Genomic DNA, 55,334 nt, shown 5'->3' with positions numbered 1-55,334 from the left:
GTTCGATGCCGATGTCCCTGACGTCCACGTTCTCGCCTTCCGCGACCTCATGGTCCTGACGGGTGTCGAGGATCGTCTTCAACTGCCGGTATCGGGGTGTGTTGATGACCCTGCGGGCCACATCGCACGCGTTCTCCAGCCGTTGCCGTCCGTAGCGGCGCGAGAGTCTCAGCACCGCCAGCGCGGGTTCGATGGCCTGGTCCGGCGTGCCTGCCGATTGGAAGATCCGGCTGATGACGATGACGGTGTTCGGTCCCACATCCACGGCCCATTGGATTGGCTACAATGTACTGGACGGTTGTTTGAGGGACGGAGCAACGAAGGAGTTAATCATCATGGCCGATCCGAGACATTTCCGTCATTACGAGGAGGAGTTCAAACGACAGATCGTGCAGTTGTACGAGAACGGCAAACCCGCGCGTGAAATCAAAACGGAGTACGACATCTCCCATTCCACCTTGCATCGTTGGGTGCAGGGCATCCGCAACAGCGGATCCACCAAGGCCGCCGACAACAGGACCCCCGAGCTGATCGAGTTGCACAGACGCAACCGTCAGCTGGAGATGGAGGTGGATGTTTTAAAACAAGCGGCGCTGATATTCGCACGAAAGTAGACGTGATACGGTCCAACGCCGGCCGTTACCCGGTATCAGCGCAGTGCAGGATTTTAGACGTCGCGAAGTCCACCTACTACTGGATGCTCGAACACCCCGAAGCCGAGCGGACCGACCCACATGAGGCGGACGTGGAACGAGTGTGGAGGGACAGCGGCGGGGGTGTACGGGGCCAGGAAGATCAAGGCCGCCCTCCGCCGCGAGCATATTGTCATGTCGCGTCGCCGCGTCAACCGGATCATGAAGGCCGGGGCATGACAAGCTCGTATTCGAAGGCCGCCTACAGGCCGCATCCGTCGAGGCCGAACGACGATCCGGCGCCGAACCTGCTGGCCCGGGAGTCCGACGGCTACCGGCCGCGCACCCATCTGGCCTCCGACCTGACCTACGTGAGGGTCGGCAATTCATGGGCGTACATCTGCCCGCTCATCGATTTGGCGAACCGCGAGATCGCCGGTCATTCGGTGGGTGTCAAGCACGACCCCGGCCTCGTGCTGGCCGCGTTCGCCACGCTGCGGTTCCCGTTGGATGAGATCGAGGTTCTGCACACCGACCGGGGCGGCGAGTTCACCGGCGGGAAGATCGAACGGATGCTCGACACGTTCGGCATCGCCAGATCCCTGTCCAGGCCCGGAACCCCTTACGACAACGCGGTGGTCGAATCCGCCAACAGGATCATCAAAAAAGAGCTCATCTACAAAAACACCTACACGAGCGTGGACCGACTGCGCTCGGACGTCAACCGGTACATGTGGTGGTACAACCACCAACGACTCCACTCGACCCTCGATTACATGAGTCCAGTGGAGTTCACCAAACAAGGAAAGACCCTCTAAAAAACAGTCCAACACACCGTTGCCAATCCAGGGTTGTAAACACCTCGTCGTCATCTCACCACAGAAGGAACATCAAGCAGAAAGGAGCCAACAATGAACACTCTGCTTATCATTGACATGCTGCCCACGTACGGGTTGCTATGCTATCTGCTGGTCGGCATCGGCGTCACACTGGCGTTCCGTGGGCTCGCACATGCGTGCGGAGATCGGCGGCGACTGCGCCTTACCGTCATCGCACTGCTGGTTGGTTCATTATCCGTAGCCCTGCTCGCCTACGTGACGTATGTCATCGCGATGCCGTAGCGCAACCCGACATGGTCGATTTCTACCGCACATACCGTCCCGTCGTACCGTTGTTCCTCACGGGACTGTTCTGCGTGTAGTTCGTGTTCGGCGTCACCGCCGTACACCGGAAGAAGCATCCGAATACGCCCTGCGCGCAGAGTTGACAGCAGCCTCGGTCAATTAGTGGCTCGCATTGTCCTTGCTGAGCTTGCCGTCGAACGCTTGGTTCACCAAGGTGTAGACGGCTTGCGTGACTCCGATGACGCCGGTGAGGACGATGCCCCACCCGTAGCCGTGGAAGCCGTTGGTGGCGGCGATGGCGATGACGCCGAGCGGATGCTCACGCCGAGGCTGGTCAGGCCCACGTAGTCGGCGGGTATGTGCTTCTTGAACGCTTGGATCAGTGCCGGGGCTATGAGCGCGACGATGCCTGCGGCGAGGGTTGTTGCTTCGGAAATATTCATGAGTGTTCCTTCCGGTAGGTGAATTGGAGAAAGCATTGCGTTGGGGCCATTGGTGGAGGTCAGTAGCGGAGTAGCTGACCGGGATAGATCAGGTTCGGGTTGGCGAGCCCGTTGAGCTGGGCGACGCGCTGCCAGCCGGACGCGCCGAAGATGCCGCTCAGCGTTTCCCCGCTTTTGACGACATGCACGCGCACTGTCGTCGCAGCGGATCCAGTGCTGGAGCTGGCGCCACGATAGGTGACGACGTTGCCCGGATAGATCAGGTTCACATTGCCGCTGGGAACACGCCACGCGGACAGGGGCCACAGGCCGGTGCGGGTTGCGATGCCGGACATGGTGTCGCCGCTACGCACGACGACGCTCACCGTTTTCATGGCTGGTGCCGGAGCGCTTGTGGTGGATCCGCCGAGACGCTGGTTGACGATCCGCATCACACGGTCGTAGTTCACGCCCAATGCGGCGCGTCGAGCGTCACCGTTGCCGTAGTCGCCGCGAATCACGGCAGTCGCCAGCGCCTCATAGTCCACGCTCGGTGTGGACGGTTGCGGAGCCGGAGATGGAGCGGAAGCGTTGCCGCTGGGGTTGGCATACTTGTTCCACTGTTCGCGCGTGCCGCGGAAATAGTTCAGGTCCAACGGGCCGTTGTACCCGTTGATCCAGCCGTTGCTGGTGTACTGGCGCATCGCTTCGCCGTACTTGCCGTAATTCCAAGGGCGGGACTGGTAGCCGGTCGCCGCGTTGGAGGCGTACTGGGCCACCCACAGGCCGCAACGGGAACGTACGTCCGCGGGGATCTGATACAGGTAGGCGGCACTCGTGTAGACGAGCGGCCACACGCCGGTTCGGTCGTGGACTCGGTTGACGAACACTCGAACCCAGTTGGAATTGCCCCATGCGGCGTTCTGGTAGCCCTCCCAGTCGAGCACGAGCACGGCCTTGCCGACGTAGGGTCGGACGGTGTTCACGAAATAGTCGGCCTCGGCCGTGGCGTTGCCGCCACCCGCGTAGTGATAGAAGCCCAGGCTCTTGCCCCGCTGTTGGACGCATCGGGTCTGAGAGGTCATGTAGCCGTTGGTGAAGCCGGTGCCCTGCGTGGCCTTGACGACGGCGAAATCGTAGTCAGCCGTGCAGGTGACTGTCGGAGACTGCCAGCCGGATACGTCGATGCCTCGCATGTCCGCGATCGCCAACGGTACGGCCAGACATGCGGCGAGCAGGATGCCGGATACCGCCATGAGTTGTTTCTTGAGTTTGGGCATGATTGCCCCTTCCCTCCAGAACAGGAAAGCCCCCGCGTCATTGCGAGGGCTTCCGTTTGGATCGTGGTTGTTTATGGGTAGATCCAGTCATCGGTTTCGAGCCGACGCCTGTAGTCGTCGTTCAGTTGTTCGTAGCGGGCATGACCCGCGCCGTTCCCGCCGCGTTCGACGTAGGCTCTGCCGGCATCGAGCTGGTGTTCGTGTTGCATACGGCTCATGGTCGGCAGGAACAGGCTTTGCCGGTAGATCTCCAGTTCCAATCGTCGGATGGTCGTGGATTCGGCTATAGCCTGCTCCATGTCCTTGCGGCTGTCAAGGCGGCTCAGCAACCATGTGACGAACGTGGTCGCGGCTCCACTGCCGATGACCGTGCAGACGATGAGAATCAGCGGATGCGTGGTGGTGAGATTCATGGCAGCCTACTTCGTGAATCGGAGGCCATAGAGATTGCCGTCCTTGATGGCGATGCCCGTATCGAGGGTGATGAACAGGGCCTTGGGGTTCACGCTGCTGACCTCCATAGTGCAGGTGAGACTGTGGAGCTTCTTGTCGGTGATGTCCACCACGTATAGGTGCTTATACGGCAGGATGCCGGTCGTATCGGCCGCACGGCGCAGATGGAACGAGAACTCGGTGAAGTTGCCGGCCATGCCCTTGTGATAGAGCACGCAGTTGAAGGGCTGTTGCAATGTATTGTCTTGCGCGCCGAAGAATGCGTCTTCGTCCGCATACAGGTAAGCGGATATGATCACGAATTGCACGGTGGTGCCATAGGTCTGTTCGATGCTCTGGGCTTCGTTCAGAGAGGCAAGGCTCATGATCTGGGACGCGGTGACGATGCCGTTCTGGTCCCAACTGGCCGGCTTGACCGATAGCGTGCCATCCGCGGCGACTGACAGCGGCTGCGTTTCGGAGGTGGCCGGGATCTTCACCCCTCCCAGCACGGTGGCCGTTGCGACGGGTAGATCGGTCAACCCACCGGGATCGCCTTTCTCGCCCCTATCGCCTTTCTCGCCCTGCTTGCCGCGCGGCAGACCGAGCGCGATGACGGTATCACCGTTTGCGTCGGTGCTGGTGTTCACGGTGGGGGTGGCGGTGTCGAGCGCGGTGGCGGTCACGCTGCTGATCTTGCTGCCGCGCGGGATGCCGAGATTGAGCTTGCGCTTCCATCCGGTGCCGGTCAATGCGCCCGTAGCCTTCTTGGAAGGCACGAGCGTCGTAACGGTGCCGATGTCAATACTCGCGGTATCGATCAGCTCCTGCGCCCGGTCGATGGTCTCATGCAGGTCCTTGAGCGGATCCGCGATCTCCGACGCCTTCGGATTCAGACGGGCCGACTCCACGATGACGGGGACGTTGCGGCTGGCGATCACGTGCCAATCGGCGTCCTCGATGTCGATGCCCACCACGGTGCGCTCGCCGGCTGTCTGCAATAGTGCGCGCGGTACCGGCGCGGTGAAGCTGACCTGATACACGCCGGTCGGGCTGTCCGTGCCGGCGGTCTTAGTCATATCCACGTACCCGCCGCCGCTGGTCGGGTCTGTGGGGTCTCGGTTCCATGTGAGCTTCGCGGATAGGCCGTTGAGGTCGTCCACGTCGTTGCCGCCGTCCGTGATGTTGAATTTGAGGATGCGCCCGTCCACGTCGCCGGCGTTGAGCCTGATCGGGGGCGTGTAGTCGTTGGCGAGGTCGAGCGTGGTCTCGATGGTTCTGTACTGCGCTATTTCATATCCGGCCATGCGGGTGTTCCTTACTCGGTTGGGGCCTGTTTGACGAACGCACCATCGGTGAACGTCCACGTTCCCGAGGCGTCGGTCAGGCTGATTGTGTCGTCCAGGGTGATGGCGAGATCTCCGTAGTGGAAGGTGACGCCGCCGGTCGATTGACGGATGACTTGGGCATGGTTGGCGGCGGTGACGGCCGCGGCGTTCCATGTCGCGGCTTTCCCCGTGACGGTCTGTGCGGCCGTGTCCCAGTCGTCTTGCTTGGATGCGAGGGTTTCCGCCGTCGTGGTCCATTCGTCTTTCTTCGCGTTCACGGTTTCCGCGGCGTCGTCCCATGAAGGTTGTTTGGAGTCCAGGGTTGAGACGGCATCGTTCCAGTCGGAGGCTTTGGTATCGAGGGTGTCTGCCGCGGTGTTCCAACGATTGCTGTTGTCCACGACGGTCTGGGCGACCTGATCCCATTTCGAGGCGTTCTGCGTGATCTGCTGGCTGCTGGTGTTCCATGCGGCCGCGTTCGCCACCACCCGGTCGAGACGCTGCTCGGCGCTGCGGCTGGAGGCGGTGAACCGTTCGATGATGTTGCCGATGGTGATGACCGACAAGGCGGGATCGAGCAGATCCTCTTCGAGTTGGAGTACGCGACCCGTCAGGCGCAGGTCTGGCGTGAAGGTGGTGTCCACGAGCAGCACGCGGTCGCCTAAAGCGACGCCGCTGGTGTTCATGCCGGCTCGGGCGAAGGTGAGCACGTCGGCCTCGTAGCTGACCGTAGGCGTGCTGCGCCGCTTCAGTTCGGCCTTGGTCTCGGCGAGCAGCTGGGCCTTGTCCTCGCAGTCGCCGTTCTCATAGATGCCTTCGGCCGGATGGATGCTGGTGGTGGTGACTTCGGTGAGGGTCACGTCGTCCACGTAGAAGATTCCGGTGGGGTTGAGGAATCGGATGCGGATAGCGGACGTGTTCTTGTTGACGGTGAACCGGCGGACCGACCATGCCCAGTTGGGCAAGCTGGGGATATTGTCCAAGGTGATGGTGGAGGTCGGGTACATCGTCACGTTCTGCGTGATGTTGATGTCAAGCGAACGATTGGCCGCCGCGCCGCATGTCCATACGCCTAGCTGGTATTCGCGGCCGCCCTTGACGTCGATGTAGTCGCTCCATGCCTCCTTGGCGCATGTGTTGGTGTCGGTGCCCATGCGCAGCATGATCTTGCCCTCGTGCGGGTTGACGGTGCCGTCCTTCTTCACGAGCGCGTCGAGGAACGCGCCGGTCGGGCTGAACAGCCATCCGTCGCCGTACTGCTTCTCGAAGCCGCCGCCCACGACGAGGTTCTTGCCCATGCTGCTTATGGCGGGGCCGGGCAATCCCCACAGTGCGGTGGCGTTCAGATCTTCCACATACGGTTTGCCGTTGTTGATGTCGCTGAAGTCGATGCGGCGTCCGTATCCGCCGGTTTCGTTGCCGTCGTCATCGGTGGTGGGCAGTCCTTTGCCATATCCATAGAGTCGGGTCTTGACGCCGGTGGCGTCCACGGTTCTCGTGATGCCCCTGAGGTCGTGCCCGTACTCGAAGCGGCGTGGGATGCCGCTGGCCTGGTCGCCTTGCGCCTTGACGAGGTTGATGGCCCGGTCGATGATGCGGGTGTGCGCCGAGTCCATGAGGTAACTGGCCGTAATCTCCAGCCCGAACGTGTCGGCGATGTCTTCCACGGCTTCCAACGCGCTGATGTGGTAGAAGCTCAGGTCCGCAGTGCCGTCGCCTTCCACGGTGCCGACCGTCCACCGCGTGCCTTCCAAAGCCTTTGACAGACATTGCACGGCGGTGGCGGAACGGTTGCGCTTGTCCTCGATGAACGTGTCATCGAGCTCGGCGATGCTGCCTTTGCATACGAGGCTGGTGATGACTCGGGATTCCTCGCGCCGATGCTCAGGCGAGACCACGATGGTCTCTTGAACGATGCCGCGCGGATCCTTGAACACCAGCCGGTCGCCCTTGCCGATGGCGCTTTCACCGATGGCGGTGACTTCGAGTGTACGGGTGCCATCCACGCCGGTCGTCCATGTGGCTGCGGTGATGCCAGTCAGGTCGGGTTTGGGTTCATCCCACCGGTCGAAGCACGCGAAACGCATGAGTGGTTTCCTTTCCGGTCATATGAGCCACCGAGGCGTGTAGGTGACGTACTGCGTGTACTTCCTCACGTTGGTCTTCGGGCTTACAGTGCCGCTGAAGGTGACGGGGCCGGGCGGCATGGTCGGATAGTCGTCGTCTATGGCGATGGCGCGCTCTTCTCCTTGCCACGTGACGCGATGGCGCTCGCAGTCGATAATCAGCGGATGAGGGGGATCCCACAGGCCGGCACCGGTGAGTGTGTTCGCCACATGTATGGTGTTCCCGTTCGCGGTGAACGTGTGCGTGGCGACTGCCGGCGTCACGTCATCGACTTTTTCGTCAATGAGCTGGTGGAACACAGGTGGCGCGGGGCGGTTACCGAGGATCCGCGCGTGTGTGGCTTTGCCATCCAATGCGAGGTTGATGCGCTGTTCTGTGCCGTAGGCGTAGGGTTCCGCGTCCAACGTGAGCGGGCAGATGCTCCATTGGACGGTTCCGGCGGCGTCGTATTGGTCTTCCCATTCGCCGACGTTCAGGCGTCCTCGGTATTCGCCGAGTGTGGTCAATCCTCCGACGCTCACGTTGCGGCCGTTGTCGCCTCCGATAAGGGCTTTGGCTTCCTCGATTTCCAAGGGGTCGCCGGTGGCTGCGATTCGGATGGTGATTTCACGGCGTTCGATTGCGGGATACCCATGCGGATCGTCCAAGGTCATATCCCAGCCACCGGAGTGGCCGGGAGCGGATTGGAACGAGGTGACGGGCTTTGCCTCATTTATGGTGATGCCGTCTGTCACGGTGAACACCGAGTAATCGGAGAGGTGCTTGCCGTCGATGGTCAGGTGGCTTTGGTCAAGCCGTAGGCCGCGGATGCGGTTCGTGTTCATGTTCAGTACCCGCGTGCCTTTCTGTTGCCGAGTGCTTTGTCGATTGCCGGGGCGAGTTGCCCCGCCATCACACCGTTGTCGAGCAATAGACGCATGGCGGGCATGGTCTGAAGCGCTTCGGCAACAGCTTGGATGATGTCGTCCTTGGTGAGCTGCGCCGATTTGTCCTCACGAGTGGATGGGGCGACTGCCTCATGCGTCAGCTCCATCGGGCCGGTTACGTTCGTCAACTGCATGGTGCCGTCGAAATCGAACGTCTTCCCATAGGCCGCCTTGTCGAACGCATCGAACGCGCTGCCGCTCAGATTGGTCGCCGCGTCGGTGACGGTTTTCGTGGATTCGATGATGCCGTTGGCTAGGCCACGGCCGACCATGACGCCCACGGTGTCGCGCATGAGCTTGGACGGGGATGCGATGCCGAAGAAGCTCTTGACTGCGCTCCACGCCGATTTCGCGAGTCCGACTATCGCGTCCTTGATGGCATTGCCGGCGTTCATCAGGCCGTTCTTGATGCCTTGGATGATGTTGCGGCCGAGTCCGCCCCAGTCCACGTTCGTCAGCCCGTCCCAGATGGCCTTGATGATCTGCGGCAGGGCCGCGACGAGCTGCGGGATGGCCTTGATGACGCCGACTACGAGCTTGACCAGCAGGGTCAGGCCGGTTTCGATGATGCGTGGCAGGTGCTTGCCGATGCCGTTGATGAACCCGCTGATGATCTGCGGCAGCGCGGCCACCAGCTGCGGTATCGCGTCGATGATGCCGGTGATGAACTTCAACAGCAGTTCCACGCCGGTCGTAAGGATCTGCGGGAGCATGGCGAGGATGCCGTCCACGAACCCGGTGATGATCTTCGGCAATGCCTCGATGAGCTTGGGCAGCGCGTTGAGGATGCCTTCGACGAACTTCGTCAGAAGGTTCAGGCCGGAGTTGATGATCTTCGGCAGGTTGTCGATGATGCCCTGCACCAAGGTGAGGATCATCTCCAGCGCGATCGGCAGCAACGTGGGCAGGGCGTTGGCGATGCCGTCCACCAGCGAGGTGAGGATGTCGGCGGCGACGGTCAGGATCTGCGGCAGGTTCTGGGTGATGCCCTGCAATACCGAGGTGAGCAGCGTCAGGCCGGATTGCATGAGTACCGGCAGCTGGGTCGTGACCCAGTTCTGGAACTCGGTGATGTAGCCGGGCAGTTTGACGGTCAGGAACTCGGTGACGTGCGTCTGCAACTGTCCGCCGAGGCTTTCGTTCAACGCGCCCAGGGCGACGACGAGCGCGCCGATGATGGCGGCGATGCCGAAGTATTTGAGGAAGTTGGCCGGGTTGAAGAAGTTCAGGAACATGTTCCCGATGCCGCTCAACCCTGACTGTATCGGGCCGGCCAGCGTGCTGCCGAAGCCCTGGAACGCGGTGCCGAACGCCGATGTGACCGGCGAGAGGAACCCGCCGACCTTGCCGGCGAGGGCTTGGAACGGTGCGGCGATCTTCGAGCCGATGCCGCCGATGCCCTGTTGCAGTGGCACGTAGATCCTGCTGTCGAACATGCCGACGAGGGTCGAGCCCACTCCGCTCAGGCCACTCTTGACCCGGTTGGACATGAGACCGAAGATGCCGCCGAAGTTCGCGTCCACGAGCCCCAGTGCGTTGCCCCACCGGGTGCCGAGGTCGGAGAAGATTCCGCCCGCGCCGCTTACGACGCCTTTGATGGTATCCATGTTGCCGGTGACTGCGGAAACGAGGTTTCCGGCTCCGTCTCCGGCTGCGGTGAACACGTCGAGGATCTGGGGGCCGTATTGGCCTATCGCGGTGAATCCGGCGAAAGCGCCGACGAGCAGCCCCACCTGTTTGGCGATGTCCTGAATGCTGATCGAGCCGTCTTCCATGCCGTCTGCGAACCGCTGGATCCACGGGGTGACTGTCTTGACGGCGTTGGAGAGGCGGGAGCCGAGTTCGTCGGCCAATGGTTGCAGGGCGGTGTTTACCTTGTCGATGGCCGGGGTAAGCACGTTGAATGTGTCACGCAGAGCGTTCAACGCCGGGGTCGCGGCCTTCTGCCCGAGTCGGCTCAATGCGGCCTTGACGTTGGACAGGGCTCCGCTGAAGGTCTCGCCGGCCGCCAGCGCGGCACCGCCGAGGTACTTGTCCATCGCGGTGGCGAACGTCTGGAAATCGACCTCGCCCTCCGACACCATGCCGGAAACGTCCTGCGTGGAGACGCCCAGCTGGTCCGAGAGCGCCTGCAGGACGGGCACGCCGCGCGAGGTGAGCTGGAGCATATCGTCGCCCTGCAGCTTGCCGCGGGCCATGACAGACGTGAAGATCGCGCCCGCGTCGGAGAAGCCCATGCCGGCGATCTGCGCGGTGTCGCCCACGGTCTTGAGGACCTTGGTGAGCTGTTCGCCCGGCTTGATGCCTGAGGCGACCGCGCTGGCGGCGACGGTGGCGGCTTCGTCCAATCCGAACGCGGTGCCCTTGACGGCGGCGTTCGCGTTCGACATGATCTCGGTGATCTCTTGAGCGCTATGCCCCAAGCCTTTGAGCTTGGCTTGGGCGTTCTCGATGTTCAGAGCACGGGAGAAGCCGCCCTTCGCGGCGAGCGCCGTGATGCCGCCGCCGATGGTGGTGATGGCTCCCAAGCCGATCTTGCCGATCTTGCCGAATCCGGTCACGGCGCTCTTTGTGACGCCGGTGAACATGTTCGCCAGACTGGTGCCACCGGATTTCGCACCGACGGTCAGCCCGTCGCCGAGCTGGGAACCGAGTTTGGTCCCGGCGCCGGCGGCATCCACGCCTCTGAGTTCTTTGCTGAAGGTCGAGCTGAGATCCTTGAAACGGGGAACAATGTCAACCCATGCGGTAGCGAGTGATGCCATCGGCGCCTCTTTTCAGTTATGTGTTGACCGCGATGCGGGGCCTGTTCAGGTAGTCGCGTAGCGAACGCTTGTCCATGCCGACGAGATCGCTCTTGTCCACCACGTCACGACGGTTCGGATCGTGTGCTGACGTGCCCGGAGGTTGCACGGGTTTCGGTTTCCTGCGCCCTTTCTGCCCGTCCTTGGTCTTGGTCCACACGAGCCATCTGAGGCTGTATTCGATGCTGCGCATCCAGAAGTCGATTGGCTTCCATGCCATGCGCTTGTCCAAGGTTCTGGCGAGTGGGGATCCGGCTTCGCAGTTGACGGCGATGAGGTAGATGTCGTTCCATGACAGAAGCGGGCATCCCAGCCATCTGAGCCGGACGCCCGCCTTCAGCAGTTCGTATTCGAGTTCATCCCTGTGGTTGTCGATGAGCCACAGGACCGCGGCTAGTCTTTTGGGTTCTTGACCCACGCTTCGATGAAGTCGTTCAACTGCTGCGGATGCAGCTTGTCGAGTTCCTTCCTTGCCTCTTCGGGGAACAGTTCGTAGAACGCTTCGATGTCGCCCGCGGTGATGCGCCGCAGATCGCCCAGCGTCAGGCCGTCGGATGATTTGACCTTGTATCGGTTCTTGGACCCGGGGAACTGGACTTCGATGGTTTCGCTGCCGGTCGGCTGATAGTCGTTGATGATGATTGCCATTGTCGTGTCCTTAACTATTTGTCGTCGTGTCCGTGGAGAAGGGGGCGCCCATGCCGGTGGACACGACGGATGCCGGTATGGGCGGAATATCGGGATTGGTTACTTCACAGTCTTGGCGACGCTTTTGGCTGCGCGGGACGTGGCCTTCGCTGCTTTGACGGTGGCCTTGACCGCTGTCTCCTGAACCTTCGCCAGAGATGGCACGGTAGCGTCGGTGAACACCGCGGGTTCGTCGCTCTGCGTGGTCGGTTCGTCTGCGTCTGTGGCGACGTAGGCGATGTACTCATAGGCGGTGTTGCCGTCGGTATCGGGCAGCGCGTTGATGGTCGGCGTGTAGGTGATCGGGTCGCCATCCGTGTATTCCACGTCATCAAGTTCGCCCATCTTGCCTTGTGGCACGACGATGCGCTTGACGCGGTTGTTCGTCATGGCGAACTCGAACACGAGCAGCAGCAACGGACCGGCCTTGCCGTTGTGCTTGACCGTGATGACCTTCTTCGCGCCTTCGCCGGTGACGGTCACGTTGTCGGGGCCGTAGACGAGTGCCAGCGTGTCCTCGGTGGTCTCGATCATGCCGAACTGGAAGTTTTCGGCGCGGGACGTGACCACGCTCAGCACGCGGTCGCCGCCGAAGGCGTTGATGTCGCTCGTGTCGCTGTCGATGGTGTTGGTGACTCCATCCTCGCTCAGATAACCGCCGTCGCGGAGCTTCGCATCGAGCGCCGTGGTCGCGTCCGTCGGCACGGTTGCCTGACCCGCTACGGCCCACCACATGCCGCCCGCGTAGCGTCCGCCTTCGCCATGAGGTTTGCCGACGGAGACGTTCTGGGAATCGGGAATGCCCATGATTGTTCCTTCCTTGCCGCTATCCGGCGGCTTCGTACTTATGCACCGTCAGATCGACGGTGATCTGATACCTTGGCGTCGATTCGTCCAAGGGGAAATTGATCGTGCTCTGCACATCGATACGGGCGACGTTCGGCATCGCCCAGGCACGTTCAAGCACGCTCTTGGTCAGGTCGGCGAGTTGCGCCGCCTTGACGCGGGATCCGGCCCAGCATTGGACGGCGAGCGTCGGCGTATCGATGAATCGTGTTTCCGCGCCTCCCACCCGCTCGATGGTGATGAATCGTTCGGGACGCCGTTCGGGCGCGTCCAACGACACCGGGCATCCTTCGAGCTCGGGTTGCCGGGATAGCCATTGGACGAGTTGCGTTTCGATGTTCTGCATCAGCCACCGCCTTGCAGCGCCTTCAGCAGCGTGTTGTGTTTGGCGTTCGACCGTTTGGTATGCAGATCCGTCGTCTTCACCATGCCGTGCGCGCGCGGCTTCGAGCCGCCGCCTACGATCGCGTCGCCGACGTAGCCCTTGGCGTTGTGCATGCCGTTGGCGATCGAGGCCACGTGCTTGGCCTGCTTGTCGATCTCGCCCAGCACACCGGAGGAAGTCAGCACTTCAGTCATTCCCGCGCGATGCGTTTGTATCCTGATTCTCGTCATGCTTATCCGTCGCTTCGGGTCACGGGAACGGTCATGTTCCAGTCGGTCGGGGTCATGCCGCCATCAACGGGGAACGGGTCGCCGACCACCCGGTACTTGCGCCCTTTCACGATGACGGACTGGCCCCGCAGCGGGACGCCTGTGTAGCTGCGGGGAAAATACAGGTCGGCGTCGATCTGGATTCCGTCCGGCCTGTTGGAGTCGGCGGCGTTTTCCCCGTTCGGGGATCCGACGAGCACGTTCGCCACCGTCTCCTGTTCCGTCTCATAGACGGGGTTGTTGCCTTCGTCCACGCCGACTTGCACCCGACGTACGACGATGATGGTTTCGCCTCTCACGCGCCACCTCCAATAGGCTGAATCGGCTTGGAAACAGTCATCTGCGGGGCGTTCTCGCCCGCCATATCCAAGTGGTAGGCGCGTTGCACGCCGACGCCCAGACGGGCTTTCTCGGCCCTTGTCAGATAGAGGTCGCCCATCGGGTTCGAGTAGGTGAACGATTCGCTGAAGCTGCCTGCGGTCTGCTGCGTATTGGTCACGCCCAGATGGTCGTCGTCCACGAGCATCTTGCGGATGACCATCGCGCAGACGATGGCCTTGAGCGTTCTCTCGGATGCCTGAGACCATCGGGGACAGGTGTCCATGATGATCTGCGTGGCGTCCTCCAGTAGCGTGGCCGCGGTCTCCCGTTCCGGTGTGGTGAGGGTATGCCAGCGTTTCTCGATGTCCTCGTAGGTGGCGAACGCTTTGAAATCGTCAGTCATACCCGTCACCTCACTTGGCGATGAGACCCCACGTGCGCATCGCGGCGAACGCCTTGTTTACCGCGGTGACGATGGCCGCCGCGTCGGCGTCGGCGGCGAGGTCCGCGATGGCGGCGGCCGTTGCGGGTTTGCCGGATACGTCGGCCCATTTGGAGGGGAAGGATGTCGGCTTGCCTGAGAGATTCGTCCAGTCGTATCCGTAGGAGGGGAACTTGGTGGGTTTGCCGGACACGTCGTCCCATGTGGTCGGGAAGGACGCCGGCTTGCCGGTCACGTTCGACCATGCGATCGATTCGACGGATCCGGTGAACGGAGTGCCGTCGGGATTCACCAGACGCACAGGCTCGGCGAGCACGGGCGCCCCGTTCTCGCTGGTCTGCACTACGAGCGTCTTGACTGGGGTCACAGGCATCACTTGACCGCCTTCACGCTCTTTGTGCCGGCAACCGGGCTTTCAGCCTTGAGCACGGCGATGGCGGTCGGGTCGATGATCGCGTAGGAGAACACGGCCTCGCTGCGGTAGGCGATCTGATTGCTGCCGGCCAGGTCCACTCCGGTGTTGTCCGGGTCGCCGTACGGGATGACCTCGGCGGTGATCGGTCGCACGAGTCGCCAGCGGATCGTGCTGAAGTCTCCCATGAACGCGAGCACTCCGGTGGATCCGTTGACGTACTGTCCTTCCACGGTGGTGCTGGTGCTCGCGCGGATGCCGTCGAGGATGCCGGTGTTCAGGCTGAGCGGGATCTCCGGGAACAGTCGGCCACCGGTGGCGGAGACGCGCAGCTTGCGCAGTTCGTTCGCCAGAGTACGGGACAGCGCCACACCGGTGATGTTCACGCGCAACAGCTGGTCGGTCAGAAGGTCGAGATTGGCGAGATGATCCTTGCCGCCCTTGACCTGCGTGGCGACCTTCGCCAATGCCTCGTAGCCGGTCATCTCTTCGCCGGAGGCCGGGTTCACGGCATGATAGACGACGTAATCAAGGGCTTCGCCCAGAGCCGCCGCCTGATCGGCCTGAATGGCGTCGAGGATCTGAAGCTGGTCGTCCTCGTCCGCCCACTGGAGCTGCTTGCTCACGCGCGTGGTGCACTGGACGGTGAACCTCTTGCCTTCCTTCGGGGTGATGGGCTGCTCGTAGCCGCCCTTCTTCGCGCCTTCGGCCACGACTTCGGCACGGGCCTTGCCGTTGAACACGTTGTACTTGTCATCGAGGAAGCCGAGCCTGTCGGCGGGACTGAGGGTCGCGATGGTGCTGGTGTCGTGCGCCTTGTCCACGACGGCGAGGGACACGTCGGTGGGCAGGACCACCTGATTGGTCTGCAATGCTGCCATATTGAATATGCCTTCCTATGAGTCAGTTGGTGCCGAACAGCTGCCTGAGCAGCAGCGAGTTCGGGTTGTCTTTGCCGGTCTTCGTTTTCGGAGTGCCGGATGGGTTGGGGACGTTCGGAGCCGTGGGCTTGCTCACCGTGGACAGGTAGGTCTTCAATGCTTCGGCATGTGCGTTGATCTCCTCCTCGGTGGCGCCTCGGATCAGATCGACGGGGACACCGGTCACCTTGGCCGCTGCGGTCTTCCAATCAAGCCTTTCCTGAGCCGTCTTCATGTCGGCGAGTGCCTTTTCGGCGGCTTCCGCACGCTTGGTCAGCTTCTCCGTTTCGGAGAGCTTCGCGTCTTCCATTGCCTTGAGCCTGTCGGCCGCGTCGCTGTTGGCTTTGGCCCGGTTCTCCCACTCGCGGGAGTGCTTCATCGCGTCATGGTATTTGGCTTCCCAATCGACGTGTTCGCCTGCATCGTTCGTTCCGGGATCCGCCGGTGGCTCGCCCCCTCCGGCCGTAGGCGCGTCGATCATGCGGATGCGTTTGGGGTACCGTGCCTGCCACGGTTTGAACATGGTTCCATCTCCAATCAGCCCGTTCCGGGCATCGGTAAAGCCCCTGTTACAGGGGCTGCGGTCTTAGTGAACGTCGCCGTCGGCTCCCTTGAAGAAGTCGGGGTGCTGCCGTCGCATCACTGCGGCGAGACTGTTCAGGTTGTTCGGGTCTCCGGGCGCATATGTGTGCGTGCGGCGTTTCCCGTTCTTCTGGGTGATGGTCACGGTGTACGGGGAAACGTTGTTGGCCGCTTCCAGCAGTCGTGAATCCGCGTGAGGGTTCTCCAGCGCGTCGCGGGCGTCGCGGTACATCTGCTCGTATCGGTCGGGGTCGTAGCCTTCGATGGCGTTCCCGCCCTTGTTCCATTCGGGCACGATCTCGCAGTCGCAGTCGTCGTGGAAGTCGTGGTCCGCGCCGGCGGTTTCGGCGCTGCGGTAGATGTAGCCGCGGCCGGCGAGCATGAGGCAGAACGGGCACGTCTTGACACCGGATGGAACGCGCGCATAGCCGGGATGACGCGGGTCCCGTTGCGCGTTGCGCTGGACGGTCAGCCGGCCGGGATTCTTCACGTTGCGGTCGAGGAATTTGTTCGCCCATCTCAGGAACTCGGCCGGATCCGCCATCGTGCCGTCGGGCTTGTCGAACAGTAGCCCGGCTTTCGCGCGGATGATCTCACGCGCCGTCTTGTCGTCGAACTCGTTGACCGGCTGCGCCTCGAAATCGCCGTCGAACCATCTGCGCCAGAGCGTGTCATACCATTCCGCCGCCGCCACGGATCCGATGTCGCCGTACTTGCGACACAGGGCGGGCAGCATGTCCAGCAGAACGTCACGCTGCCGTGCGGGCGGCAGTCCTTCCAGTTCCATCCACAGTCGTCCCAGTTCCCGTTGCGCCAGCTTCACCGTCTGGCTCTGGGCCTTGCCCAGACGGGCTACGTCCGTTCGTGTCACCGTCGCCACCGGCACCTCCATTCACCAGCATGTCGAGCACACTACGGGCTTGGGATTGCGTGGCCTCGTTTTTCAGCGAGACAATTTCGTCATTGGTCAGGCCGAGACGTCGCAAGCCAACAGTGCTGTTCGCATAGGTTTCGTTCACGCCGGAGATCTTCACGTAGGCGTCGGCTCGTGCCGCGTCGGAGATCTCGCGGGTCGGCATCCACACCGGCTTGATGTCCTTGAGATCATCTGGCGGCGCGGTCAGTCCGTCACGGAGACAGATGGTCATGCGCAGCAGCTTCTGTAACTGCGAGCCAAACAGGCGGTTCTGCCGGTCGGCTTCACGGGTGAGCTTGCGCTCGGCAGCGGCCATAGCCTCGGCGGAGGTCGGATTGTCCAACGTGATGCCCAGATTGTCGGCCGGAAGGTTCGTCTCCGACGCGACGACAAGTGCGATGGTCTTCAGCATGTCGGAGTGGGGTTGCATGGATGCCTGACTGATCTGATGCAGTTCGGGATTGCGCCCGTCGATGTCGCCATCGATCGCGTTGATGGCAGACACCAGCGACGACCACGTGTCCTGATTGAACGCATCCTCCGGCGCCCCGAGGAACCACAGTTTCGGCACGCTGTAGAACTCGGCGCTCGCCTCCATGCGTACCAACGTCCTGAATCCCATATCGGTCAGAGACATCAACGGTCTTGTGATCCGGGCGCGCCCAAGCGGGCGGGATAGCTGCGGATCGCTGATGAATGGGATGGCGGTCGGCTCGGGCCAGTTCGTGATGATGCGTTCGGCCTCCCAGCCGCCTCGGCTGCTGCGGGCCACCGCATACACCTTGTTCGGCAGGAACACGTTGAACGCGGTGATGCGTCCCTTGCTGGTCGCGTCGTTGATGGTCAGTACCGCCGCAAGCCGGTTATGCCTCCCGTCCCAGATGGCGGCGCTGTATTCGGCGCTGCGCGGCGTGATGATGATTCCCTCGTCATCCTTCGTGATGGTCAGGAACGCGCAGCCGTGCATGTACGCGGAGACGATGGCCTGCGGAATCGCCAGCTCCAATGCGGTGCTGTCGGTCAGGTCGGCGACACCATACGGGTCGAAACCGTCAATGGTCCAACCGTCGAACACGCTCAGATCGGCGAGCGCCCTGACCGCCTTGGACGGCCAGCCGATGCACGCGCTCACGTTCGCCTTGATGCGGTCTGGAATCGAGATGCCGAAGTCCTTGAACCCGTAGTGGGCGAAATAGTAGCCGCTGCGGATCAGGTTGTACGGGTATCGGTCGCGCCACACCTTGCATAGTGCGCGGATGACCGGCATGTCCTCTGGATCCACGCCGGGGATGTTCGTCGCGCCGAGACTGTTCACGTCCAACGGACGTTTGACCGCCGCGCTCCAAATACCTTCGTCTGCCAATTGCCTGTTCCTTCTAGTGCATGACGTGCTGTCGCCTGTTTGGGTTGCGGCGCGTGGTCCACGCGCCCTGCAAAGCCATCGTGCAGGCGACAAGCGGGGAGATGTCGATGTCGGATCCGCTCTTGTTCCATCCGAACGCGCCGCTTTTGCCGATCGGCCGCGTGGTCACGTTCGCCACTGCCTTGCCCAATTGCGGCTGGTCCGCATCCGGCAGATGCCGCAGGGTGCCGGCGTTCAGCATGTCGAGCACGCGCCCACAGGCCTGACCCATGCCGTTCGTGGAGTTCACCATGACCTTCACGCCCCGTGCCTTCAGCTCAGGCAGCAGCACCATAGCCGGGCTTTGCGCGTCGATGACGACGGAGGCGGTCTTCGGCCAGCGCTCGGCGATCCAGTCGGCGGCCCAAGCGGTGCCATGCCTCTTCGTATCCCGGTATTCAACGAGTTCGATATGCGCCGTGCCGTCCGGGTACTTCATGCACGCTCCGATAGCCAGGGCGCTGCGGTCGGGCGACATGTCGATACCGAACGAGGTCACGCCACCATCCGTGCGCGCGGACACTTCGCCATCGGCCCATAGTTTCGGGCTTATCGCGCTGCTGACTGTGGTTTCATCCCAGATGCCGAGGCCTTCTCTGCGGAACGAGTCATCGCCCAGGTTCTTCTTCATGCGCAGGATGGCCGCTTCACCTGTACGATGCGGATACGACGGGTTGGCTACCGCCCACTGTTTCCGGTCGTCACTGTTGGCGTCCTTGTCGGCGCTGAACTCCACATACAGCATGTCCGTGCTGTCGCCCTTCAGGGCCTCGTCACGACGGGTGGAGAACACTTCGGACGGATCCGACGGTTTCGGTGGCGTGCCCATGTAGATGATCAGAGGGTTGCGGGCCGCGTTCGTCGCCGGGATCATGTCGTCCAACGCGCGTTCCGTGAGGATCTGCGCCTCATCGAACACTTCCACGTCCACGCTGTCGAAGCCTCTGCCGAAGCCGTTTTCGCGGGCGCCGAACATGATTCTGGATCCGTTGACGAACACGATCTCCTGTTGTCCGTTCGCCCTGCGCGGCTCCCCGTCAACGAACCGGCTGATAGCCTTTCTGCGGACGAGGGCGCACATGAATTTGAAGGTTTCGTCGCTGGTGCGCGTTCTGTGCGCGGTCCACAGCACCTTCAGTGGATAGTCGTTCAGGATGCACAGCATGACGATCATCGTGCCGATCAGGAATGTCTTGCCGACCTGACGGCAGATGCTGATGACCACGCCGCCGATGCCGGCGGCATACACGCCATCCGTGGTCTTGCCGAGAATGCAGCGTCCTAGCTGGCGTTGCCATCCGTCGTATTCGATGTCGCATTGCCGCGCCTGCGCTTCGACCTTCGGCCATCCCGTCGTCCTGATGCCATCGGGCAGCACCACGTGTCGGGCTACTTCGGAGAGTTTGCGGCGGTCGGAGTGCGTTTCAGATTTCGTCCGGGTCGAACGGTTCATCCTCTACCTCCGTCGCGGTCGGTGCGTTAGCCCCGCCGTTCTCGGATTCGAGCCGTTCCAGTTCGCGGCAAACCTCCAACATTCTGCGGCTCAGTGCCGCAAGGTCTCGGGGCGGTGTGTCAGGATCGAACACGGCGGTCTGCAAGCGGACCAGCGTCTTGCGAAGCATCCCCTCATAGTCGAGCGGATCCACCGGCTTCACCGCCTTGCGGGGCGTCCTTGCGGCCATGAGTCACCTGATTTCTTGCTTTGGGGAAAAATAAATGGGGAGAGTTTTGGCCGATACTCCGGGGTAGCCGGGCCTCTGCGGGGTTGGGGTACCTCTCCCATCCGTCGAAGTCACCAGTCCGACGTTTTGAACGGGATGGCGGTGGGCTTGAGCGCGGACTTGCCTTGTGAGGCTTGTCTTGCCCACGCAAGGCTCTTATCGCTTTTGAGTTGGTTGCAGCAACGATGCGTTTTCTGTAGATTTCTCAGGTCCGTTGCGCTGCCGCCACGACTGACCGGAATGATCTCGTCCACTTCGGCGCTCATTGGGTCTGGCCATTTGATGCTGTCATCTATGGGCTTGCCGCAGATGCCGCATGGTGTTTGTTGCGCGAGCACTCGCTGCCGTGCGAGGTTGCGGGCTTGTCGGTTGAGGCGCCGTGGATCCTTGTAGTTCCTATCGTGGGGCATATGTGGGCCATTGTGTTGGCGGGTGCCGTGATGCCTGTGTCGCAAGCGGTTTTCGGTTATGCAGGTGTGAGGCTTGGTGGGCTTCACGGCACCCGGAGTATGAATGTGCCCCGCCGGTGAAAGGAGGAAAGCCCGGCGGGGCGAGGTGAAGTCTTTGGGATTGCCTTGGTGTTCCTTGCATTGAACGGCAACACTATCATTTTCGCCGCGTTGCGGTTTGGCCGCAAGCGACGGAGGCCGTCAGGTCTACTAGATATTCGACGGTTTTGTCGCCGTGTTCCCAGACCGGGTGTAACCGGCTGTAACGTCTGTGGGGGCTTCCCGTGTTACTTGCTGGCAACCCTTGTTTTCAGATGGTTCCGTCATTCTTCCTACCTTCCCTGTAACGGGTGTAACGGTGTAACCGATGGTCATGGCGGTGGTATGAGAATGCGGGAGGGTAGTCATGGTTACGCCTGTTACCCCTGTTACGGTGGTAGTGAATCCTTGATTTTCCGGTACTCGCACCGTAACGGGATGCCTGTTACCCGTTATCGCTCTGGATTGTCGTATGGTTCATTCTCACGACTGGTGTAACGCGGGTAACGGGTGTAACGGGCGGTTCGGATTGAGGGATACTGGAATGAGTATTATCGGAATCTCCGAGGAAAGGATGAAGATATGCCAGATCAGCAACAGGATTCATCGTGGAAGCCGACCATTCCTCCGAGCTATGCGGATCCTGAGAATCAGGTGCACATTTCGCAACATTCTCTGGACCCAAGTCACATCCATACACGCTAAGGTGGCCCGGAATGGCGGACACGAAAGCGAACGACGCAGACGATGAGCCGGCTGAGGCGAAGCCGGATCAGCCGGAGAATGAGGCGGAAGTCATCGCATCTCTGGAATCGGTACTGGCCGAAGTCAACCGACAGAGGGATTATCGGCGCAAGCAGGTCGATACTTCGGTGCAGCTCAGTCGTCAGCTGATCGGCTTTGCTTCACTGACTTCGCCGTTCGCCGCCTTATCAAGTGTTCATGTGCAGTGGCTGAAATACGTCGCTTTGTTTTTGTTGGCTCTTGCCGTAGCGGTTGGACTGATTGATATATGCGACCCGAAGCGCGGTGAGGAAGAATTGCCGTTGGACAGGCTGCGTAATGACGCTTGCTCAAAAAGCAGAAAATCCGTATTGCTGTACCAAATCGACAATCTGACGGCCAATGAGGCGAAGGCGCGTGCGGCTGAGGATAAGCGGATCCGTTGGGTCAAGCGTGGCTATATGTTGCTGGGGTTTGCCGTGTTGTGCACGGCACTGTCCATCATCGATTACGCGGCGATAGCCGCTTGGATTCAGCAGCTTCCCTGAGATTGGAAGAAGGGCGCACCGGTTGTCCGATGCGCCCTTAATCGTGCCGGTGTTTCCGCTCATGCCGCCTTGTCGAGTTCGTCGTGTCCGATCCCGCTTTCGGCCTTCTTGAACTTGGCCGCGGCCTTGGCCTTGGCTTTCTCGGCTTCTTCCTTCGCCTTGGCGATGCCGTCGAGTCGCGCTTGGTCCACGGCGTCGGCGACTTCGTTGAGGCGTTCGGGCCATAGCGCCGCGTAGATGTCGAGTGTGATGCTCGCCGTGGCGTGTCCGAGCTGTTTCTGTAGCGTCTTCACATCCGCGCCGTTGGCGATGGCGATGCTCGCGTAGGTGTGGCGAAGACTGTGGATATTCACGCCTTCGTCCTCCATCCCCACCGCCTTCACGGTCGGGTACCAGACACGGGTGCGCCAGTTGTGGTCATGGATATACCCGCCCCGCTTCGCACGGAACAGGAACTCGCTTTTGCTCTGGTCTTCGGCCAGTTTCTCAAGTTGCGCGATGAGGGATCCGGGCAGCGCGATGGTGCGGGCCTCTCCGTTTTTAGGGGTGCCGAGCTGCATTTTGCCATTGCCGTCATCCGACCATGTTCGGCGTATGCGGGCTTTGCGCCCCTTGAAATCGAGGTCTTGGATTTGCAGGGCGAGGGCTTCGTTGATGCGCACTCCCGTATAGGCGAGGAACCGGATGAGCAGGCCGTCCACGTCTCGCCCGTTGTCTGCGGCTGTGTCGGCAAGCAGCTCCACTTCCGGCACGGTGAGGAACACCATGTCCTCGTCCTTGGTCTCGATTTTGGGCGTGACAACCTGCTTGGCGAGGTTTTCCCGGATCCACTTGTTGGTGATGGCGTACTCGAACACCGCCGCCATGACGACTTTGACGATGTTGCGGATGCTTCGCGCGCTTAATGGCTTCGGCTTGCGCATGACGCCTTTCTTGTTTACCGGCAGTTCCGCCTTGTAGTCGCCTTTCTGGAGGCCGGTCACCCATGACTGGAGATCCTTGAGCGTGATTTCGCGCAACGTCTTGTCGCCCCACGTGGGGTTGATGTATACGCGAAGCTCCCGCTGGTAGCGGCCGAGCGTGGAGGGTTTGATGTCAAGCTTGGTCTCGATCCACTGGTCCGCCACGTCGCGGAAAAGCCGCTGGTCGGCATTGGGGTCGATATAACGTCCGCGCCGGATGTCGTCTTCAAGGGCGGCTTGAAACTCTTCGGCGTCGCAGAGCTTGTCGAACGCCTTCGTCTTCGACTGCTTGGTGCCGTCCGGTTTGACGACGAACCAACGGCAGCGCCAGCGCATACCGCTGCCATAGCGATTTGAACGCCACTTTTCGGGCACACGGGCTTTCTGCGGGTCGCGTGCGTTGGCGAGGCTTCGCCGGGCTGTGGCCGATGGCGGGTTGCCATCATCGTCGTCTTTGAGCCACAGGTCATCGATGGTCACTCGTGCCATAGGTTCAGCTTCTTTCAGTATGCGTAGGCGGGGTTCCGCCGGAACGGTTCGTTTTCGAGGATGTCCTGTATGTCCTTGATGACGCCGACGGTGACGTGGAGCTCGTTGGCGATCTTGAAGGGACATGCCTCGTAGGTCTGCTCGGCTTGCGCGTATTCGCGGAGGTCCACGAGCCTGAGCGCGGTTTCGCGTCGGGTCTTGGCCTCTTCGGCCACCGGATCCATCCACCGGTTCATGCCCAAACGGAAATGTTCCGCGTGGATGATCTCGTGCTGTAGTGCCACTCGTTTCTGGTTGTCGTTGATTCTCCCGTCGATGGTGATGAGACGCCGCTCGTGGTCGTAGTGCCCTAGGTGGTCGCCGGTGATTGTTCCTTCCACCACCTGAAGTCCCATTGATTGGGCCTCACGCAGCAGGTCGCCATAACTGTTCTTCAAGCTGTGCCTTTCGCTTCCGGTCAGTCCGTTGGTGTTTCCATTTCTCTCTTCTTGTTTTCGTCGCGGTATGCGGCGGTGGTGTAGTTCAGTCTGCCGTTGCCGATTACACGGGTCAGCTGCTCCAGTACGGATTGCTGCTCGCTCATGCGTTCGGTCCCGTATGCCCCCATTTCTTCGTTGACTCGCTGGTGGGCGCGTCCGACGATTTCTTTCAGCTCCACGCCGATGCACAGGCAGATTTTCTCCGCCACCTCCACCGGTATGGATGGTTTCGCGTTCAGCCAGTTCGCGAAGGACGATCTGGCATGTCCGAGCCGGTCGGCGATTTCCGCCTGCGAATACCCCCGGGAACGGATTGCGCCTTTGAGCTCGGCCCCGAGGTACTTGCCGAACAGTTGCGCCCTAGTGTCGATTTCATTAGCCATACCGCCATCATAACATGATTTCTCGCTAATGCAATTAGTCATATCAAGTCATTTTCGTGTTGATATTTCGTCGAAGGACGAATAGTGTTAGCGATATGACTAATAGACGTTCCGAGGTGGACAGGTGGCTGGGTGCGAAGGTGTCCCAGGTGCTGAAGTCCGACGGACACAAGTACTCCGACGTGGCTCGGCTCATACGGATGCCGTACAGCACGTTCAGTGCGAAGCGGCATGGCCGGTCGCCGTTCTCGTTCCCCGAGATTTATGCGATCTGCCTTGTCACCGGGCACGATCCCTCCGAGTTCGTACCACCCAAGTCACGGTTGCGGTTGCTTGCCAAGCATCGCGGCAAATAAGGAACCCATGAAGAAAGGAACGGCGATGAAGGACAATCCAATTCTCAACGACGAGTCAGTGAGAAGGAAGCGGGCGGCGATCAACATGTTCATGCCGATACTGAACGCGGTGTGTGGCGATGATCGCCCGCTCGTGGTGGAAGTCACCGCGCATCGCATGGGCGATGAACCCGTCCCGTTCGGTACGGTCACGCTCGCACCCGGCGCTGGAGCCGTTGTGGGGGAAATCCATGCGAACGAACTTGAGATCTGCTTCGTCGGCATGGTGCTCAGCCTGTATGGAGACGTGCTGACGCGCACGGGAATCCAGTTGGCTGAATCATCCGACGGCGCGGATAACTACATGGTCTGCGAGCGCGACGCGGCCACGCCGACGGATCTCTGAGGTGACGCTATGGACGGACCAATGGAAGACACGGGGTTGTTCGACTCGCTGGAGGCCTCACTGAAGCCGATGAACACGCCGAAGGACGTTTCCGCCACCGGGATCTCCGAAGGCACGTTGGGCTACTGGCGGTCTATGGGCATCGGTCCGAAGTTCGTGAAGGTCGGGCGCACGGTGCTGTACCCGAAGGAAACGGTTCTGGACTATTTCCGCACACACGTCTACCAATCCACCGGCGAAGTGAGGGATGAATGGTGATGGACTTCGATCTGGATGACCTGCGATTCATCGAATCATGTCGCGCCGGCCGTGCGCCGACGAAGCCCCGGCGGCGAACGCGCACGCGCCGAAGCCGTCCGATGAGCGACGAGGAACGTCGTGCGAGCAAGCGCGATTGGCAACGTCGGCGGCGTGAAGATCCGTGGGAGCGGGAGAAGGATCGCGCGTATGCGCGTGACCACTACTACCGGAACCGCGAGAAGCGGCTTCGACAAATGAAGGAATACCAGCGGCGGCGTAAGGCGGAGGAGGCATCTAATGGGTAGAAGCCTGAAGACGGCGCGGCGCGCCGGCGCGGCAATGGAGGCCCGGACCGTCGATTATCTGCGTTGGGCGCTGGACGACGACCGGATCGAACGCCGTCATCTGATGGGCGCGAACGACTGCGGCGACATCGCCGGCATCCGCTACCGGGGCCATCGGATCGTCATCGAGTGCAAGAACACGGCGAAGATGGATGTTTCCCGGCATCTGCAGGAGGCGGAGATCGAGCGCGGCAACGATGACGCCCTGATCGGCGTGGTCGTGCAGAAGCGGCCGGGCATTGGCATCGAGTCGCGTGACGGCCAGGCCAGACAACTCGTGATGATGACGCTGGAGTCATTCGCGCTGCTGCTGAATGACGGAGTCCCGTTGGGAGGCGATGCGGATTGAGACGGTATCTGCCGAGATGCCGCGCGTGCGGATCCTTGGCGGCTCCCACCGATGCGGATTCCGCCTACGAGAGGGCGAGGGAACACAGGAAAACCAAGCCCGGCCATCCGGTCGGAGTCATCCCCATCAGGGTGAGTGGAGGTAAGGAACAATGACGGGAACATTGGTGCAACCCGAGATCGACGGCTCGATGCCGTCTTTGGAGGATCAGAGGCACGATCTGCTGGAGCATCAGGCGGCACGTATCGCCGCATTGCAGGTGGACATCAAACGCGCCCAGGACGAGATTGACTCCCTGAAGGCGCAGATCCTCGATGCGTGGCCGGTCGGCTCGTATGAGGCGGGCAATCTACATGTACAGGTTAAGGCCGGCAATCAACGGCTGGATACGAAGCGTTTCACGCAGAAGTACCCGGCGGCTCAGCATCCGTCCTTCTACAGGGTGTCGCCGGATGTCTCGGCGGCCCGCCGAGCCTTGGGTGCGTTGGCGTTGGAACCGCTGATGAAGCGCGACAAGAGTTCGGTGGTGGTCAAATGAGCGCCGCCGACGTGCTTGCCGTTCTGAACGGTGCGGGATCCGCCGAGGCCACGGCGCAGGTCGACACCGTCGAGAAGGCGACGCCCTATGAGCTGTTACGTGTCGAGGCATCGCTGTGGCCGCAGATCCGAGGGCTGATTGAGGACAATATCGGCAACGCGCCACGCGAACGGCAGAAGGCCATCGGACCGAGCGAGCTGGGCACGGACTGCCTGCATTGCTTGGCGGCGAAACTCGCGGGGTGGCAGCGTCGTCGCGGCGTGGCATGGCTCCCGTTCATCGGCACGTGCGTCCATGAGCATTTCGAGCGCATGTTCGACGGGCTGAACCCGCAGGGCTTCGACTCGGACGTGAAGCACCGGCCGTACGAGACAGAGATGAGGGTCACGGTCGGAGAGCTTCACGGGCTTGAAGGCGGTTACCCGGTGCGCGGATCCATCGACCTGTACGACCGGCGTTCGGCGAGCACCGTGGATTGGAAGATCGTCGGATCGACCACGTTGAAGGACGTGAAGGCGCACGGCCCCTCGCAGACCTACATGGTTCAGGCGTCGCTGTACGGCATCGGCTTGAGGAACGAAGGCGAGCAGGTGGAACGTAACTGCATCTTCTTCCTTCCCCGAAACGGGATCAGTCTGAACGACGCCTTGCCTGTGGAGCTGCGCTTCAGCGACAAACCCGGACTATGGGCGTTGGCAAGGGCGCAGATGCTCATCACCTTCATGGATCTGATCGAACGACAGGAAGGTGTCGATGTGCGCGATGCGTGGATTCACCTGCTTCCCGTTTCCTCCACCCACTGCTTCGACTGCGGTTCATGGCCGGACGATGCGGCGAACGGGATCCCTGAACTCTCCGCGCCACCCACGCCCGAAGTGCCGGAACGGTGGCGGCAACTGATTCCGCTATTGGATCCGACGATGCGGGAGGTGCCGGACATGTGACGTTTCCTCCGAAGCCAATCTCATCCAAGTCAACAGTCAACCAGTCAAACGATTAGGAGTCAGCAATGTTCGCACAAGCAAACCAGTCGCACGGCAATTACGGCCAGCCCGCACAGGCCTTGCCGTCGCTCGCTCAGGTGATGGCGGGAGGCACGCCGTCGTTCTTCCAGCGAGAGGACCCCATCGGCACTTCCGTCACCGGCACGGTCGAGAGCATCGAGGCCCAACAGCAGCGGGACATGGACACGCAGGAGCCGAAGTTCTTCGACAACGGCCAGCCCATGATGCAGGTCGTCATCCATGTCGCCACCACGCTTCGGGACACCACCATTCTGGGAGACGACGGCGTTCGCGCCGTGTACGTGAAAGGAAAGAACCTGAGCACGTTGCGTCAGGCCTCCCGCATGGTCGGGCGCGACTTCCCGCATGTTGGCGACGGGTTCACCGCCACTTATACCGCCAACGGCGAGGCCAAGAAGCGCGGCTGGAATCCGCCGAAGCTGTACAGCTACGAGATCGTGCCCAATCAGACGCAGGTCGCCCAGGCCATGAGCGCCACAGAACCCCAACAACCGGTTCGGGGCCAGACGTCGCAGACGCAGCAGCATCAGCCGCCGACCACGCAGCAGCCCGCGTTCCAGCAGCCGCAGGTGAACGCCGAACAGATCAAACAGCTCGCCGCCATCGGACGAACTGCCGCGGAGATCGCCGGATTCCTCGGCGTTGACGAGCGGACAGTCAACGACATCATCGGCGACGAACCCGAGTTCTAGAGGGGGTGCCCGAACCGTAGCCAAGCGGTCTCCGCGGATGCGACAGCCGTGGCGGGCACAAAGAAGACGATTCCACTACGAGTAAGAGAATGAGGCGATAAGAATGGATGCTCCGTTCAGGCACCAGTGTTCGATCATCCCGGATGGGCCGAGCAACGTGCAGACCGTTCTTATGGGGATGCGGGTTTCACCGGATCCGTGGAAGCACACGTTCTATGACCGCGTCGGACGGAGCATCGAGGTTCCGCGCAACGAAATGAACAAGAGCAAGCCGTACTTCGATGACGGGTATGCGAAAGCACTATGGGATTTCCGCAACGATTCCATGCTGCTCGGCGAGGATGGCCAGACCCTGTACGTGCGCGACGTGGATCTGACCGGCGCCAACCGTCTGCTGGATTCGTGGCACGCCATCGGATCCCTTGAGGACGAGTACCACGTGACCGGACGGACGCAGGTGTATCTGCCGTGGAACGTGCAGCTTCGCGTCGAGTGCGCGAAACTGGCGAAGCGCGTCCGTCACGGTGTGAAGTTCCGCAACATGGCGTTCTACCGCATCGACGGCCGCGTGCAACGCATCAGTCCCGGCGATCCTCTGTTCGACAACCCCTTCGAGGTGTTCATGGACGTGGACTATACCGACGAACTGGTCGCCAAGGCCGGCGAGTTCCTGCGCTTTGTCACTGCGGACGCGCATAGCGCCGAGAACTTGGGACGCATGTTCGCCACTCCGCTGCTTGAGCCGTACAAGCACCTGTTCTATGTGCTGTATGGCGGGGGCGGCAATGGCAAGGGGATCCTGCTGGACACGCTTCACCGAAGCCTTCCCGCGTTGTCCGCCGCCGTTACGTCGAAAACCCTGCTGGGTGGACGGAACGGTAACGGGGGATTCGCCACTGATCAGGAGATGCTGAAGCTGATCGGCGCACTGTGGGCCTACGACGAGGACGCCGACACCATCACCTTGGAGCAGGCCACCCTGCTGAAGAAGATCGGCACCGGCGACACGATGGTGGCGCGGCGCGTGCAGGAGAACGCGGTCAGTTTCAAGAACAAGGCGACGTTCATCATCGCATCGAACAACCCCGTCATCATGAGCATGACGGAGGCGCTGGAACGGCGCCGTGTGTTCGTGCGCATGAAGGACGGGCGCGCCGAAGGCGAGTTCGCGGATCTGTTGCGGTTCCGTGACGAGCATGGTATCGCCCCGTTCCTCATGGCCTCATGTCGTCTCTGGGAAGCCCGTGGCGACAAACCGTGGACCGATGTGGTTATCGGATCCGCCGATGATCTGACCGAGGCGCAACAGTGGATCGTGGATTGCATCGTGGCGAACGGGTACGCCGTCAGCCGGGATAATCCGTTTCGCGAAACCGAAGCCGGGCACCGGAACACCGCCATGAAACTCGGTCTGAAGTCGAAGCCCAAGCGCATCAACGGCGAGGTGGTCCGTGTGCTGGTGGTCAGAAACGAACACGTCTTCAGCGTGTACCGCGACAGTGCGGCGAGGGATCTTGCCGAAGCGGTGGAAGCCGAAGCCAAGCCCGTACCGCCGCTGCCGCCACCGATTGAAGGTGCTGCTGTGGCAACGCCAGATGATTGCGGTTATCCGGTCACATTCGGCTCCGTTACCGATGAAAAGCGCTCCTATGACTGGGCGAAGAACCGCACCCTTCCCGAAGGCAAGCAACCGCCGGCCAACGTGGCGGCGTATGCGGTCGTTCCGGCTGCGGGCATGGCGATCATCGATCTGGATGTCGCTAAGGATCCGGCCACCGGTGAGGTCCTGAAGGATGCGCCAACCGGTTGGGACGTGTTCAACCGCGAGATCGGCGAATACGGTTCCCCGGATTTCCCGAAGACGTACCTCGTCGGTACGCCGACCGGCCGCAGGAACGGCTTGCCGTCAGCGCACGCCTACTACATGATTCCGCCGGAACTGCGAGGCCGGTTGAAGAACGCCGTCCACGAGAAGGGCATTCCGGTCGATATTCGTTGCGAAGGCAAGGGGTACGTGGTCGGCGCTGGTAGCCGGATCCCGGACGGTGATTATCTGCTGCTGGATTTGCCGGACGGCCAGCCGCCGGTGATGCCGCAGAAGATGGAGCAGTGGCTGATTGCCCACAATTACGTGACCAACGTGGAAGGTCAGGCGACTTCGCCTGTGTCTGCGAGCGCCACGCGGATTCCCCCGTTGAGTGAGGTTATGCGCCAGCCCATTGCCGTGGTCTCCGCATCGAACGGTCGCCCCGACATGACGCCGATTCCCGCAGGCAGCCGCAACAACGATCTTCATGCGTGGGCCTACGGCCGACTGCTGAACCACCCGGAGAACGCCGAGGCCATCCAGCGAGACCTGCTCGACCGTGGTCGGGCGAGCGGCTTGAAGGATACGGAGCTGACGACGATCTGGAACTCGATCCGTCGTCAGTTGGGAGGCGGCTGACATGGTGAGACGCAAACCCTCATGGCTGAGGCTGCTGTGCCCCAGCGGCGTGAACCCCGCCCATCTAGTCGCCCGCAAATGTGGGACATGCGGCGAATGGGTGGCGGTGGATACTGGCGGGCCGGTCGAAGAGGTTTACGATCCGGGCGTGCTGGATGCGAACGATCTGGTGACGGCCGTTATTCTCGGTCGCCGATTCACGCGGATCCAGCCGATAGCAGGCACGGGCCTCATTGCGCTTCGCACCCCATGCGGGTCATACGGCGTCAGTCGTGACGGCCTGTATCTGGCCGTGCACGAGTGCTTCAGAACACCCCTCAGCATGAAACCGTTCAAACCACCCAAACAGGTGGAGGGCAGCAAATGGGTCGGGCCGAGGATGACCGACGAGGAGATCAGACAATTCGAGACAGCTTGGAGGAGCAAGCCATGACCGCCACACATAAGCCGGTGTTCAAGACACCGAAGAAAACAACGCCGAGGAAAACCCACCGACTGATTCGTCTGGTGCCGGCCGTGCTCGCCATGCTGCGGACACGAGCCACCACCGTCGGTTTCGGGACCCCGACAGGGTACGTACGCGAGTGCGCGTGCGGATTCTCAACACGGGATCCCAATCGGTTCGCACAGCATCTGGAAGACAAGATCGGAGAAACCATCATGAACAATCCACTCGCATTCCTGGATGACCCCACGCCCACGCTGAAGCACAGGCTGCTGGATACCGCGAAGGGCGGGAGAATCTTTATCTGCTCATGCGGACGCGACTTCACGTCGCTCACCGTCATGCAGGAACACATCCGTGCCATGAATGAGGGGAACGCCGATGACCACGAATGAGCCAGTGCATTTGGTAGTCACGGAATCCACCGGACATGGGCTGCGTTGGTGGTGTTCCTGCGGATACGACACCGATGACCTACAAGAGTTGAAGAACCATCTGAACCGGAAGGACAAGCATGACGGGACCATGCGTGAACAATGACGGAGCCGAAACCGCCGCGGGACGATTGCTGTGCCGGAGCTGCGAGCATCGGCTCTGGGACAACCTCGCCCAACTTGGTGAGGATGCCATGCCACTGCTATTGATCGCCACCAGACAAGCCGGCGTGAACATGCAGGGTAGCGGACACGCCTCGCCGGCCGAGGCCCCGTCGCCGTTGAGGGATGACTTGTGGGAGCTGTATTGCGAGGCGGAACAACTCATGCGCCGGTTGTGCGCACGGTTCGACTACCCGAAGACGCTGGATCCGCACATTACGGTGGTCGGTTTGGCTCGTATGGTGCTTGCCCGACCGGGACCGTTGCTGAAGAGCGGGGACGTGCTCGGCTGGTATGAGGACATCGCCGATATGTCTGGACGAGTCCACAAGGCGGTGAATCCCGCGAAGCCTCGCATCGCGTTCGGCTCGTGCCCGGACTGCGGCGGCGTGGTGTGGGGGGATCCAGACGAATCGGATGGCGAGTGCGCGAGCTGTGGCGAGCGGGTGAACCGTCGAGCCGTGGCCGACCGGCTGCTGGCTCGTCTCATCGTCAGCGAAGTCAGGGGAACCGCCACCGAGCTGAGCGCCGAGTGCGCGAAGGCGGGTATCCGCCTACCGGCAAGCACGATACGAAGCTGGGTCAACCGCGGCGGTTTACGTTACAGATCCGACGGGAAACTCTCCTTGAGTGAGCTGGTGCCGTTACTGCGGAAACGCGCCGACTATGGGAAAGAAGCCTGACCGGGGTTGTCCGTTGAAGGAATATCAACGGACAGCCCCCTACCGTCACTGGAAAGATTTCTTTTTGTAGAAGCCCATCTGCTCATCGCCCCACCATGTGAGGAACTGTTCGGCAGTTTCGCCGTTGTGACCTCTGCTGTCGAATGCCCCATCGGTGGATGCCACACGTCCGCAGGTTTCCTCGGCCAGCGCGGCGGCGACGAACCCGTATCCGGTCGAGGCGACTGCCGGGCCGGCGAAGTTCCGTATGTCATGCCAGAAATGGGGTTGCGCGTTCAGCAATCGCATGTCCTCATCGGACAGCGGCAGATCGAACTCGTCGGCTTCGATGGGGAAGCATTCGCCCAGCATCGACGGGGGATAGCCTTCCTTCCCGTCGGACTTCACGTAGTCATCGATCCACGGCTGATCGATCCGGGTGCGCTCCCACAGCGACGGCCAGGAACTCGCCCGCCACTGGCCGTCGATCAGATACGCGAAGCCGAGATCCATCTCCACCTTCCAGCGCGTGGCCGGATCCACGTACCTCAGTTCCTCATCGGGGCCGCATGGGTAGAACGCCTTGACCTCCACGGTGCTGTCGATGCCATACCGGTCGAGCAGCTGCTGATAGAGCTCTTGGGTGCGGCTTCTCGTCTCTTCGACCAAGGGCAGGTAATCCGTCGTCGGATACACGTCAATCGTGGTGGACATGCCCCAATCATACCGAAACCCCTTGGAATCATTGGAATCTCGGGCGCTTCATGCCAGTAACAAAAAATGTTACTGGATTCGGCCATCCCGGTAACACTGGAATTTTGTTACTGGAGCCGTAGCCCGAAAAAAGAAGAGGCCCTACATCCCAAGCGGGAGTAGGGCTTTCGAGTCGGGCTGACAGGATTTGAACCTGCGACGTCTTGCTCCCAAAGCAAGCGCGCTACCAAACTGCGCCACAGCCCGTTTTCATGCCATAAGGCATAACTTTTCAATTATACGCACCGCGGGGGACGCGATGTGCTTCCAACTGCCGGAATCCTTGGTTCAGAAAACAGCCGAGAAGTCGGAGGTCTGCGGTCATTGTTACTGAGTGTTACTGGACTCCATTCTTCAGTTTTTGCCGAAACCCGAAACCCTAAGCGGGAGTAGGTCTCAGCGGCGGTCATAACACAGTCGGTTTGGTATCATCCTGCTCCCAAAGCAGGCGCGCTACCAAGCTGCGCTACGCCCCGATTGCAATGCGCGGATGATCCGGGCAAAAACAACAATCATCCATTGTACCGGATGGGTGGACGAATGCAGTGGACGAATGCACCGAATGGGCGGACGAAACGATGCGGCCGCAAACATGCACGGATGCTCCATATCCTCGCGGCGCAGCCCGCCCCGCGGCACGATTACAATGAACATGCGACGTGTGAGAAGCGGGCGTGGAAGGGAGCATCATGGGACGGCATCAGCGGGCGGAGACCTTGGGATTGGTGTCGTTCCTCATCTGCGCCGTCGTCGCGTTCTTCGGCATGAAGCTCTACCTCGATCTCGCCCCCGCCATCTGGCAGGTCACGCAGCGCCGGTTCAGCGCCGCGGCGGCCGTCATAGCGGCATGCGGCGTGGTCTCGTTCGCGGTGGGCTACGCGAGCAACTCGCGTTCGTTCACGCTCAAGAACGGCTGGTGGATGCCGATCCGCCGCACTTTCGAGATCCTCGCGTTGTCGGTCGTGTACGCGGCCACGATCTTCCTGTCATCGTTCGCCCTGTTCAGCGTGGTGAACACGGTGCTGGGCATGCATCTGTTCGCCGGCTACATGCCGGCCGCCTGCGCCGGGTTCGCCGGCGTGGCCGGCTACATGACGTTCGTGCAGGCGGAGCTCATGAACGCGAAGACCCTCGCCTCGCTGCTGCCGTTCTTCGTGATCTCCGGTGTGAGCACCGCAGGGCTCACCACCGACGACCCGTACTGGTATCACAACAACTTCTCGCAGCTCGGCGACCGCACCACGTTCGCGGCGACCATGTTCAACGCGACGCTGATCCTCGCCGGCACGTGCATCATCATCGTCAGCTACTTCGCCGTCTCGGAGCTGATCACCACGCAGCGTCTCGAACGGCTGTGGCACGAACGTTACGGCGACGAGGTCGAGCCGGAGGTCGCCCACTTCAGGGTGCGCACGGCGATCCTGTCGCTGCTGCTCACCGTCTCCGGGCTCGCGTTCATCGGCATCGGCGTGTTCCGCTATACGCCGCACTACATCATGCACAACGTGTGCGCGAAGGGTCTGCCGCTGGTCATGGGCGTGCTGCTGCTCGCCCTGCCGTGGCTGGCCCCGCGCATGCCGAAGGCCATGTACGCGATCTCGGACCTCGCGATCGCGGTCTGCGCGGGTTTCGGCATCTACATGCTGCGCGGCTACGACACGCTCACGAACCTCGAGGCGTTGGCATGCGCGTTCTTCCTCGGCTGGTTCATCGTCTTCTCGCGTCAGATCGCCGCGATCGAGGCCGATCGCGTGCAGATGCAGCTGGTGCGGTTCCAGACGAGCCGTCTCGACGAGGCGAACGAGGCCGCGGCGGGCGTGTCCCCGGCCGCGGCAACGACCGCCGTATCCGCGGCGAAGGCCGCGACAGCGCAGGTCGTACAGGCCGAGTCCGGCGACGGATCGGATGCGGCGCAGCTTCCGGACGCCATGATCGAGTCCCGTCTCGCTTCCGATCGCTGACGTATCGTCTGTCTGGCCTGCAGCCGGCCCGACACGAAGCGACCGCAATAGCCGGAAACGCAAAAGGGCGAGGGGCCTGGCCCCTCGCCCTACCGGTTGCGAGCCGACGTCACCGCGATCCGTAACCGCAATGCCCGACGGATCAGAACAGCTGCTCCGGATTCGGGTTCTTCGCGCTCTTGAGCAGCATGAAGCTGCGCGACTGCGCGGTGATCACGAACCCGGCCTCGTAGCTGAGCTCCGGTCCCTTCGGATTGTGCGTGTCGATGATGAGCTGCCACTTGCGGCCGTACTTCTCGTCCGGCAGCGTGAACATGATCGGCTCATAGTGGGCGTTGAAGATCATGATGAAGTCGTTGTCGACGAGCTGCTTGCCGTAGTAGTCCATTTCGGGGATGTTCGAGCCGTTGAGGAAGATCATCACCGTGAACGCGTGCGTGTTCGCCCAATCGTCCATGTCCATGATGGAGCCGGTGTGGTCGAACCATTCGACCTGCGGCAGGCTGTCCGGGCTCTCTCCCGGTTCGCGGCCGGAGAAGAAGCGACGCCGGTGCAGCACCGGGTGCTCGAGACGCAGGTGGATGAGCTTGGAGACGAATTCGAGCAGATCCTTCTGCGAGTCGTTGAGGTCCCAGTTGGTCCACGAGATCTCGTTGTCCTGGCAGTAGGCGTTGTTGTTGCCCTGCTGGGTGCGCGCCACCTCGTCGCCGCCGCAGATCATCGGGATGCCCTGGCTGAGCAGCAGCGTGGAGAACATGTTGCGCATCTGCCGTTCGCGCAGGTCGAGCACGTCGGGGATCGTGGTCGGGCCTTCGACGCCGCAGTTCCACGAACGGTTGTTGGACTCGCCGTCGCGGTTGCCCTCGCCGTTCGCGCTGTTGTGCTTCTCGTTGTAGCTGACCAGATCGTTCATCGTGAAGCCGTCGTGCGCGGTGATGAAGTTCACCGAGGCGACCGGTCGGCGTCCGTTCATCTGGTACAGATCGGAGCTGCCCATGAGGCGCGACGCGAATTCGGGCAGCGTGGACGGCTGCGAGCGCCAGAAGTCGCGAACGCAGTCGCGGTAGCGGCCGTTCCATTCGGACCAGCTGGACGGGAAACCGCCGACCTGGTAGCCGCCGGAGCCGAGATCCCATGGTTCGGCGATAAGCTTGACGCGGCTGATGATCGGGTCCTGTTCGACGATGTCGAAGAACGCGGAGAGCTTGTCGACCTCCTGGAACTGGCGGGCGAGGGTCGCGGCCAGATCGAAGCGGAAGCCGTCGACGTGCATTTCGGACACCCAGTAGCGCAGCGAATCGGTGATGAGGCGCAGCGCGTGCGGCGAGCGCATGAGCAGCGAGTTGCCGGTGCCGGTGGTGTCGAAGTAGTGGCGCGGATCGTTGTCGACCAGACGGTAGTATGACTGGTTGTCGATGCCCCTGAAGCTCAGGGTGGGGCCCATGTGGTTGCCTTCGGCGGTGTGGTTGTACACCACGTCGAGGATGACCTCGATGCCGGCCTGATGGTAGGCCTTGACCATGGACTTGAACTCGTTGACCTGCTGGCCGCGTTCGCCGGAGCTGGAGTACGCGTTGTGCGGCGCGAAGAAGCCGATGGTGTTGTATCCCCAGTAGTTCGACAGGCCCTTTTCCTGCAGGAACGTGTCGTTGACGAACTGGTGGATCGGCATGAGCTCGATGGCGGTGATGCCGAGCTTCTTGAGGTATTCGATGACGCTCGGGTACGCCAGGCCGGCGTATGTGCCGCGGATGTCCGGCGGGACGTCCTTGTTGAGGTTGGTCATGCCGCGCACGTGCGCCTCGTAGATGACGGAGTCATGGTACGGGATGCGCGGATGCTGGTCGTTGCTCCAGTCGAAGTACGGGTTGACGACCACGGATTTCATGGTGTGCGAGGCCGAGTCGAGGTCGTTGCGCCGATGCGTGTCCTCCGGGCTTGAGAAATAGTAGGAGAACAGGCTTTCGTCGCCGTCGATGTTGCCTTCGATGGCCTTGGCGTAGGGGTCGAGCAGCAGCTTGCTCGGATTGCATCTGAGGCCCCGGTCGGGGTCGTACGGACCGTAGACGCGGTATCCGTAGCGTTGGCCCGGCTGGATGCCGGCGATGTAGTTGTGCCATACATACGAGTTCTGCTCGGTCATTTCGATGCGCGTCTCGTTGTCGTCGTCATCGAACAGACACAACTCGACCTTGTCGGCGACTTGGGAGAACAGTGCGAAATTCACGCCGGCGCCGTCATAGCTGGCACCAAGCGGATACATCAAACCTGGTCTGATCTGCATATCCCCAGTATCTCACGCGAAAGTGAATATTGACGACGTGTCAGCTGAACGCTTTGCGGCGGTTTGCCTCGCTGGCGTGCCGCGGCGGACGGTTCGGCCGCCCGTTCAGCGTTCGGCGAGCAGCCGGCGGATGCGTTCGTGCTGGATGGCGATGATGGAGTTGGATGCGGTGACGGGCAGGTCGAGCAGCTCCTGCCAGCCGACCCATGCGGAGTCGACGTGCTCGTCGGCGTCGAGATGCCGTTCGACGAGACGGAAACGTTTGAGATGCAGCACCATGATGTGCGCGAGTTCGTCGGCCATGCCTTCGGACGAGTAGTAGTCGCCGACGTGTTCGATGGTCACGTCGCCGGGTTCGGCCGGCACGATGCCGGTTTCCTCGGCGAGTTCTCGTAATGCGGCCGTTTCCGGATCCTCGCCTGGGTCCATGAGCCCGGCGGGGATGCCGTAGGCGAATCGGTCGGAGCCGACGCGGTATTCGCGTTCGACGACGTAGCGGTCGCGCTCCTCGTCGTGCACGAGCATGACGACGCAGGGCGCGTGGCGCAGCACCTGGCGGCGGATGTCGGTTTCGCCGCCGTCGCGCCGGCGCAACGCTATGGTCATGTCCTCGACCGAGAAGATCGCTCCCCGATATACGGTTTCGCGCGAGAGCACCGTAACCGGCGCGTCCATGTCGATGATGTCATGCATGTCTTTCCCGTTCCCCTTCGTGATGGCCCGTTTGCCGGCCGCTATAGCCTGAGCGTCCACGGGTCGGTGTTGATCCGCAGCCATTCGGCCTCCGGCCGCTCCCCCGTCGCGCGTTCGACGGCGGCGGGCACGTCCTCGAGCGCGTAGCGGAACCACAATGATTCGATGGCCGAATGCGGCGTATTGATCAGCAGCGGTCGGATGCGCGCGTCGCCGAGTCCCGCGCGGATGCCCTTCGCACGCAGGCCGGCCTCGTGCCGGGCCTGTTCGATCGCGTCGGTGGCGGGATGGTGGCGCAGGTCGCTGGTCACGTACACGTCCGCGCCGCTGGCGCGCACCTCATCGAACAGCGAGTCGCCGGAACCGGGCAGCACGGCCACCGTTTCGACCGTCTGGTCGAGCGGGCCGCACGCCGTGACGCCGAGTTCGGTGTGCGGCAGCGCGTCGGCCACGCGGCGGGCGAACGCTTCGAACGTCATCGGCGTCTCCAGCCGTCCGACGCGGCCCAGACCGGCCTCGTGACCGGCCGTCGCGGACCCGTCGTCCCGGATCGGCACCAGCGGATGCTGGTCGACGAGTCCGAACGCGTCGGCCGCGGCCTGTCCGACCCCGCGGAAGGCCGCGTCGGCGTTCGTATGCCCGACCCACAGCGCACAGCCGGATTCGTACAGCCGGCGCACGACGTCGCCGTGCGCGCCCATCGCGGACACTTCGTGCACGGCGCGGAACAGCAGCGGGTGGTGCGTGACCAACAGATCGGTCCCGTTCGCGAGCGCCGCGTCGATGACGGCCGCGGTCGGATCGGCGGCGAACGCGATGCGTCGCACCGGCCGTGCCGGGTCGCCGACGATCAGTCCGGGCGCGTCCCAATGTTCCGCATACCGCAGCGGATACAGCGTTTCCAGTACGTCGACGACCTGCCTGAGCGTGGGCATGGCATGCTCCTTTGTCGTAAATTGTCGTACGAGATGCCGTGCGTCGCGGATGTCCGCCGCGCACGGCGATGATGGGTGCCGGTCAGTGCGCGGCGAGCTGCCAGTCGTCGCCGATGCCGGTGGACACGTCCAGCGGCACGGACAGTTCGACGGCGTGCTCCATCGCGTCGGCGACGAGCGCGGTGACCTGTTCGGCCTCGCCGGGCGCGACCTCGACGACGAGTTCGTCGTGGATCTGCAGGATGATGCGGCTGTTCACGCCGGCTTCGCGCAGGGCCTGGTCGGCGCGGATCATCGCGAGCTTCATGATGTCGGCGGCCGAGCCTTGGATCGGGGCGTTGAGTGCGGCGCGTTCGGCGGCCTCGCGGGCGACGCGGTTCGTCGACGAGAGCGCCGGGAAGTAGCGTCGTCTGCCGAACATCGTCTCCGTATAGCCCTTGGCGCGCGCGTCGGCGACCAGCGACTCGAGATAGTCGTGCACCTTGCCGAACGTGGCGAAGTACTTGGCCTTCAGCTCGTCGGCGTGCGACGGGCTGATCTTGAGCTGCTGGGCTAGGCCGTACGTGCTCAGGCCGTATGCGAGCCCGTAGCTCATCGCCTTGACGTGGCTGCGCTGGTCGGACGTGATCTGGTCGACCGGCACGCCGTAGACGAGCGAGGCGACGTAGCGGTGGAAGTCCGCACCGGAGCGGAACGCCTCGATGAGCGCCTCGTCGCCGGAACGGTCGGCCATGATGCGCAGTTCGACCTGCGAATAGTCGCAAGAGAGCAGCGAGGCGTAGCCCTCCCCCGGTACGAACGCGGAGCGGATCTCACGGCCTGCCGCGTTCCTGTTCGGGATGTTCTGCAGATTCGGGTCGACGGAGCTCAGCCGGCCGGTCGCGGCCACGGTCTGTTCGAACGTGGTGTGGATGCGTCCGTCCCGCGGATTGGTCGCATCGATGAGCGTCTGCACGATCTGCTTGAGCTTGTTGGTCTCGCGGTGCCGCAGCAGCGCGCCGAGGAAGCCGCTGGCTCGCTCGTCGTTCGCATATTTGACGTACAGGTCCTGCAATACGGACGCGTTGGTCGTGTACGAACCGGACTTGGTGCGTTTGGTGGCCTTGAGACCCATGTCCTCGAAGAGGACCTGCTGCAGCTGCTTGGGGCTTTGCAGGTTCACGCGGCTGCCGGCCAGATCCCATGCCATCTCCTGCGCCTGACGCGCGTCGGCGGCGAACTGGTCTCGCATATTGTCGAGACGGCGTTCGTCGACCTTCGCGCCCGCGTCCTCCATGTCGTGCAGCACGCGGGAGACCGGCAGTTCGATGTCGGCGAGCAGATGCGACTGGCTGCGCTGTTCGAGCATGGGGGCGAGCGTGTCGGCGAGCGCCCGGACGATGGCGATGCGGGTGGCGGTCAGCTCGTTCGGATGCTCGTCCTGTTCCTCGTGGCCGTCGTCCTCGCCGAGGTCGAGCAGGCCCTGCGTGGCCTCGGGCTTGCCGTCCTCGACGTGCAGGTCGAGGAAGTGCGCGGCGGCCTGTTCGAGCGTGTCCGCATGGAAGTCGGGGTGGACGAGGTATCCGGCGAGCTTCGTGTCGAAGGCGGGCTGGGGCAGGTGCAGGCCGGCGGCGCCGAGCAGGTGCAGGTGCTCCTTGTAGCCGTGCACGGCAAGCGTGTCGTGATGCTGGTCGAACAACGCGGCGAGTGTGCGGGCCGTCGCCTCGTCGAACGGGGCTTTGACGAGCAGCGCCTGGCCGGCGGCCATGATCGTCACGCTGTCGAGCGTGGCGCAGCCGGGTTTGGGGTCGCCTTGGGCGAGCAGCGTCCACGTGCCGGACGTCGTGTGCCGAGCCGTGTCCCGGGGCGCATCCTGGGCCCACGGATCGTCGAGGTTCGCGGCGATCCACTGTCCGATCCGAGCCGCGTCGGCGGCGACGGTCAGTTCCGGCAGCGCGAGGGTCTGGGTCTCGTCGGTATGGCCGTCCGGAGCGTTTGCGGCGTTCCCGCCCACGGAGACCGGCTTGACACCGCCGTTGAACGACTTGAGGATCTTGCCGCGCGAACGCACGCCGAATTCCAGCGTCTTGAACAGCGCATCCACGGCATTGAGGTCGGGCTGGCCGAAGGTGAGGTCGTCCACGGACACGCCGAGGTCGAGGTCGCGTACGAGGGCGTTGACCTTGCGGTTGAGCCTGACCTGATCGAGGTTGTCGCGCAGCGCCTCGCCCTTCTTGCCCTTGATCTCGTCGGCGTGTTCGATGATGCCCTCGAGTCCGCCGTACTGGTTGATCCATTTGGCGGCGAAGCCGTCGCCCACGCCGGGCACGCCGGGGATGTTGTCGGCGGTCTCTCCGCGCAGCGCGGCGAGATCCGGGTATTGGGCCGGGGTCACATGGTATTTCTCCTCGACGGCCTCGGTGGTCATGTGCTTGAGGTCCTTGAAGTGGTGGCCCGGATACAGCACGGTGATATGGTCGTCGATGAGCTGGAAGGCGTCGCGGTCGCCGGACAGCACCAGCGTGCGGTAGCCGGCGTGCGCTCCCATCGTGGCGAGCGTGCCGATCACATCGTCGCCCTCATAGCCGGGCTTTTCGATGTAGGTGACGCCAAGCGCCTTCAGCATCTGCTGGATCAACGGCAGCTGCGTGAGCAGCTCCTCGGGCGCGGCCTCTCGCGTGCCCTTGTATTGAGGCAGCAGCTGGTTGCGGAACGTGCCGCCCTTGACATCGAACGCCACGGCCAGATGGTCGGGCCGTTCGGCGTCGATGACCTGGGAGAGCATGGTCGCGAACCCCCACACCGCGTTGGTGGCCTGACCGGCGTCGGTGCTGAAGTTTTCGACGGGAAGAGCGAAAAACGCGCGGAACGCCAGTGAGTGGCCGTCAACGACCAGCAGCGTTCCGCGCGTTTCGGTATCGGTTTGCGATGCCTCAGTCATCGTTGCTTTCCGGCTTGGGATCGCCGTACTTGGCGATGATGGCCATGGCCAGACGCTTCTTCGGGATGCGCTGGTCCATCGAGGTCTTCTGGATCCAACGGAACGCGCCCTGTTCGGAGAAGTCGGCCTTGTCCATCAGCAGGCCCTTGGCGCGGTCGACGAGCTTGCGCTCCTCCAGCGTGTCCTCGGCCTTCTTGAGCTGGGCCTCCATCTTCTTGAGCTCGTCCTGCGCGTTCTTGAGCTTGTTCTCGCTGCGTTCGACGGTGTCGAGCAGGTCGTTGATCTCGGCGAAGCGGCCCATGGCGACCTCGAGCGCGGGCAGCAGCTTGGACTCCTCGTACGGCTTGGTCACGTACGCCATCGCGCCGGCGCCGGTGGCCTGACGGACCAGATCGGGCTGGGAAAAGGCGGTGAGCATGACGACCGGGGCGATGTTCTCGTCGCAGATCACGCCGGCGGCGGCGATGCCGTCCATGCGCGGCATCTTGACGTCCATGCACACGACGTCCGGACGGAACTTGCGGGTCAGTTCGACGGCTTCCTCGCCGTTGGCGGCCTCGCCGACGACCTTATAGCCGTTGTCCTCGAGCATGGCGACCAGATCCATGCGGTTGACGGATTCGTCCTCGGCCACCACGACGGTGCGCTGGCGGTTCTCCTCGGCCTCCGGGGCCTCGGCCTCGTCCGTTGCGGTCTCGCCGGGGATGTTGCCCTCGGCCGCGGCCTTCAGTTCGTCATCCGTCAACACCGACCCCAGCACATCGGGTGTTTCCGAGGTCTTCTTCCTTGCCACCATGCCAGCCTCTTTCCATCAGTGGCCGGGCGTCTTCCATAACCATCCCCGACCTGACAACAATTATCTCGCGTCATTGCAAAGGGAGGATGCCGCCCTAGAGAAGAGGGCGGCATCCTCCCCATGCGTTAATCGCGTGCCCCCGGTGGGACTCGAACCCACACTGCGCAGATTTTGAGGCTGCTTCCTCTACCGATTGGGATACAGGGGCGTTTCCGCACTCATGGAAGAATACCATACTTTTCGGACCGAGGCCGTTTTGTCGGATTTCTGCGTGCCGCGCGCCCGAGCCCCACCGCATCGAGGCCCGGACCGGCGGGCCCTTCAGACCGCGACACACACCCGTTGCATCCGGAGGCGAAAGCCCCGAACCCCGATGGCATCGATATACAATGAAACCGATCATGCCACCAAGGAGGCAGTCATGAGCAACGAAACCTATCGCAGGTTCGATCCGTGGCGCACATCCCCGCTCAAGGAGGAGTCGCGCAGGCAAATCGTCAAAAGCCATTATTTCAACGTCGATCAGGTGTCCCTATCCTCCCCGCAGGCCGGCAGCTTCGACCGTTACGTGCTGCAGGGCAACAACGGCGATGCCGTGGGCGTGCTGGCGATGACCGACGACGGGCAAATCCCGCTCGTCGAGCAGTATCGCGTCCCGACCCATCGCTGGACGCTCGAGATCCCCGGCGGGCATGCCGCCGAGCAGGGCGAGAAGCCGCTTGACATCGCCGTGCGCAAGCTGCGTGAGGAAGCCGGATACACGGCCGACCATTTCGTCCAGTTCGCGCGGTTTATCGATACGCCGAGCTTTTCGGCGCAGCATACGGCGCTGTTCTTCGCCACCGGACTCAAGCCCGCCGATCGCAGCGACTTCGGCCCGGAGACGCCGCGTCCGGACGTGCGCCTGTACACGCTGGACCAGGCGTACGAGATGGCCGTCAACGGCACGATCGTCGACGCGAAGTCGCTGATCGCGATCCTGCGCCTGTACAGCGCGCCGGAGCATCAGCTCGGCCAGTGACATCCGCCGCCCAGCCCCGCATGGACGAATATGAGAAAGCCCCTGTCAGGATCCCAAGGGATCCCGGACAGGGGCTTTTTCGACCTCTCGTCAGACCGAACGGCCTATACTCACTCGGCGTTGCCGACGGTGTGCACGTAGATCGTGTCGGTGGAGCCGGCGGCGTGCTCGCCCTGGGCGGAGCTCAGCACGACGATCTTGTCGCCGTCGGAGACCTTGCCGGCCTTCTTGAGGATGGTGTCGGTGTAGGCCATGAGGTCCTTGCGGGACTTGTCGTGGTAGTCCTCCGGGACGTAGAACGCCTCGGTGCCCCAGGACAGGGCCAGCCAGTGGTAGGTGTGCTCGTTGTTGGTGATGCCGTAGATCGGGGCGGCCGGACGCTCGCGGGAGACGCGGTGCACGGTGTTGCCGGTCTGGGTGTAGGCGACGATGGCCTTGGCATTGAGCTTGTCGGCCAGGTCGACGGCGGCGGAGGAGACGGCGCCGGTGGAGGACATGTCGAGGTTCTTCAGCTCCGGGATGCGGTCGAAGCCGTGCTCGGTGGCGAAGCCGGAGATGCGGGACATGGTGGCGACGGTCTCGGTCGGGTACTCGCCGACGGCGGTCTCGTTGGAGGTCATGGTCGCGTCGGCGCCGTCGAGGACGGCGTTGGCGCAGTCGGAGGCCTCGGCGCGGGACGGCACCGGGGAGTGGACCATGGAGCCGAGGACCTCGGTGGCCACGATGACCGGCTTGGCGTACTGGCGGGCAAGCTCGATGATGCGCTTGGTGGCCAGCGGGACCTCCTCGAGCGGGCACTCGACGGCCATGTCGCCACGGGCGGCCATGACGCCGTCGAAGGTCTTGATGATGTCCTCGAGGTTCTCGAGGGCCTGCGGCTTCTCGATCTTGGCGACGATCGGGATGCGGCGGCCTTCCTCGTCCATGATCTCGTGGGCGCGGTCGATGTCGGTCGCGAAGCGCACGAAGGACATGGCGATGATGTCGGCGCCGGTGCGGATGGCCCAGCGCAGGTCGGCCTCGTCCTTCTCGGTCAGCGCCGGCAGGGAGACGGCGACGCCCGGCAGGTTGATGCCCTTGTGGGAGGACACCGGACCGGCCACGACGACCTTGGTGTACACGTTGTTGCCCTCGACCTTGGTGACCTCGAGGCGCACCTTGCCGTCGTCGATCAGGATCGGGTCGCCCGGATGGCAGTCGCCCGGCAGGCCCTTGAAGGTGGTGGAGGTGATGTGCTCGTCGCCCTCGACATCATCGGTGGTGATGATGAACTCCTGGCCAAGCTGAAGCTGAACCTTGTCCTCGCCCTCGGCGTTCTTCTTGAACCAGCCGCAGCGGATCTTCGGGCCCTGCAGATCGACCAGGGCGGCCACGTTGCGTCCGGTGGCCTCGCCGGCCTTGCGCACGTTGTTGTAGACGCGGAGGTGATCCTCGGGGGTGCCGTGGGAGCGGTTCAGACGCGCGACGTCCATACCGGCTTCGACGAGCTTGAGCAGGTTGTCGTAATCCTCGGTGGCGGGACCGATGGTATCAACGATCTTGGCTTTACGCATGAATGCCTATCCTATCCTTATTATGGCCGGGCCTTCTGGCCCAGCCGCCGGGAGACAGTTTACTAGCAAAATCCGATTCTCACCAGCTTTTGCAGGGGTGTGTTGTGAGCGCTCACACCTTATGTTCCGCAAAGGTTTACCGGTGATATGACAACGCTTCACTCGGCCTTGGCCACATCCTGGCCGCCGCCCGCCTCCAGCGAGCGCATCTTGAGCACGCTGGCGAGGGACGCGCCGCCCAAGGACACGATGATCACGGCAAGCGACAGCCATGTGGGCACCTCCGGCACCCATGCGACCGGCTGGCCGCCGTTGAGGAACGGCAGCGAGTTGCCGTGCAGCGCCTCCATGATGAGCTTGATGCCGATGAAGCCGAGCACGACCGACAGGCCCAGCGGCAGGTAGACGAGCTTGTCAAGCAACGCGCCGAGCAGGAAGTAGAGCTGCTGCAGACCGAGCAGGGCGAACACGTTGGACGTGAACACGATGAACGGGTCCTTGGTCAGGCCGAAGATCGCGGGGATCGAGTCGAAGGCGAACATGACGTCGGTGGTGCCGATGGCGAGGAAGACGACGAGCATCGGGGTGAAGTACCTGACGCCGTCCTTGACGGTGCGCAGCTTCTCGCCGTCGTATTCGTCGGAGATCCTCATGACCTTGCGCAGGGCCTTGATGATGCCGTTCTCATGGTATTCCTCGTCATCGTCGCCGCCGGTGACGAGCTTGACGGCGGTGACGATGAGGAACGCGCCGAAGAGGAAGAAGATCCAGGTGAAGCGTTCGATGAGCGCGGCGCCGATGAGGATGAAGATGCCGCGCAGGACGAGCGCGACGGTGATGCCGACGGACAGCACGTACTTCTGCAGCACCTTCGGCACGGCGAAGTTGGACATGATGATGACGAACACGAACAGGTTGTCGACGCTCAACGAGTATTCGGTGAGCCAGCCGGAGTAGAATTCGACGGCCGGCTTCGCGCCGGCGACGGCCCACATGATGCCGCCGAAGATCAGCGCCGCGACGACGAAGAACGCGATGTGCTGCAGGCACTCCTTGGTGGACGGCACATGCGGCTTGCGCCCGATGACGAACAGGTCGACCACGAAGAACGCGGCGAGCACCACGAACGTGGCGATCATAAAAGCAACAGGGGTTTCAGACATGCCTCCCAGCATATGAACAGGCGCTGACGCCACCTTCAGCGAGCGTAGCGAGCCCCGACCCCCTCGGCCGAGGGAGCTGTCGGCCGCAGGCTGGCTGAGGGCGCGTACGCCCCGTCGCGAACCGACGTCGGAGGCTCACGGAGGCTCACTTATTCGCCTCCGTCATCCCCCTGAGCTCTTTCTTCAGGTCGCGGATCTCGTCGCGCAGGCGGGCGGCGAGTTCGAACTGGAGCTGCTCGGCGGCGGTGTGCATCTGTTCGCTGAGCTGGCGGATCAGGTCGGCGAGATCCTGCGCCGGCAGGCCGGCCTTGAGGATCTCCTCGTGGCGCTTGTCGGCCTCGTCCTTGCCGATCGCAGGCACGCCCAGATGCGTGTTGCCGGCCTTGCCGGCGTTGCGGTAGCCGCCGGCGAGCAGGGTCTGCGTGTCCACATCCTCCTTGGCGAGCATGTCGTTGACGTCGCTGATCTTTTTGATCAGCGGCTTGGGATCGATGTGGTGCTCCTTGTTATACGAGATCTGCTTGGCGCGGCGCCGTTCGGTCTCGTCGATGGCCTTGTGCATCGCGTCGGTCGTCTCGTCGGCGTACATGATGACCGTGCCGGACACGTTGCGCGCCGCGCGGCCGATCGTCTGGATAAGCGATCGATACGAACGCAGAAAGCCTTCCTTGTCGGCGTCGAGGATCGCCACGAGCGACACCTCGGGCAGGTCGAGGCCCTCGCGCAGCAGGTTGATGCCGACGATCACGTCGATCTTGCCTTCACGCAGCTCGCGCAGCAGTTCGACGCGGCGCAGCGTGTCCACGTCGGAGTGCAGGTATTCGACCTTGATGCCGCGTTCGATCAGGTAGTCGGTCAGATCCTCGGCCATCTTCTTGGTCAGGGTCGTCACGAGCGTGCGCTCGTTCTTCGCCACGCGGTCCTTGATCTCGGCGAGCAGGTCGTCGATCTGCCCCTTGGTGGGACGCACCTCGACCTTCGGATCCAGCAGGCCGGTAGGTCGGATGATCTGCTCGACCACGCCGTCGGAAAGCCCCAGTTCGTAGTCGCCGGGCGTGGCGGACAGGTAGACGGTCTGTCCGACACGGTCCAGGAACTCCGGCCATTTGAGCGGACGGTTGTCCATCGCGGACGGCAGACGGAAGCCGAAGTCGACGAGCGTACGCTTGCGCGCGGCGTCGCCCTCGTACATCGCGCCGATCTGCGGCACGGTGACATGCGATTCGTCGATGACGAGCAGGAAGTCGTCGGGGAAGAAGTCGAGCAGCGTGTGCGGCGGCGTGCCGGGCGCGCGCCCGTCGAAGTGCCGCGAATAGTTCTCCACGCCGGAGCACACGCCCACCTGCGAGAGCATCTCCAGATCGTAGGTGGTGCGCATGGTAAGCCGCTGCGCCTCAAGCTCCTTGCCCTGCTTGCGCAGTTCGGCGGTGCGCTCGTCCAGCTCGGCCTGAATGGTCTTGAGCGCGCGTTCCATGCGTTCGGGGCCGGCCACGTAATGCGAGGCCGGGAATATGTGCACCTCGGTCTCGTGGTCGATCACATCGCCGGTCAGCGGGTGCAGCGTGGAGATGCGGTCGATCTCGTCGCCGAAGAACTCGATGCGGATCGCCAGCTCCTCGTAGACGGGGATGATCTCGACGGTGTCGCCGCGCACGCGAAACGTGCCGCGCGTAAACGCGATGTCGTTGCGCTTGTACTGCATGGCGACGAACTGGCGCAGCAGGTCGTCGCGGTTGATCTCCTGGCCTTCCCTGAGGAAGAGCATGCGCCCGGCGTATTCCTCCGGCGTGCCGAGGCCGTAGATGCACGAGACGGTGGCCACGACCACGCAGTCGCGCCGGGTGAGCAGGTTCGCGGTGGCGGCGTGGCGCAGACGCTCCACGTCGTCGTTGATGTTGGAGTCCTTTTCTATATAGGTGTCGGTCTGCGGGATGTACGCCTCGGGCTGGTAGTAGTCGTAGTAGCTCACGAAGTAGCTCACGGCGTTGTCGGGCATGAGCTCGCGGAACTCCGCGCACAGCTGGGCGGCGAGCGTCTTGTTCGGCTCGATGATGAGCGTGGGCCGTTGAAGACGCTCGATGAGCCATGCGGTCGTGGCGGTTTTGCCGGTGCCGGTGGCGCCCATGAGCACCACGTCGTTCTCGCCGTTCTCGATGCGCCGGGCCAGCTCCTCGATGGCCTGCGGCTGGTCGCCGGACGGCTTGTACGGCGATTTGACGACGAACGGCTTGTTCGTGCGTTGGATGTTGAAGCCCATCACTGCTCCTTCCGGCAGGTCCAATCTGCATACAGCCTATCAACATCATCGAACATCTGTTCTACGGATTGCGTCGAATCGATGACGATATCGGCGATCCGTCGGCGCGTCGCCTCGTCGCTCTGATGCCGGATGCGTCCCTCGGCCTGTTCGCGGCTCATTCCGCGCGTCTCGATCATGCGAGCGATGCGTACGTCGACCGGGGCCTCGACCGTGACGACATGGTCGAAACGGAACGGGATCGTGCCGATCACCTCGGCCAGCAGCGGCACATCGTGCACGACGACGGACGGCGTCGTCCCGCCCGCTCCACCGCGCCCGTTCCCGTCGGAATCGATCGTCTCGTCCTCCATCCGCCGCGCCTCGGCGTAGATCAGCGGATGCTCGATCTCGTCCAGTCGCTCGCGGGCGCCGGCCGGCGCGCCCGGGCCGAAGACATGTTCGGCCATCCAGCCGCGGTCCAATCCCCCGTCGCCATCCAACGCGTCCGGCCCGAACTCGTCGGCGATCCGGCTCAATCCGATGCTGCCGGGCGCGACGACGCGGCGTGCCAGCAGATCGTAGTCGATCACGGTCGCGCCAAGCTCCGCCAGGCGGCGTGACACCGTGCTTTTGCCCGCGGCGATGCCGCCCGTCAACCCGATGCGAATCATCATGCCGCCCCTTTCACCGTGACTTCGTTGCATCCCAGCTTACCCACGACGCAACGAACGAACCATCGAACGAGACGATGATCAGGCATAAAATGCGAAGGCCCGCCAACCGTTGCGGTTGACGGGCCTTGTGCTATTCGCTATACGGCGAATTCAGCAGACTCACTTGCCGAGCAGCTGGTCGCGCAGGGCGGCGAGCTGATCGGAGTCGGCGAGGGTGCCGTTGGAGGTGGACTCGGAAGAGTAGTTGGAGGAGACCTCCTCGCGCTCGCGCTTCTCTTCCTTCGGAGCCTGGCCATCCTCGGCGGCCGAGGCGGCGGCGTTCTCCAGCTCCTTGGCGACGAACGCCTTGTGCTGCTCCCACAGGTCGTGGGCGGCCGCGTACTGGGCCTCCCACTCCTCGCGCTGCTTCTCGAAGCCCGGGATCCACTCGTTGGTGTTCGGGTCGAAGCCCTCCGGGTACTTGTAGTTGCCTTCCTCGTCGTACTCGGCCGGCATGCCGTACAGCGCCGGATCGAAGTCCTCGGAGTTCGGGTCGACGGAGTCGTTGGCCTGCTTGAGGGACAGGGAGATGCGGCGACGATCGAGATCGACGTCGATGACCTTGACGAACACCTCTTCGCCCGGCTTGACCACGGTCTCCGGGTTCTCGACGTGACGGTTGGCAAGCTCGGAGATGTGGACCAGGCCCTCGATGCCGTCCTCGACGGAGATGAACACGCCGAACTGGACGATCTTGGTGACCTTGCCCTTGACGATCTGGCCGGGGACGTGGGTGCGGGCGAAGCGCTGCCACGGATCCTCCTGGGTGGCCTTGAGCGACAGGGAGATGCGCTCGCGGTCCAGATCGACGTCGAGCACCTCGACGGTGACCTTGTCGCCGACCTTGACGACCTCGGACGGGTGGTCGATGTGCTTCCAGGACAGCTCGGAGACGTGGATCAGGCCGTCAACGCCACCGAGATCGACGAACGCGCCGAAGTTGACGATGGAGGAGACGACGCCCTCACGGATCTGGCCCTTCTTGAGCTGCGAGAGGAAGGTCTCGCGCACTTCGGACTGGGTCTCCTCGAGGTACTGGCGGCGGGACAGGACCACGTTGTTGCGGTTCTTGTCGAGCTCCAGGATCTTGGCCTTGATCTTCTGACCGATGTACGGGGACAGATCACGGACGCGACGCATTTCGACCAGCGACGCCGGCAGGAAGCCGCGCAGGCCGATGTCGACGATGAGGCCGCCCTTGACGGCTTCGATGACGGTGCCCTCAACGACGCCGTCGGCTTCCTTGATCTTCTCGATGTCGCCCCAGGCGCGCTCGTACTGGGCACGCTTCTTGGACAGGATCAGACGGCCTTCCTTGTCTTCCTTGGTGACGACAAGGGCCTCGATCGGATCGCCGACCTCGACGACCTCGTCCGGATCGACGTCCTTCTTGATGGAAAGTTCGCGGGAGGGGATCACACCCTCGGTCTTGTAGCCGATGTCGACCAGGACCTCGTCGTGATCGACCTTGACGACGGTACCCTCGACCAGATCACCATCATCGAAGTTCTTGATGGTGGAATCGACTGCCTTGATGAAGTCCTCTTCGGTGCCGATGTCGTTGATGGCGACCTTGGCGACTTCGTTATTGTTCTCTGCCATTAATGTGGTTTCTTAATAACTAGTAGATGGATAATATCGTTCTTCAGTTATCCGCGCGCGCTTTCACGCACGCAAGTCTCAACCATACCGCCAGCCCTGCACATATATGACCAACGGAGTCCGGGCGTGTCGCCCGGACACAAGATATCCCTCGGGGCCCCAACCCCTCGGCGTCGCCTACGGACAGTCCACAGGACTGTCCGCTTAACGGCTCCGTGGGCGTGTCGCGGCGTCATCGTCCGAGCTGGCGTTCGGCCATTTCGACGACGTTGGCGAGGAGCATGGCGCGGGTCATCGGGCCGACGCCGCCGGGGTTCGGCGAATAGGCGTACGCCTTGTCGTAGCAGGCCTTGTCCACATCGCCCTTGACGCGCCAGCGGCCGGCCTCCTCGTCGAAGACGCGGGAGACGCCGACGTCGAGCAGGATCGCGCCGTCCTTGATCATATCCGGCTTGACGAAGCCGGCGGAGCCCATCGCGGCGACGATCACGTCGGCGCGGCGCATGTGGTCCGCCACGTCGCGCGTGCCGGTGTGGCACAGCGTGACGGTCGCGTTGACGGCGCGGCGGGTGAGCATGAGTCCGATCGTGCGGCCGATGGTGATGCCGCGGCCGAGCACGCACACCTCCTTGCCGTCGAGGTCGATGTCATAGGCGCCGAGCAGTTCGATGACGCCGCGCGGCGTGCACGGCAGGGGCGTGGCGATGTCGCCCTTGACGTGCAGCACGAGTTCGCCGAGATTGTACGGGTGCATGCCGTCGGCGTCCTTGGCCGGGTCGATCAGGTCGATGATCGCGTTCGCGTCGATGCCGCGCGGCAGCGGCAGCTGCACGATGTAGCCGGTGCAGGCCGGGTCGGCGTTCATGTCGCGCACGACGGCGGCGATGTCGTCGAACGTCGCGTCCTCGGGCAGCTCGTGCTTGATCGAACGGATGCCGATCTCGGCGCAGTCGGCGTGCTTGCCGGCCACGTATTTGACCGAGCCGGCGTCGTGGCCGACCAGCAGCGTGCCGAGGCCCGGTTCGATGCCCCGTTCCTTGAGTCGTGCGACGCGTTCGGCCAGATGCGCCTTGATGTCCGCCGCCGTCTGCTTGCCGTCGAGTTTGATGGTCATGTGTCGTCTCCCCTGTGTGTCGGTTCGTTGCCTTCGCATCAGGGTATCGTGGACACAGTTAAAGGATTGTTTCGACATGGTCGGACCCACACGAGGGAGCAGGGCAATGAACATTCGCGGATCGCGCATAGGCAGGGCCGTCGCGGGCGTATTCGCCGCGATGATGCTGATGGCCGCCGCAGGCTGCGGCACGTCGAACGCCGCAACGCAGACGGAGCCGCAGCAGCAGGAGCAGACCGGCCCGATCGAGGTGGTGGCCTCGATCAACCAATGGGGGTCGCTGGCCGAGCAGATCGGCGGCGACGACGTGTCCGTCACGTCGATTCTGAGCTCGACCGGCGTGGACGCCCATGATTTCGAGCCGAAGACCTCGGACGTGGCGAAGCTGTCCAAGGCGACGATCGTGGTGGCGAACGGCGCCGGCTACGACACGTGGGCCACCAAGAACGTCGGCAAGGACGCCGTCATCGTCTCCGCCGCGCAGACCGTGGGCGCGATGGAGGGCGACAACCCGCATCTGTGGTTCTCCAAGGACGCACGCAACGGCATGGCGCAGGAGCTGGTGAACGCGTTCTCGAAGGCGTTGCCGGGCAAGAAGAAGGACTTCACCAAACGCTACAAGGAATGGCAGGAGCAGGAGAAGACCGTCGAGGAGAAGATGAAGGAGTTCTCCTCCGCGAACGCCGACGCCACGTATGCCGCCACCGAGGCGGTCGCCTACTATCTGATGAGCGACATGGGCTTCGAGGACAAGACGCCGAAGGGCTACGCCGCGTCGGCGGCCGCCGAGGGCGAGGCGGCGCCGGCCGACCTGCAGGAGTTCCAGAAGCTGCTCGAATCGCGTGACGTGGATCTGCTGGTCAACAACACGCAGGAGGCGTCCGACGCGACGAACATGATCACCGGCACCGCGGAGCGTTCCGACGTGCCGATCGTCGACGTAAGCGAGCAGATGCCGTCCGACGCCGCGTCGCTGACCGACTGGATCGGCGATCTCGTCGATTCGGTCGCCGGTCATTTCGCAACCGACTGTTCCGATGCGTCGTCGGATTCCTCCGACGCCAAGACCGGCGACGGCACGAACGACGTCGCCTCCTGCCCGGCGACGACCGACGACTCCGGCTCGTCGTCCGACGGTTCCGCAGACGGCTCGACGGACGGCTCCTCCGATGACGAATCCACGGAATCCACGCCGTCCAACGCCGGACAGACCGACCCGGGCAAGTAGCCCGCGGTCGCGCCGGCCGACGTACGGATCAGGGCGGTCCGTTCCGGGAACACCGGAACGGACCGCCTTTTGCATGTGGGAACCCGATGCGACATCCATTATTGAGAATGATTGTCAACGTCATTTGTCATAATCCTGCGAGGCGCGTCGTACGCAACCGGCGCGCAGGACAGGAAGACATCATGACCATCAACCATTCGCAGGACGGCTGCATCGTGTTCCGCGACGCCGCGGTGTCACGCGGCGGGCGCGTCATCTGGCAGCACGGCGACTTCGCCATCCCGGCCGGATCCGTCACCGCCATCGTCGGCACGAACGGCGCCGGCAAGACCACGATGATGAAGGCCGAACTCGGCCTCATTCCGCTCTCCTCGGGATCGCTGACCGTGCTGGGCAAACAGGCCGGCGAGGCCAACGACCTCATCGGCTACGTGCCGCAAAGCTACGCGTCGGACATCGACTCGAACCTGACCGCCGAACAGTCGGTGCTGCTGGGGCTGACCGGCACGCGCTTCGGCATCCACCCGGTCACCCGCGCGCAGAAGGCCAAGGCGCATGAGGCGATGGCGTTCACCGGCATCGCGGACAAGGCCCGCATGCGCCTGTCGGAACTGTCGGGAGGCCTGCGCCAACGCGTCGCCATCGCGCAGGCGCTCGTCTCGGATCCGAAACTGCTCATGCTCGACGAGCCGCTCGCCAACCTCGACCTGGCCAGCCAGCGCGCGGTCGTGCACGTGCTCGCACGGCTCAACCAGGAACTCGGCATGACGATCCAGGTCGTGGCGCACGATCTGAACATGCTGCTGCCGATCCTCACCGGAGCGGTCTACCTGCTCGACGGGCACCCGCACTACGCGGCCATGAACCAGGTGCTCGACTCGGACCTGCTCACGCACCTGTACGGCACGCGCGTGCAGGTCATCACCACACCGCAGGGCGACATGTTCGTCACACCCAGCACCGACGAGCCGCAAGGCGTCGAGCAGGATACGCACGCGCCGAACGAGGTCGCCCGGTTCCATCACCATCACGAAGCCGCCGCGACCGCGGCGAACGCCAAGGGAGGCGCATGATGATCGACTTCTCCTTCGATCCGGACTGGATGGACACGCTGACCGCGCCGTTCATGGCGAATGCGTTCCTCGCCGGACTGTGCATCGCGCTGGCCGCCGGAGTGATGGGCTATTTCACGATCGCGCGGCAATCGACGTTCGCCGCGCACGCGCTCGCGCACATCGGACTGCCGGGAGCCACCGGCGCGGTGCTGCTCGGACTGCCCGTCTCATTGGGCCTCGGCGCGTTCGCGCTGGGCGGTGCGCTGGTGATCGGAGCGCTCGGCAAGCGCGCCTCGCAACGTGAGATCGCCACCGGAACGGTGCTCGCGTTCGCCACCGGCCTCGGCCTGTTCTTCGCACGACTGTCGAGCTCGGCGTCGCAGCAGATGCAGTCGATCCTGTTCGGTTCGATTCTGACGATCACGACGGATCAGATCATCGGATTCGCGGCGTTCGACGCGATCCTGCTGGCCGTGCTCGCGGTGATCTACCGGCCGCTGCTGTTCAGCTCGGTCGACGAGCAGGTCGCGCAGGCCAAGGGAGTGCCGATCGGCGCGATGAACGTCGCGTTCATGGCGATCATGGCCGGCGTGATCACGATCGCAGTGCCCGCCGTGGGTACACTGCTCATCTTCGCGCTGGTGATCACGCCGGCGGCCACGGCCAACATCCTCGCCGGCACGCCGCTGCGCGCGATGGTGCTGGCGAGCGTGCTGTGCCTGGCGGCGATCTGGGGCGGTCTGGTATTGGCGGCCATGTTCCCCGCTCCCCCGAGCTTCATCATCGTGACGCTGTCCACCCTGTTCTGGGCTGCGGCCAAGGGCGCGGACGCTATGCGGCGTCGGTAATAGAGACTTCTTCGTCAGGTCATGGCTGCCCGGAATTCATTCCCGGACAGCGGCGGTCGGAGCGTCGACGATGGCACCGGCCGGCCTCTGCCGGCCTATCGTCGTCGCCATCGCCAAGTCATCGCCTGTCCCGTGGTCCCGTATCTCGTCTTCCATTGGCTCGTCCCCGTTTCTCGCCGTCTTCTCCCCGTCTTTTCTTGTCCACTGGCCTCCATGGCGGTAGTTGCTTCGGTGATTCATCCCGCTCAATACCGTTCAGCGCGAATAATCCGGGAAATCAGCCGCATCGTCCCGGATTATTCGCATCTACTCTCGGTTCAGTGCAAAT

Annotated in this window: 60 protein-coding genes and 2 tRNA genes (1 of these 62 running past the window's edge); 22 read left to right on the top strand and 40 right to left on the bottom strand. The window is 62.8% G+C overall.

The genetic code is table 11. The features are described from left to right. Positions 1-259, bottom strand: the 5' portion of a protein-coding gene (locus JS533_RS05300; RefSeq protein WP_241513450.1) for a hypothetical protein. Its footprint begins 56 nt before the window's first position; 259 of the gene's 315 nt are visible here — the first part of the coding sequence; the start codon lies at positions 257-259; its stop codon lies beyond the left edge, outside the window. A 76-nt stretch (positions 260-335) separates the two neighbouring features. On the opposite strand from JS533_RS05300, the gene JS533_RS05295 reads away from it, so the two are divergent. The 4 genes from JS533_RS05295 to JS533_RS05280 all read left to right on the top strand — a co-directional run bounded on the left by JS533_RS05295 (position 336) and on the right by JS533_RS05280 (position 1,753). Then, positions 336-614, top strand: coding sequence for a transposase (locus tag JS533_RS05295; RefSeq protein WP_241513449.1), 279 nt, complete (start codon positions 336-338; stop codon positions 612-614). A 120-nt stretch (positions 615-734) separates the two neighbouring features. Further along, the gene (locus JS533_RS05290; RefSeq protein ID WP_241513448.1) at positions 735-872 is read left to right on the top strand and encodes an IS3 family transposase; all 138 of its coding nucleotides are present in this window, start codon (positions 735-737) and stop codon (positions 870-872) included. Further along, positions 869-1,450 carry an IS3 family transposase gene (locus tag JS533_RS05285; RefSeq protein WP_241513447.1) on the top strand — a complete coding sequence of 194 codons (582 nt, stop codon included), beginning with the start codon at positions 869-871 and terminating at the stop codon, positions 1,448-1,450. The genes JS533_RS05290 and JS533_RS05285 overlap by 4 nt, the downstream gene beginning before the upstream one ends. 93 nt (positions 1,451-1,543) lie before the next feature. Beyond that, complete coding sequence (locus JS533_RS05280; protein ID WP_241513446.1) at positions 1,544-1,753, top strand: hypothetical protein; 210 nt, start codon at positions 1,544-1,546, stop codon at positions 1,751-1,753. A gap of 209 nt (positions 1,754-1,962) precedes the next feature. Here the strand turns inward: JS533_RS05280 and JS533_RS05275 are convergent, their stop codons facing one another. From JS533_RS05275 to JS533_RS13690, 22 genes are all read right to left on the bottom strand, one after another. Then, the gene (locus JS533_RS05275) at positions 1,963-2,199 is read right to left on the bottom strand and encodes a hypothetical protein (protein ID WP_420838625.1); all 237 of its coding nucleotides are present in this window, start codon (positions 2,197-2,199) and stop codon (positions 1,963-1,965) included. Between the two features lie 59 nt (positions 2,200-2,258). After that, positions 2,259-3,458, bottom strand: a complete 1,200-nt coding sequence (locus JS533_RS05270) for a GH25 family lysozyme (protein WP_241513445.1) — start codon at positions 3,456-3,458, stop codon at positions 2,259-2,261. A gap of 71 nt (positions 3,459-3,529) precedes the next feature. Further along, positions 3,530-3,871: a hypothetical protein gene (locus JS533_RS05265; protein ID WP_241513444.1), complete on the bottom strand. Its 342-nt coding sequence runs from the start codon at positions 3,869-3,871 to the stop codon at positions 3,530-3,532. A gap of 6 nt (positions 3,872-3,877) precedes the next feature. After that, on the bottom strand, positions 3,878-5,197 hold the full coding sequence (locus tag JS533_RS05260) for a hypothetical protein (protein WP_241513443.1): 1,320 nt from the start codon (positions 5,195-5,197) through the stop codon (positions 3,878-3,880). A gap of 11 nt (positions 5,198-5,208) precedes the next feature. Further along, positions 5,209-7,305, bottom strand: coding sequence for a phage tail spike protein (locus tag JS533_RS05255; protein WP_241513442.1), 2,097 nt, complete (start codon positions 7,303-7,305; stop codon positions 5,209-5,211). Positions 7,306-7,323: 18 nt separating this feature from the next. After that, positions 7,324-8,169 (bottom strand): hypothetical protein, encoded by an 846-nt coding sequence (locus JS533_RS05250; protein ID WP_241513441.1) that lies wholly within the window; start codon positions 8,167-8,169, stop codon positions 7,324-7,326. 2 nt (positions 8,170-8,171) lie between these two features. Further along, positions 8,172-11,036: a phage tail protein gene (locus tag JS533_RS05245; RefSeq protein ID WP_241513440.1), complete on the bottom strand. Its 2,865-nt coding sequence runs from the start codon at positions 11,034-11,036 to the stop codon at positions 8,172-8,174. 16 nt (positions 11,037-11,052) lie between these two features. After that, positions 11,053-11,493, bottom strand: coding sequence for a DUF5361 domain-containing protein (locus JS533_RS13785; protein ID WP_241513439.1), 441 nt, complete (start codon positions 11,491-11,493; stop codon positions 11,053-11,055). After that, complete coding sequence (locus JS533_RS05235; RefSeq protein WP_241513438.1) at positions 11,469-11,723, bottom strand: hypothetical protein; 255 nt, start codon at positions 11,721-11,723, stop codon at positions 11,469-11,471. The genes JS533_RS13785 and JS533_RS05235 overlap by 25 nt, the downstream gene beginning before the upstream one ends. Positions 11,724-11,822: 99 nt before the next feature. Continuing rightward, positions 11,823-12,569 carry a phage tail tube protein gene (locus JS533_RS05230; protein WP_241513437.1) on the bottom strand — a complete coding sequence of 249 codons (747 nt, stop codon included), beginning with the start codon at positions 12,567-12,569 and terminating at the stop codon, positions 11,823-11,825. 19 nt (positions 12,570-12,588) lie between these two features. Next, on the bottom strand, positions 12,589-12,954 hold the full coding sequence (locus JS533_RS05225; RefSeq protein WP_241513436.1) for a hypothetical protein: 366 nt from the start codon (positions 12,952-12,954) through the stop codon (positions 12,589-12,591). Then, on the bottom strand, positions 12,954-13,187 hold the full coding sequence (locus JS533_RS05220; RefSeq protein ID WP_241513435.1) for a hypothetical protein: 234 nt from the start codon (positions 13,185-13,187) through the stop codon (positions 12,954-12,956). The genes JS533_RS05225 and JS533_RS05220 overlap by 1 nt, the downstream gene beginning before the upstream one ends. Before the next feature lie 38 nt (positions 13,188-13,225). Then, the gene (locus JS533_RS05215) at positions 13,226-13,561 is read right to left on the bottom strand and encodes a hypothetical protein (protein WP_241513434.1); all 336 of its coding nucleotides are present in this window, start codon (positions 13,559-13,561) and stop codon (positions 13,226-13,228) included. Next, positions 13,558-13,986, bottom strand: coding sequence for a Gp19/Gp15/Gp42 family protein (locus JS533_RS05210; RefSeq protein WP_241513433.1), 429 nt, complete (start codon positions 13,984-13,986; stop codon positions 13,558-13,560). The genes JS533_RS05215 and JS533_RS05210 overlap by 4 nt, the downstream gene beginning before the upstream one ends. Before the next feature lie 10 nt (positions 13,987-13,996). Then, positions 13,997-14,398: a hypothetical protein gene (locus tag JS533_RS05205; protein WP_241513432.1), complete on the bottom strand. Its 402-nt coding sequence runs from the start codon at positions 14,396-14,398 to the stop codon at positions 13,997-13,999. Continuing rightward, a complete protein-coding gene (locus JS533_RS05200; protein WP_241513431.1) occupies positions 14,398-15,318 on the bottom strand; it encodes a phage major capsid family protein in 921 nt (306 codons plus the stop codon). The genes JS533_RS05205 and JS533_RS05200 overlap by 1 nt, the downstream gene beginning before the upstream one ends. Positions 15,319-15,340: 22 nt before the next feature. Further along, on the bottom strand, positions 15,341-15,880 hold the full coding sequence (locus tag JS533_RS05195) for a helicase (RefSeq protein ID WP_241513430.1): 540 nt from the start codon (positions 15,878-15,880) through the stop codon (positions 15,341-15,343). 63 nt (positions 15,881-15,943) lie between these two features. Next, the gene (locus JS533_RS05190) at positions 15,944-16,762 is read right to left on the bottom strand and encodes a VG15 protein (protein WP_476727086.1); all 819 of its coding nucleotides are present in this window, start codon (positions 16,760-16,762) and stop codon (positions 15,944-15,946) included. Continuing rightward, on the bottom strand, positions 16,689-18,218 hold the full coding sequence (locus JS533_RS05185; RefSeq protein ID WP_241513428.1) for a phage portal protein: 1,530 nt from the start codon (positions 18,216-18,218) through the stop codon (positions 16,689-16,691). Before JS533_RS05185 ends, JS533_RS05190 begins: the two co-directional genes overlap by 74 nt. 13 nt (positions 18,219-18,231) lie before the next feature. Beyond that, on the bottom strand, positions 18,232-19,710 hold the full coding sequence (locus tag JS533_RS05180) for a terminase (RefSeq protein WP_241513427.1): 1,479 nt from the start codon (positions 19,708-19,710) through the stop codon (positions 18,232-18,234). Next, positions 19,682-19,939 carry a hypothetical protein gene (locus JS533_RS05175; RefSeq protein WP_241513426.1) on the bottom strand — a complete coding sequence of 86 codons (258 nt, stop codon included), beginning with the start codon at positions 19,937-19,939 and terminating at the stop codon, positions 19,682-19,684. The genes JS533_RS05180 and JS533_RS05175 overlap by 29 nt, the downstream gene beginning before the upstream one ends. A gap of 110 nt (positions 19,940-20,049) precedes the next feature. Continuing rightward, entirely contained in the window at positions 20,050-20,388 is a 339-nt protein-coding gene (locus tag JS533_RS13690) for an HNH endonuclease signature motif containing protein (protein ID WP_274619178.1), read from the bottom strand. Between the two features lie 794 nt (positions 20,389-21,182). On the opposite strand from JS533_RS13690, the gene JS533_RS05165 reads away from it, so the two are divergent. Continuing rightward, positions 21,183-21,737: a hypothetical protein gene (locus JS533_RS05165; protein ID WP_241513424.1), complete on the top strand. Its 555-nt coding sequence runs from the start codon at positions 21,183-21,185 to the stop codon at positions 21,735-21,737. Positions 21,738-21,796: 59 nt separating this feature from the next. Here JS533_RS05165 and JS533_RS05160 read toward each other — a convergent pair whose 3' ends face one another. The 3 genes from JS533_RS05160 to JS533_RS05150 are packed head-to-tail and all read right to left on the bottom strand — an operon-like array spanning position 21,797 to position 24,050. Then, positions 21,797-23,188 (bottom strand): tyrosine-type recombinase/integrase, encoded by a 1,392-nt coding sequence (locus tag JS533_RS05160; RefSeq protein ID WP_241513423.1) that lies wholly within the window; start codon positions 23,186-23,188, stop codon positions 21,797-21,799. Positions 23,189-23,202: 14 nt separating this feature from the next. Further along, entirely contained in the window at positions 23,203-23,625 is a 423-nt protein-coding gene (locus JS533_RS05155; RefSeq protein WP_241513422.1) for a hypothetical protein, read from the bottom strand. A gap of 20 nt (positions 23,626-23,645) precedes the next feature. Then, a complete protein-coding gene (locus tag JS533_RS05150) occupies positions 23,646-24,050 on the bottom strand; it encodes a helix-turn-helix domain-containing protein (protein WP_241513421.1) in 405 nt (134 codons plus the stop codon). Between the two features lie 95 nt (positions 24,051-24,145). Here JS533_RS05150 and JS533_RS05145 point away from each other — a divergent pair, with 95 nt between their 5' ends. The 12 genes from JS533_RS05145 (at position 24,146) to JS533_RS05090 (ending at position 32,149) form a co-directional block, all read left to right on the top strand. Next, on the top strand, positions 24,146-24,406 hold the full coding sequence (locus JS533_RS05145) for a helix-turn-helix domain-containing protein (RefSeq protein ID WP_241513420.1): 261 nt from the start codon (positions 24,146-24,148) through the stop codon (positions 24,404-24,406). Between the two features lie 7 nt (positions 24,407-24,413). After that, a complete protein-coding gene (locus tag JS533_RS05140; RefSeq protein WP_241513419.1) occupies positions 24,414-24,791 on the top strand; it encodes a hypothetical protein in 378 nt (125 codons plus the stop codon). A 21-nt stretch (positions 24,792-24,812) separates the two neighbouring features. Beyond that, positions 24,813-25,049: a hypothetical protein gene (locus tag JS533_RS05135; RefSeq protein WP_241513418.1), complete on the top strand. Its 237-nt coding sequence runs from the start codon at positions 24,813-24,815 to the stop codon at positions 25,047-25,049. Then, positions 25,049-25,336 carry a hypothetical protein gene (locus JS533_RS05130; protein WP_241513417.1) on the top strand — a complete coding sequence of 96 codons (288 nt, stop codon included), beginning with the start codon at positions 25,049-25,051 and terminating at the stop codon, positions 25,334-25,336. Before JS533_RS05135 ends, JS533_RS05130 begins: the two co-directional genes overlap by 1 nt. Next, the gene (locus JS533_RS05125) at positions 25,329-25,724 is read left to right on the top strand and encodes a protein kinase family protein (RefSeq protein ID WP_241513416.1); all 396 of its coding nucleotides are present in this window, start codon (positions 25,329-25,331) and stop codon (positions 25,722-25,724) included. The genes JS533_RS05130 and JS533_RS05125 overlap by 8 nt, the downstream gene beginning before the upstream one ends. 151 nt (positions 25,725-25,875) lie before the next feature. Next, positions 25,876-26,262 (top strand): hypothetical protein, encoded by a 387-nt coding sequence (locus JS533_RS05120; RefSeq protein ID WP_241513415.1) that lies wholly within the window; start codon positions 25,876-25,878, stop codon positions 26,260-26,262. After that, complete coding sequence (locus JS533_RS05115) at positions 26,259-27,206, top strand: hypothetical protein (RefSeq protein ID WP_241513414.1); 948 nt, start codon at positions 26,259-26,261, stop codon at positions 27,204-27,206. Before JS533_RS05120 ends, JS533_RS05115 begins: the two co-directional genes overlap by 4 nt. 65 nt (positions 27,207-27,271) lie before the next feature. Beyond that, on the top strand, positions 27,272-27,979 hold the full coding sequence (locus JS533_RS05110; RefSeq protein ID WP_241513413.1) for a hypothetical protein: 708 nt from the start codon (positions 27,272-27,274) through the stop codon (positions 27,977-27,979). Between the two features lie 103 nt (positions 27,980-28,082). Beyond that, entirely contained in the window at positions 28,083-30,425 is a 2,343-nt protein-coding gene (locus tag JS533_RS05105) for a bifunctional DNA primase/polymerase (RefSeq protein WP_241513412.1), read from the top strand. A 1-nt stretch (position 30,426) separates the two neighbouring features. Next, positions 30,427-30,858: a hypothetical protein gene (locus JS533_RS05100; RefSeq protein WP_241513411.1), complete on the top strand. Its 432-nt coding sequence runs from the start codon at positions 30,427-30,429 to the stop codon at positions 30,856-30,858. After that, the gene (locus tag JS533_RS05095; protein ID WP_241513410.1) at positions 30,855-31,265 is read left to right on the top strand and encodes a hypothetical protein; all 411 of its coding nucleotides are present in this window, start codon (positions 30,855-30,857) and stop codon (positions 31,263-31,265) included. The genes JS533_RS05100 and JS533_RS05095 overlap by 4 nt, the downstream gene beginning before the upstream one ends. Positions 31,266-31,399: 134 nt before the next feature. After that, positions 31,400-32,149 carry a hypothetical protein gene (locus JS533_RS05090; protein ID WP_241513409.1) on the top strand — a complete coding sequence of 250 codons (750 nt, stop codon included), beginning with the start codon at positions 31,400-31,402 and terminating at the stop codon, positions 32,147-32,149. Positions 32,150-32,194: 45 nt separating this feature from the next. Here JS533_RS05090 and JS533_RS05085 read toward each other — a convergent pair whose 3' ends face one another. Beyond that, positions 32,195-32,842, bottom strand: coding sequence for a hypothetical protein (locus JS533_RS05085; protein ID WP_241513408.1), 648 nt, complete (start codon positions 32,840-32,842; stop codon positions 32,195-32,197). A 172-nt stretch (positions 32,843-33,014) separates the two neighbouring features. Then, a tRNA-Pro gene (locus JS533_RS05080) sits at positions 33,015-33,088 on the bottom strand. A 482-nt stretch (positions 33,089-33,570) separates the two neighbouring features. Between JS533_RS05080 and JS533_RS05075 the strand changes: the two genes are divergently transcribed. Next, positions 33,571-34,842 (top strand): ABC transporter permease, encoded by a 1,272-nt coding sequence (locus tag JS533_RS05075; RefSeq protein ID WP_241513407.1) that lies wholly within the window; start codon positions 33,571-33,573, stop codon positions 34,840-34,842. A gap of 142 nt (positions 34,843-34,984) precedes the next feature. Here the strand turns inward: JS533_RS05075 and glgX are convergent, their stop codons facing one another. The 6 genes from glgX to JS533_RS05045 form a co-directional block, all read right to left on the bottom strand. After that, positions 34,985-37,126, bottom strand: a complete 2,142-nt coding sequence (gene glgX / locus JS533_RS05070; RefSeq protein ID WP_241513406.1) for a glycogen debranching protein GlgX — start codon at positions 37,124-37,126, stop codon at positions 34,985-34,987. A gap of 105 nt (positions 37,127-37,231) precedes the next feature. Then, entirely contained in the window at positions 37,232-37,819 is a 588-nt protein-coding gene (locus JS533_RS05065; RefSeq protein WP_241513405.1) for an NUDIX hydrolase, read from the bottom strand. A 41-nt stretch (positions 37,820-37,860) separates the two neighbouring features. Further along, positions 37,861-38,754 (bottom strand): Nif3-like dinuclear metal center hexameric protein, encoded by an 894-nt coding sequence (locus tag JS533_RS05060; RefSeq protein ID WP_241513404.1) that lies wholly within the window; start codon positions 38,752-38,754, stop codon positions 37,861-37,863. An 82-nt stretch (positions 38,755-38,836) separates the two neighbouring features. Next, positions 38,837-41,674: a DNA polymerase I gene (polA, locus tag JS533_RS05055; protein WP_241513403.1), complete on the bottom strand. Its 2,838-nt coding sequence runs from the start codon at positions 41,672-41,674 to the stop codon at positions 38,837-38,839. Continuing rightward, positions 41,667-42,470 carry an ANTAR domain-containing response regulator gene (locus tag JS533_RS05050; RefSeq protein ID WP_241513402.1) on the bottom strand — a complete coding sequence of 268 codons (804 nt, stop codon included), beginning with the start codon at positions 42,468-42,470 and terminating at the stop codon, positions 41,667-41,669. The genes polA and JS533_RS05050 overlap by 8 nt, the downstream gene beginning before the upstream one ends. Positions 42,471-42,604: 134 nt before the next feature. Next, positions 42,605-42,678, bottom strand: a tRNA-Leu gene (locus JS533_RS05045). Between the two features lie 213 nt (positions 42,679-42,891). Between JS533_RS05045 and JS533_RS05040 the strand changes: the two genes are divergently transcribed. After that, positions 42,892-43,491: an NUDIX domain-containing protein gene (locus JS533_RS05040; protein ID WP_241513401.1), complete on the top strand. Its 600-nt coding sequence runs from the start codon at positions 42,892-42,894 to the stop codon at positions 43,489-43,491. 110 nt (positions 43,492-43,601) lie between these two features. Here the strand turns inward: JS533_RS05040 and pyk are convergent, their stop codons facing one another. The 6 genes from pyk to JS533_RS05010 all read right to left on the bottom strand — a co-directional run bounded on the left by pyk (position 43,602) and on the right by JS533_RS05010 (position 51,875). Then, positions 43,602-45,044, bottom strand: coding sequence for a pyruvate kinase (pyk, locus tag JS533_RS05035; protein WP_241513400.1), 1,443 nt, complete (start codon positions 45,042-45,044; stop codon positions 43,602-43,604). 158 nt (positions 45,045-45,202) lie between these two features. Beyond that, the gene (locus tag JS533_RS05030; RefSeq protein ID WP_241513399.1) at positions 45,203-46,207 is read right to left on the bottom strand and encodes a TerC family protein; all 1,005 of its coding nucleotides are present in this window, start codon (positions 46,205-46,207) and stop codon (positions 45,203-45,205) included. A 145-nt stretch (positions 46,208-46,352) separates the two neighbouring features. Then, on the bottom strand, positions 46,353-48,464 hold the full coding sequence (gene uvrB, locus JS533_RS05025) for an excinuclease ABC subunit UvrB (protein WP_241513398.1): 2,112 nt from the start codon (positions 48,462-48,464) through the stop codon (positions 46,353-46,355). Next, positions 48,464-49,120 (bottom strand): dephospho-CoA kinase, encoded by a 657-nt coding sequence (coaE, locus tag JS533_RS05020; protein ID WP_241513397.1) that lies wholly within the window; start codon positions 49,118-49,120, stop codon positions 48,464-48,466. Before coaE ends, uvrB begins: the two co-directional genes overlap by 1 nt. Before the next feature lie 159 nt (positions 49,121-49,279). After that, positions 49,280-50,761 (bottom strand): 30S ribosomal protein S1, encoded by a 1,482-nt coding sequence (rpsA, locus tag JS533_RS05015; RefSeq protein ID WP_219057530.1) that lies wholly within the window; start codon positions 50,759-50,761, stop codon positions 49,280-49,282. A gap of 232 nt (positions 50,762-50,993) precedes the next feature. Beyond that, positions 50,994-51,875 carry a bifunctional methylenetetrahydrofolate dehydrogenase/methenyltetrahydrofolate cyclohydrolase gene (locus JS533_RS05010; RefSeq protein WP_241513396.1) on the bottom strand — a complete coding sequence of 294 codons (882 nt, stop codon included), beginning with the start codon at positions 51,873-51,875 and terminating at the stop codon, positions 50,994-50,996. A gap of 106 nt (positions 51,876-51,981) precedes the next feature. Here JS533_RS05010 and JS533_RS05005 point away from each other — a divergent pair, with 106 nt between their 5' ends. The 3 genes from JS533_RS05005 to JS533_RS04995 all read left to right on the top strand — a co-directional run bounded on the left by JS533_RS05005 (position 51,982) and on the right by JS533_RS04995 (position 55,006). Beyond that, positions 51,982-53,103 carry a metal ABC transporter solute-binding protein, Zn/Mn family gene (locus tag JS533_RS05005; RefSeq protein ID WP_241513395.1) on the top strand — a complete coding sequence of 374 codons (1,122 nt, stop codon included), beginning with the start codon at positions 51,982-51,984 and terminating at the stop codon, positions 53,101-53,103. 182 nt (positions 53,104-53,285) lie between these two features. Next, positions 53,286-54,176: an ABC transporter ATP-binding protein gene (locus tag JS533_RS05000; RefSeq protein ID WP_241513394.1), complete on the top strand. Its 891-nt coding sequence runs from the start codon at positions 53,286-53,288 to the stop codon at positions 54,174-54,176. Then, the gene (locus tag JS533_RS04995; protein WP_241513393.1) at positions 54,173-55,006 is read left to right on the top strand and encodes a metal ABC transporter permease; all 834 of its coding nucleotides are present in this window, start codon (positions 54,173-54,175) and stop codon (positions 55,004-55,006) included. The genes JS533_RS05000 and JS533_RS04995 overlap by 4 nt, the downstream gene beginning before the upstream one ends. Positions 55,007-55,334: the final 328 nt, after the last annotated feature.

The sequence above is a fragment of the Bifidobacterium amazonense genome, assembly GCF_018555435.2.
In the GTDB taxonomy this organism is placed as follows: Bacteria; Actinomycetota; Actinomycetes; order Actinomycetales; family Bifidobacteriaceae; genus Bifidobacterium; species Bifidobacterium amazonense.
Note: the sequence above shows the minus strand (reverse complement) of the source record. Positions and strands in the feature narration are given on the sequence as shown.

Bases quoted from the DNA above. Each gene is read 5' to 3' on its own strand.
- JS533_RS05205 (WP_241513432.1), bottom strand. From the start codon at position 14,398: ATGCCTGTGACCCCAGTCAAGACGCTCGTAGTGCAGACCAGCGAGAAC.
- JS533_RS05060 (WP_241513404.1), bottom strand. From the start codon at position 38,754: ATGCCCACGCTCAGGCAGGTCGTCGACGTACTGGAAACGCTGTATCCG.
- JS533_RS05110 (WP_241513413.1), top strand. From the start codon at position 27,272: ATGTTCGCACAAGCAAACCAGTCGCACGGCAATTACGGCCAGCCCGCA.
- JS533_RS13690 (WP_274619178.1), bottom strand. From the start codon at position 20,388: ATGCCCCACGATAGGAACTACAAGGATCCACGGCGCCTCAACCGACAA.
- JS533_RS05245 (WP_241513440.1), bottom strand. From the start codon at position 11,036: ATGGCATCACTCGCTACCGCATGGGTTGACATTGTTCCCCGTTTCAAG.
- JS533_RS05065 (WP_241513405.1), bottom strand. From the start codon at position 37,819: ATGCATGACATCATCGACATGGACGCGCCGGTTACGGTGCTCTCGCGC.
- JS533_RS05125 (WP_241513416.1), top strand. From the start codon at position 25,329: ATGGGTAGAAGCCTGAAGACGGCGCGGCGCGCCGGCGCGGCAATGGAG.
- JS533_RS05285 (WP_241513447.1), top strand. From the start codon at position 869: ATGACAAGCTCGTATTCGAAGGCCGCCTACAGGCCGCATCCGTCGAGG.
- polA (WP_241513403.1), bottom strand. From the start codon at position 41,674: ATGACTGAGGCATCGCAAACCGATACCGAAACGCGCGGAACGCTGCTG.
- coaE (WP_241513397.1), bottom strand. From the start codon at position 49,120: ATGATGATTCGCATCGGGTTGACGGGCGGCATCGCCGCGGGCAAAAGC.
- JS533_RS05290 (WP_241513448.1), top strand. From the start codon at position 735: ATGAGGCGGACGTGGAACGAGTGTGGAGGGACAGCGGCGGGGGTGTAC.
- JS533_RS05250 (WP_241513441.1), bottom strand. From the start codon at position 8,169: ATGAACACGAACCGCATCCGCGGCCTACGGCTTGACCAAAGCCACCTG.
- JS533_RS05195 (WP_241513430.1), bottom strand. From the start codon at position 15,880: ATGTTCAAACCGTGGCAGGCACGGTACCCCAAACGCATCCGCATGATC.
- JS533_RS05255 (WP_241513442.1), bottom strand. From the start codon at position 7,305: ATGCGTTTCGCGTGCTTCGACCGGTGGGATGAACCCAAACCCGACCTG.
- uvrB (WP_241513398.1), bottom strand. From the start codon at position 48,464: ATGGGCTTCAACATCCAACGCACGAACAAGCCGTTCGTCGTCAAATCG.
- JS533_RS05150 (WP_241513421.1), bottom strand. From the start codon at position 24,050: ATGGCTAATGAAATCGACACTAGGGCGCAACTGTTCGGCAAGTACCTC.
- JS533_RS05270 (WP_241513445.1), bottom strand. From the start codon at position 3,458: ATGCCCAAACTCAAGAAACAACTCATGGCGGTATCCGGCATCCTGCTC.
- JS533_RS05160 (WP_241513423.1), bottom strand. From the start codon at position 23,188: ATGGCACGAGTGACCATCGATGACCTGTGGCTCAAAGACGACGATGAT.
- JS533_RS05120 (WP_241513415.1), top strand. From the start codon at position 25,876: ATGACGGGAACATTGGTGCAACCCGAGATCGACGGCTCGATGCCGTCT.
- JS533_RS05115 (WP_241513414.1), top strand. From the start codon at position 26,259: ATGAGCGCCGCCGACGTGCTTGCCGTTCTGAACGGTGCGGGATCCGCC.
- JS533_RS05225 (WP_241513436.1), bottom strand. From the start codon at position 12,954: ATGCAGAACATCGAAACGCAACTCGTCCAATGGCTATCCCGGCAACCC.
- JS533_RS05085 (WP_241513408.1), bottom strand. From the start codon at position 32,842: ATGTCCACCACGATTGACGTGTATCCGACGACGGATTACCTGCCCTTG.
- JS533_RS05030 (WP_241513399.1), bottom strand. From the start codon at position 46,207: ATGTCTGAAACCCCTGTTGCTTTTATGATCGCCACGTTCGTGGTGCTC.
- JS533_RS05275 (WP_420838625.1), bottom strand. From the start codon at position 2,199: ATGAATATTTCCGAAGCAACAACCCTCGCCGCAGGCATCGTCGCGCTC.
- JS533_RS05095 (WP_241513410.1), top strand. From the start codon at position 30,855: ATGACCGCCACACATAAGCCGGTGTTCAAGACACCGAAGAAAACAACG.
- JS533_RS05220 (WP_241513435.1), bottom strand. From the start codon at position 13,187: ATGACTGAAGTGCTGACTTCCTCCGGTGTGCTGGGCGAGATCGACAAG.
- JS533_RS05200 (WP_241513431.1), bottom strand. From the start codon at position 15,318: ATGGCAGCATTGCAGACCAATCAGGTGGTCCTGCCCACCGACGTGTCC.
- JS533_RS05230 (WP_241513437.1), bottom strand. From the start codon at position 12,569: ATGGGCATTCCCGATTCCCAGAACGTCTCCGTCGGCAAACCTCATGGC.
- JS533_RS05180 (WP_241513427.1), bottom strand. From the start codon at position 19,710: ATGAACCGTTCGACCCGGACGAAATCTGAAACGCACTCCGACCGCCGC.
- pyk (WP_241513400.1), bottom strand. From the start codon at position 45,044: ATGCGTAAAGCCAAGATCGTTGATACCATCGGTCCCGCCACCGAGGAT.
- JS533_RS05280 (WP_241513446.1), top strand. From the start codon at position 1,544: ATGAACACTCTGCTTATCATTGACATGCTGCCCACGTACGGGTTGCTA.
- JS533_RS05145 (WP_241513420.1), top strand. From the start codon at position 24,146: ATGACTAATAGACGTTCCGAGGTGGACAGGTGGCTGGGTGCGAAGGTG.
- JS533_RS05265 (WP_241513444.1), bottom strand. From the start codon at position 3,871: ATGAATCTCACCACCACGCATCCGCTGATTCTCATCGTCTGCACGGTC.
- JS533_RS05010 (WP_241513396.1), bottom strand. From the start codon at position 51,875: ATGACCATCAAACTCGACGGCAAGCAGACGGCGGCGGACATCAAGGCG.
- JS533_RS05175 (WP_241513426.1), bottom strand. From the start codon at position 19,939: ATGGCCGCAAGGACGCCCCGCAAGGCGGTGAAGCCGGTGGATCCGCTC.
- JS533_RS05075 (WP_241513407.1), top strand. From the start codon at position 33,571: ATGGGACGGCATCAGCGGGCGGAGACCTTGGGATTGGTGTCGTTCCTC.
- glgX (WP_241513406.1), bottom strand. From the start codon at position 37,126: ATGCAGATCAGACCAGGTTTGATGTATCCGCTTGGTGCCAGCTATGAC.
- JS533_RS05100 (WP_241513411.1), top strand. From the start codon at position 30,427: ATGGTGAGACGCAAACCCTCATGGCTGAGGCTGCTGTGCCCCAGCGGC.
- JS533_RS05130 (WP_241513417.1), top strand. From the start codon at position 25,049: ATGGACTTCGATCTGGATGACCTGCGATTCATCGAATCATGTCGCGCC.
- JS533_RS04995 (WP_241513393.1), top strand. From the start codon at position 54,173: ATGATGATCGACTTCTCCTTCGATCCGGACTGGATGGACACGCTGACC.
- JS533_RS05005 (WP_241513395.1), top strand. From the start codon at position 51,982: ATGAACATTCGCGGATCGCGCATAGGCAGGGCCGTCGCGGGCGTATTC.
- JS533_RS05210 (WP_241513433.1), bottom strand. From the start codon at position 13,986: ATGACTGACGATTTCAAAGCGTTCGCCACCTACGAGGACATCGAGAAA.
- JS533_RS05135 (WP_241513418.1), top strand. From the start codon at position 24,813: ATGGAAGACACGGGGTTGTTCGACTCGCTGGAGGCCTCACTGAAGCCG.
- JS533_RS05165 (WP_241513424.1), top strand. From the start codon at position 21,183: ATGGCGGACACGAAAGCGAACGACGCAGACGATGAGCCGGCTGAGGCG.
- JS533_RS05235 (WP_241513438.1), bottom strand. From the start codon at position 11,723: ATGGCAATCATCATCAACGACTATCAGCCGACCGGCAGCGAAACCATC.
- rpsA (WP_219057530.1), bottom strand. From the start codon at position 50,761: ATGGCAGAGAACAATAACGAAGTCGCCAAGGTCGCCATCAACGACATC.
- JS533_RS05050 (WP_241513402.1), bottom strand. From the start codon at position 42,470: ATGGTGGCAAGGAAGAAGACCTCGGAAACACCCGATGTGCTGGGGTCG.
- JS533_RS05105 (WP_241513412.1), top strand. From the start codon at position 28,083: ATGGATGCTCCGTTCAGGCACCAGTGTTCGATCATCCCGGATGGGCCG.
- JS533_RS05040 (WP_241513401.1), top strand. From the start codon at position 42,892: ATGAGCAACGAAACCTATCGCAGGTTCGATCCGTGGCGCACATCCCCG.
- JS533_RS05260 (WP_241513443.1), bottom strand. From the start codon at position 5,197: ATGGCCGGATATGAAATAGCGCAGTACAGAACCATCGAGACCACGCTC.
- JS533_RS05140 (WP_241513419.1), top strand. From the start codon at position 24,414: ATGAAGAAAGGAACGGCGATGAAGGACAATCCAATTCTCAACGACGAG.
- JS533_RS05000 (WP_241513394.1), top strand. From the start codon at position 53,286: ATGACCATCAACCATTCGCAGGACGGCTGCATCGTGTTCCGCGACGCC.
- JS533_RS05295 (WP_241513449.1), top strand. From the start codon at position 336: ATGGCCGATCCGAGACATTTCCGTCATTACGAGGAGGAGTTCAAACGA.